We start from the raw sequence: 55898 nt of genomic DNA, 5'->3' as shown, positions 1-55898 counted from the left end.
AACTTCTCCGCCGTGCTGCGCGACTTCGGCGGCCGTGCCGATACCGCGCTCGGCTTCTTCATGACGATGTCGGATCTGCTGCGCGCCAATGCAGTTGCGATCACGTTCGGCTGTGCGGCGCTGCTTGCGGCAGGCTGGTGGCTGTTGCGTCAGCCCGCGGTTCGCGCCGGCCTGACCAGTGTGCTGGCGGTGACGCCCGGCATCGGCAGCCTCCTGCTGTTCTATCGGACCAGCCTGTTCTGTCGCAATCTCGGCCTGCTGCTCGGCTGCGGCGTCAATCTGAGCGCGGCCCTGCGCATCCTCGTTGACGTGATGGCGGTGACGTCGTCGCGCGCGCCATGGTCGGCGGCGGCGGATCGCGTCCGTCACGGTGGCAAGCTGTCCCAGGCGCTGTCGGCCGACAACATGCTGCCGCCGATGGCGCTGCGCATGCTGCGGCTCGGCGAGGAGACCGGCCAGTTGCCGACGCTGTCGACCCGGATCGCCGAATTCTACGAAGCCAAGCTGCAGCGGGGACTCGACCGTGTCGTCGGCATCGTCGGTCCCGCCGCCATTCTGCTGATCAGCGTGGTCGTCGGTGGCCTGATCGTCTCGATCATGACGGCCCTGCTTTCGGTGACGCAACTGGTCGGCTGACCGACATCAAGGAGAACGACATGAGATCAGATACGCAGATCGAGCCGGCCACGAGGGCCGGGTGCGAACAGGAGCGCGGCTTCACGCTGGTCGAGATGCTGGTCGTGATCACGATCATCGGACTGATCATGGGGCTGATCGGTCCGCGCGTGCTGAACTATCTCAGCGAATCCAAGACCAAGGCAGCGCGGATCCAACTGCAGAGCTTCTCGGCGGCGCTCGATCTGTTCTATCTCGATGCCGGCCGCTACCCCTCGACCTCGGAAGGTCTCGCGGCGCTGGCGCAACGGCCGGCCGGATTGAGCGCCTGGAACGGCCCCTATCTCAAGGGCGGTGCCGTGCCGAAGGATCCGTGGAATACGGCCTATGTCTACCGCGCGCCGGGCGACCACGGCCCGTATGACATCCTGTCCTACGGTGCCGATGGCCAGGAGGGCGGCAGCGGAACGGCGGCGGACATCGTCCTGGGAACGCCGACGCAGACGAGCGCGCGCAGTGAGTGACGACGGCCAGCGCGGTTTCACGCTGCTCGAGATGGTCTGCGTGCTCGCGATCGTCGCGCTGCTGGCGTCGGTCGCGCTGCCTTATCTGCCGCGGCAGACGTCGCGACCGCGGCTGCAGGCCTATGCGCTGCAGGCGGCGACGCTGTTGAAGTCGGATCGTGCCTCATCGATGCGGACGGGTACGCGCGTCGACACTGAGATCGACACGTCGCGCCGCTTGATCCGCTCCGGCAGCGGCGCGGCTGCGTTGAAGCTGCCCGACGACGTCGCGTTCCTGGCGACGTTGCCGCGCAGCTGCCAGCATCGGCCGGTGCTGGCGACGATCAGCTTCTTTCCTGACGGCCTGTCCTGCGGCGGCGCGATTACCTTGTCGCGCGCCGATCTGAGCCTGGAGATCAGGGTGAACTGGCTGACGGGGAGGATCGACATTGTCTCGCGCGCGCTTGCCAATGGTTGATATAGGCGACCGGAGTGACGCAGGCTTCACGCTGATCGAGGTGCTCGTCGCGCTCGCGATCGTCAGCGTGTCGATCATCGCCATCGGCGCCGTGGTGTCGCGCAACGCGGCCAGTGTTCGCAAGCTCGAGCAGCATGTCACACTGGTCACCGACATGAGGCTGGCATTGGCAACGGTGCTGGCTGATCGCGGCCGGCTGCAGCCGGGCAGCATCGATCAGCGCTCCGGCTCCGGGTCGGTGGTGCTGCAGGTCAGGCCGCTCGGTGGCGATTGGAATGAGCCGGCCGGGCAGACCGGGTGGATTCCGGAGGCAGTGACCTTGCGTGTGAAGACCGGCTCGGGCGCCGTCGCCGATGTGCAGACGGTTCGCCTCGCGCGAGGAGCGCGCTGATGCGCGTCCCACCCGATCGACCGAAACAGCAGGGCTTTGCGCTGATCGAGGCGCTGGGCGCGCTCGCGATTGCCGGGATCGTGTTGTCGGCGCTGGCTGCGGTGACGTCGCAATGGCTGCCGGCATGGAAGCGCGGATTGGATCGCGTGCAGCGCGCCGAGATGGTGGCCGCCGCGCTGCGGCGGGTCGGCGATGATTTCGTTGCCGTGCAGTTTGTTTCGGCCAATCGCGAGCAGAAGGGACCGCTGTTCGTGGGCGACGAGGTCTCGGCGGTGTTCGTGCGCGCCGAGTTTGGTCCGAATGCGGGACATGGCCTCGATGTCGTGCGCATCGGCGAGGAAGGGAGCAGGGGCGAGCGCGCTCTGCGGCGATCGCGTGCCGCGTTCGAGCCCGTGTCGGTCGGCCAGCCCGTGACCGAGCATTTCAAATTCGTCGATCCCGTGGTGCTGCTGTCGGCGCCGTTCCGGATGTCGTTCGCGTATGCCGACAGGACGATGGCCTGGACGACGGAATGGCGCGATGCGACCAAGCTGCCGTCCGCCGTCCGCATGACGATCTACGACGACAGCCGTGGCGGCGCGGCCGTACTCGTCAGCGCAGTCCGTATTCAGGTCGATGCGCCGGGGGGCGGTTTTGCCGATACGGGAGCGGGCGGCACCGCGAACCAGCCAGCCGTGGCCGAGCCGGCCCAACCGAACAAGAGCGAGCCGGTCGACTGATGCCCGTTCGCTTCTTCAGCTATGGCTCTGCCGACAGGCGCGGCGCGCAGGATGGCTTCATCCTGATCGCTGCGCTGTGGATGCTCGCGGCGCTGGCGGCCCTCGTCGTGGTCGTCTCGCAGCAGCTGGGCAGCTCGGCGCGGTTGCTGCGGCTCGAAGACGAGGCGGTCGAGGCCGATGCGCTGATCTCGGCGGCCATCGAACTGTCGGCCTATCGTCTGCTGCTGTCCAAGGATGAGGAGCGGCCGCGGCAGGGCGGTTTCCGCCTGGCCCTTGCAGGCAACGACATCGCAGTCTCGTTCGTCAACGAAGCGGCGCGGATCGATCTCAACACGGCCTCGAAGGACATGCTCGAAAACCTCTTCGTCACGCTGGGCGTCGACCGGGATGCTGCCAAGGATCATGCTGAGCGGGTGGTCGCGTGGCGCTCCAAGCCGTCCGATGCAGCCAGGGCCCAGGCGGAGGAGGCGCGCTATGCGGCGGCCGGTCTCAAGCGTGTCCCGCGCCTGGCGCCGTTCGCGCATGTCGGCGAGCTGTCGCTCGTCCTCGGCATTCCCGCATCGCTCGTCGATCGGGTCCTTCCGCTGGTGACCGTCTTCAACGGCTCTCCCGGAATCGATCCGACGATCGCTGCGCCGGAGGTCGTTGCAGCGTTGCCGGGAATGACGCCGCTGATCTTGAAGGATTTCCTCAACGCAAGGGCGTCGCTGTCACAGGATGCCGATACGCTGGCCCAGACGCTCGGTCCTGTTGCGAAGGAGGCCGCCAAGGGCAAGAGCAAGGCCTATCGGCTGCGCATCGTCGTCAGTCCGGCGGGCGGGCTTCGTCATGCGGCGACGGCGGTGATCGTTCCCGGCGAAGGCGAGGAGCCTTATCGGCTGCTGGCGCGCCAGGACGAGGGGCCGCAACCGAGGGGAGCGCTTCAGGCGCGGAGAATGCCATGAAGCTGACCGAAGCGATCGAGCGCGGACTGACGGTGTGGACGGCGAGCGTCGCGACGGCGATCGAAGCCGTGGCCGATCGGCTGCTCAGACGTCCGCAGGTCCTGGTCCGCCATGACCGAACAGAAAGCGTCGTCTTGACGATTCAGGCGCAACCGAAGGCGAAGGTGAAGCCGATGCCGGCGCCGGCAAGGGTGAATCCGGCGGCCGGCGCTGCGCAGGCCGGGCTCTCGCCGGAGTGGCTGCGAACGTTGCGCGGCGCCGCGCTGGAAATCCATCTGGCCGCCGAGAGCGTCCTGGTCCGCCCGCTCGACTTTCCGAGGCAGGCCGAGCCGTTTCTCGATGGCATGATCCGGACTCAGATCGGCAGGTTGACGCCGTGGAATCTCGATCAGGTCCTCTACGGTTGCAGCGCCCCGCGCGCAGCCGGGGATCGGATCGCGCTGACGCTCGCGGCGACGCCGCGTGCTCTGGTCCAGCCCTTGCGTGACTTGGCCGATGAGGTCGGCGCCGCCAGGCTCGTCATCACCGCCGATGTCGGCTCAGCCGATGGCGGCCAGATCCAGATCTTCAAGACGTCGCTGCGCTCGTCGCTTGCCGGCGGGCGCGATCTCGGGCGCGTGCTCAAGCTCGGCTGGCTGTCGGTTGCTGCGACCACGGCCGTGCTGCTGATCGCGACGACATTGATCGGCGGATATCTCGATGGCGAGCTCGAAGATGCGCAGGCGCAGGTCACGCGGCTGCGCGCGGCGCTGCGGCCCGCGATGGGCGCCACCGCCGCCGACGGGCTGCTCGCCAAGCGCAAGCAGACCAGTCCCGCCAGCGTCATCGTGCTCGACACGCTGTCGAAGATTCTGCCCGACGGGACGTATGTCGTCGAGATGCATGTCGAGAACGATCGGCTGCAGATCTCCGGCCTGACCCAGGACGCCCCCGCGCTGATCCGGCTGATCGAGCAGTCGCCGCAGTTCAGCCGCGCCACCTTCTATGCGCCGACGACGCGCACCGCCGGGGAAGCGGGCGAGCGTTTCCATATCGAGGCGCGCATCAACGCCTATTTCGGGGACCGGGCATGAACTGGTCGACATCGCTGCGCCGGATCTTCGTGAACTCGCCGGCCGCTTCTGCGATCCTCTATGCGACGACCATCGTCGCGCTGCTCTGGCTTGGTGCTGCAGCGGTCGCCGATCTCGTCGCCAAGCGCGACCAGCTCAATGACACCAACGCGCAACTGGCGCAGTTTTCGGGACGCAAACGGCCGGCCAGCAGTTCCTCCTCGGACAGCGCGACGGCTCCGGGCGGATCGGTGTTCGTCGAGGGACGAACGGTCACCATCGCGGGCGCGGCGCTGGTGCAGCGCCTCACGGAGGCGATCAGCAAGGCCGGCGGCAGCGTGCTGTCGACCCAGGTCGAGCTACCGGCGGCGCGCGGCAACGAGAACCTGATCAGCGTCGTCGCCAGCTGCGAGCTCGAACAGCCGGCGCTGCAGCAGTTGCTCTATGATCTCGAAGCGGGATTGCCGTTTCTCTTCGTCGATCAGCTGCACGTGCAGCAACCGCTGGCGGCCGCGGCCGGCGGTGTGGGGCGGCTGACGGTGCTGGTCACCGTGTCGGGCCAATGGCAGGGAAAAATGTGATGCGATCGTTCGTCGGTTCAGGTCTCGTCACCGTTGCGACCGTATGCGTGCTTGCAGCTTCGCTCGGCCGTGCCTGGGGTGAGACGGCGGATGGTCTCGAGCCCGCTGCGCCCGCGCAGGCCGCGCCCGGCGCCTCCGACCCACCGGCCGTTTCCGAGGCGCCCAGCGCGCAAGTCCCGGGGCGCAGGAGTGCCAACCCGCTGTGGGATGTTCCGATCAGTGCTCTCTCGGCGACGCGCGACCGTCCGATCTTCTCGGCCTCGCGCCGGCCGCCACCGGTTGCCGCACCCGTCATGGTCATGCGAGCGCCGCCGCCTCCGCCGCAGCAAGAGCCGGAACGACCAAACCTGCAGCTCGTCGGCACGGTGATCGGCGACGAGGAGAGCTTCGGCATCTTCGTCGATGCCTCGTCGCAGGCGTCGCTGCGCTTGCGGGTCGGCGCCTCGCATGAGGGATGGGTGCTGCAGTCGCTGCGACCGCGTGAGGCCTCGCTGCTGAAGGCGCCGGAGACCGTCACGCTGCAAATGCCGCAGCTCGGCACAGCCGGCAGCGGCGACGTGCAGGCGGGACCGATGACCCCGCCTGCGCCGCCGGGCGGACGCGAGCGGATGGCGCGGCGGGCGCGTTGAGGTCACTGCTTACCGCATTCAGAAGGTCACGAGCAATTCGCTCCCGGTGGCCTGCAGAGCGAGTACGGCAAGCAGGCCGAGGACGAGGAACGGGCCGAACGGCAGCGCCGTTTGGCCTGTCAGCCGGCGGCCCATGATGAAGAGGACGAGCGCTGCGGCGAGTGCCGTCGTCGCGGCGATGAGCAGCAGGATCGGCATATTTGGCAGGCCGGCCCAAAGCGTCGCAGCCATCAGAAACTTGACGTCGCCGAGGCCCAATCCTTGGCGGCCGCGGGCCATTGCGTAGAGCAGCCGCAGCAGCAGCAGCGCCGAGCCGAGGGCGAGGGCTGCGGCGCAATTCCACAGTGCCTCGGGGAGATCGACAAGCGTCGCCAGTCTTGCGAAGCCGCTGGCGGCGACCAGTGCATTCATCCAGTCCGGCAGCAGCCCGCTGCGCAGATCTGTCCAGATCAGTCCGGCGCAGGTCAGGAGCAGCACGACGATCGTAACGATGTTGATGGCGTCGGTCACGCAGCCCTGGAATTCGCGGGGTCGGATCGCCCGAGCATAGGCCAGCTCAGGCTGCGAGCGATAGTCCCGCCATCATCAGGCCGATTGCGGCGACCCAGCCACCGACTGCGCGCACCGCGATCCCGCGCCAGCTCGATGCCGGCTCGGTCTCGGGACGCCTGAAGGTGACCGCCAGCGCCATCACGAGGGTGATGGTGACGTAGCCCGCACTGGCGAGACCGGCGGCGTAGAGGAGGCGGTCGGTCTGCGGCACGAGCTCGCCGGCATTGGCGGCGCCGCGCATCACGCCGAGCACGAATGCAATCACGCTCAGCAGGACCACGGGAATGCGCAAGGCCGCCGCCAGCAGCAGCCCGAGAATCAGAATGGTCGCGGCATCGCCGAGTGGAGACACCGCCGTTGCGCCAGAGCCGGCGGCGAGTGCAAGCCCCGTGCACAAGCCGAGCGGGAACACCACGACGAGCCAGCGTCCGCTCGCCGTACCGAGCGAGCCGGCCAGCAACCCGAGGGCGACCCAGACCACGACGTCCTGCAGCGCGAGCAGCGGGTGCAGGGCGCCGGCGTAGAAGTCGCCGAGCCGGGCCGACACGATATGGGCATCAGCGAGCTGCGCTTGCGTCAGCAGCAGCGCCGATGCGAGCAGGGCGGTCCGGCGGTACGTGCTCATGCCGCGACTCCGAGGCTCGCGACCAGGAAGTAGCCGCCGAGCGCGGCGATGGCTGCTCCGACGCCTTGGATGATGCGCTCGCCGCCGGGCCAGCGCGCGAGCGCGCCGATGGTGATGCCGCAGGCGTGGAGAAGACCGGTCGCGACCACGAAGCCGCAGCCATAGGCCAGGGGATTTGCCGCCGTCGGAAGCTCGACGCCGTGCGCGTGGCCGTGAAAGATGGCGAAGATCGCAACGATGATGGCCGCAACTGCAAACGGGACACGGATGCGGATCGCGACCGCGAGCCCGAGCACCAGCGCCGACAGCGCGATGATGAGCTCCGGGACGGGCAATCCGACCTTGAGGATTCCCAGGATGGCCCCGAACGCCATCACCAGCGGGAAGACGACCGGCAGGATCCAGATCGCCGCGCCGCCGAGCTGCGCGCCCCAGATGCCGACTGCAACCATCGCGACCAGATGATCCAGCCCCGTCAAGGGATGCAGCAGGCCGCTGGCCAGCCCGCCGCCGACGCCCGTCTGCTCGTGGGCAAGGCTCGGATTCGCTGTCAGCAGCGAGAGCAGCGCCGCACCCAACACGGCGTGCAGGAGTTTGCGCGCGATCATGTTCGTCCCATTCGTCATCATGCGGCCGCCAGAACCCGCACCAGGCGGCCCAGGAACCAGAACATCGATACCGAGCCGATTGCATAGGCCGGCAGCTCGGCGCCCCAGCGCGGCAGCGCCGCGCCGAGGCGGCGATGTGCCCAGATCAGCGCCAGCACCAGCAGCACGAACAGGACCTGTCCGATCTCGACGCCGACATTGAAGAAGAGCAATGCCGCAGGCAGGATCCGTCGTTCGAGCCCGAGGCCTGCGAGCGCACTGGCGAAGCCGATGCCGTGCACCAGACCGAAGCTGAAAGCGACGGCCCATGGGTAGCGGGCGGTCAGCCCGATCTCGCCGCGCTGCTGTTTGACGATCTCGACGCCGACAAACACGATGCTGAGCGCGATGCAGGCGTTGAGCGGCCCTTCGGCGACACCGATCCATCCGAACGCCGTTGCGGCCAGCGAGGCGCTATGGCCGATCGTGAAAGCCGTGATCGTCTTGAGCAGGCGCCAGCCGCCTTGGACGATCCAGATCAGCCCGAGCACGAACAGCAGATGATCGGCGCCGAGCAGGATGTGGTCAATGCCGAGATTGACGTATGTCTTGGCGAGCTCGAGCCAGGTGTCGAGCGTCGGCGCATCGGTGCCCAGCACGGTCACGACCGGATTGGCCGCAGAGATCGTGTAGCTGCGCGTCTCTCCAGCGAGCGACGTCACGCGGATGATGGCGGCCGACATGTCCTCGCCGAGATTGGCGATCGTCATCTGCCCGACGAGGCCCTTGTCGCCGCAATTGAGCTCCGGCAGGCGCAGGTAGCAATGCGGGGGCATCTTGAGATCGATGCGGTTGACGCCATCCTTCGGCAAGGTCGTCCATCGCCCGATATACGCGCCGGGGCGCATCTCGCGAAACTCGAGCACGGCGATCGTCGCCTGATGCGCAGCCGCCGGCCGCCCGGGCAGCAGCGCTGCGAGCGCGAGCACGATGGCGATCAGGGCGCGCGCGCCGGTCACGGCTCGTACCTGATCGTGTAGTTGGCCTTGAGCCGGCTCACCGCCTCCCAGGCCCGTTTCCGTGTCTCTTCGGTGTGCCAGATCTTGGCCGCCTCGGCGCGGATGTCCTCGAGCTTCGCCGGAGCGCCCGGCTTCCGGGCGTCGAGACGAACCACGTGCCACCCGTCCTTCGACTGCAGCAGGGTCCATTCCTGGAGGGGCGCCTTGAGCAGGCCGTCGTTGAAGCCGTCGCCGAAGCCGGCGGCCAGGCTCGGCACCGGTCGGTCGAGAATCGCGCGCGTCTGATCGCGCAGCTCCTCGGATTCGCGCTGCTCGCGAATGTCGTCCAGATAGCGCCGCGCCGTCGCCTCGTCGCTGGGTGGCGTCATGAAGAAGCTGACACGCTCGGGCTCGTCGAACCGGGCATGATTGTCGGCGAACCAGGCGCGCAACTGCTCCTCGCTCGGCTGTGGCACGCGCACCTGATCGAAGATCAGATATTGCAGCTTGAACGCGACACGGTCGCGGATCATCTCGTCGCCGCGGTCGACGCCGAGCGTCTTGCCTTCCCGATAGAGGATTTCGCTGGCGACCCAGGCCTCGACCATCTTCTGCAGCTCGGCCTCGCTCGGGGTCCGCTGCTTGTCCTCGTCGAACGTGTCGATGAAGGACTGGCGCAGGGCCTTGGTCACGGTGATGACCTTCTCGTCCTTCGCCGGCGGGTGGATGATGGCATCGGCCGCGAAGATCAGGCCACCGAGAACGAGGAAGTGCAGGAGTGGCTCCCTGCTGAGCCCGCGCAGGGCGGTCACGGATGATGATCGCGCAGGGGAAGAGCTGTTGCCATCTTGCTGATTGGAGCGTGCAGAGGCGCTCTCGAAGGTCTGCGCCGCATTCGACATGGCAGGGGCTGACATACGTTCTTTACAACTCGGACCGCGCTCGTTGCGCGGCGCGTATATGCAACGGCACACTTGCCGTTGTCACCGGGCAAACGTCAGTGTCACAAAAATTTCGCAACGACGGCGGACCGCGATGTTCGTGGGGAGGACGCCAGCAAAAATAAATCCTTCAACAAACTGTCTCCGAGTTTTGGTTTGGTCGCGCCGCGAATGACGACGGCGCATCGGTCGCGTTGTCATCTCGGTTTGGAGATCGATCGAATTCTTTAGGGGCGACGATAATGGTTCCATCTACCAAGACAATCCTGCTGACAGCGGCCTCGGTCTCGCTGGCCCTGTCACAGAGCGCCGACGCTGGGGAGCGTTGGGGGGAAACGACCAAGAACAATCCGTATGTCGCGGGCGACATGCACAACCACAACACCTGCACCGACGGTTCGGTTGCTGCCGGCTATGCGATCGACCGCTCGGTCGGCAAAGGCACCGCGGCGGCTGGCGGCAACAATTTCGATCTCGACTGGTTCACGCTCGGCAACCACGGCGGTTCGGGCAACCGCGATTGCCGCTTCAGCGATGCGAGCGCCAACATCCCGGGCGACAATACGACGACGTATTGGAGCCAGACGCTCGGGAAGACCATCGACGGCATTACGATCACCAGTCTGAAGGGCACGCCGAACGGCACCGATACCGGCGCCAAGATGTGGCGCTGGCAGTCGATCAAAGAGATCGAGTACCCAACCATCGTCAATCGCACCGCGACCTACAACAAGGTGCTGGTCGAGGGCCTGGAGTGGATCCTGCCCGGTCACGAGCATGGCGACGTCGCCGTGATCGCCGGCCAGAGCCCGCGCGGTTACGGCAATGCCGACAAGATGGCCGAGTTCGAATATCGCTTCGACCGCGCCGACACCGACGCCATCGGTCCGGTCGATGCCAGCAACAACCCGGTCTGGGCCGGCAAGGACAATGTCAACAATTCCGGCACGGCCGGTCACCAGAAGGCCGTCGCCGGCATCGCCTGGCTGCAGGCGAACCACCCGCTGCAATCCTATGCTGTGCCGACCCATACCGAGCGGCAGGGACCGTTCAATCCGAACGGCTCGGCCGGCTACAACATCGAGCACTTCCGTGACTTCAACAACGCCGGCCCGACGGTCGCGTTCGGCATCGAAGCCCCGGGTCATATGGCCGAGGGCGGCGTGAACGGCGGCTCGGGCTCCTATGGCTCGGGCGCAGTCGGCGGCGGCACCTACGGCATGCAGGGCGTCTACACCGCCAAGGTCGGCGGGCTGTGGGACGGTCTGCTCGGCGAAGGCCGCAACTTCTTCCTGTTCCAGAGTTCGGACTGGCACAGCCGCGGCGTCTATGGCGCGCGCGATCCCGGCACGACGGCGGACTTCATCCCCGGCGAGTACACCAGGCTGTACGTGCCGAACGAGCGGCGCTTCTCCCAGCAGTCGATCATCGACGGCATGCGCTCGGGTAATTCCTACTCGGTCAACGCCGACATCATCGGCTCCGACATGGAGTTCCGTGCGAAGGGTGAGTGGGACGACGACTGGAAGACGATGGGCGAGACGCTCGTCGTGCGCCCGGGCGAGAAGGTCACGCTCGAGATGGAGATGACCGTTCCGGCCTCCAACAACAGCCCGTACGGCTTCAACAACCCGCTGCTGCTGCCGGTCGGCATCAAGCAGCCGTTGAACAAGCCCTATCTCGACCACGTCGATCTGATTACCGGCGACATCACCGGTCCGATCGCGCCGGGCGCCCCTGGCTATGCGGTGGCCAATGCCAAGGGTGTCGATGGTGCGGCCATCGTCTACAACCCGTCGGCCAAGATCGCGAAGCAGATCCAGGCGACTAAGATGCGGAGCCACAAGCTGCGCGACGGTTCGACCCGCCTCAGCTTCACGACCACCTTCATCGCCGGCCAGACACCGTTCTACATCCGCGCCCGCGGCACCAACATCCCGCCGGCGACTCCGAACGTGTCCGACAGCGCCGGCAATCCGCTGCTCGATGCCAACAACGCCACCGTCAGTTGCACAGATCCGGCATGTCCCTCGCACCTCGGCACGGTCGGCGGCGTCAAGAAGGTGACCAACGACGTGCAGGCCTGGTCGAACGTCTGGTTCTACGCGAACCCGATCTTCGTCCGAACCTACAGCACGCCCAAGCTGCTGGTCGAAAAGAATCAGGAGCTGGCCCGCAAGCTGGCTCACGAGCATCACCACTGGCACGATTGGGACCACTGGGGTCACTGGGGCCACTGGGGTCGCTGGGCGTTCAACCGCGACTGATTGATCGGCACCAATCCGGCGGGACATATCGTCCCGTCGGATCCTGCTCACTCCGAGCGCCAGTTTGCGAACCGGCGCTTCGTCTTTGAAACCTGCTTTTCCCTGGGGTTCGTCGAGGTGATGTCGCGTCTGTCCGCCGTGAGTCTCGCCGTTCTAGTCCTCACGATCGCAGTCGCATCGGCGCATGACGAGGAGCCGACGCAGGAGGTCTGCGACGCCGCAGTGGCGGAGGCCCGCGCACAGGCGGCGACCCTGCCGGCGGACGACGTGTCGCGTTATTTCGCCGAGCGGGACATTCAGCAGGCGCTGGTCGAGGCCGGCAATGGCGAGTTCGATGATTGTGTCGAGAAGGCCGAGAGGGCCGTGCTGGAAGTGCGCGACCGGCCCCACAGCCTGAGGCCCGGCGAGCGGCTCAACATTCTCAGTGCCGACGAAATGCCGACGCGCTGACGGGCGCGCACCGCGTCTCCACTCTCGTCATCCGGCTGTCATGCAAGTCGGCAAATTGTCGGTCCCGTTGCGGCGCGTGCAAGGCCTTGAGACATGGACCAGATCGAAGCTCTTTTTCCGATACCGTTGTTGCGTTCGCCTGGGCTCTTGAGCGCCGAGCTCAAGGACGCGGCGGTGGCAGCCATCCGCAATTCGAAGATCGAGAACAACCTGCGATCCGGACAACTGTTCCACACCGAGGTCGCCGATCCCCGCGCCAATAATCTGTTTCAGACCATCGCCGAGCTCGCCGTGCCCAAGCTGATCGATTTCGGCGAGCTGCTGTTCGGCGAGAAGCTGCGCTGGACGGTCAAGGAGATGTGGACGAACATGCTGGAGACCGGCGGCAACCAGACCCTGCACGCCCACGCCAACAGCTTCATCTCCGGCATCTTCTATCTGACGCCGTCTCACCCCGGCAGCCGCACCGTGTTCGTGCGGCCGCCCGGCGGCAGCGACTTCTCGTTCCGCCATCATACGCGCAGCGCCGCGGTCGGCCCGTTCAATGCCGGCAAATACGTGCTGCCGGAGGCGGAGCCCGGCGATCTCGTGCTGTTCCCAAGCTATCTCTACCACGAGGTGCCGCGCAATCAGGGCGACCAACGTATCACGATCGCTTTCAACGCGATTCCTGATCATCTGGATTGCTGGGGCTACCGCGTCAGCTTCGCGTCCTGACGCTCTATCGTTCGAACTCGCGCGACAGCAGGTCGCGCGCTTCGCGTCGCGACGGCGCGGCGGAGTCGATTGCCCGAAGCAGGCGTTCAGCAGCCGCGCGATCCGATGCAAGCAGCGCTTTTGCCATGCTCATCAGCGGCGCATAGGCCGGCTCGAACTCGGCGCTGGCGCGAATGGAATCGAGGAGACCGGGCGCGGCGGCTGCGATGAGCGCCGGCCCGCGTGGTTCGCCGGTCAGCGCCGCGCCGACCTGGATGAATTGGTTGCGGGCCCGCCAATAGGCGCCGAGTCGTTGCTCCCACATTCCGCGTTTCGAGTCTTCCAGCAAATCGGCCGCGTCGGTCTTTGTCTGGCTCAGGACCGTCAGCAGCAATTGCCATGGGGCCGCCGAGAGAGCGTGGACGTTGCTGCGCGCGTCGAACGTGACGAATGGGAAATCGTCGGTGTTGCGCGGTCCCGGACCGGCGAAGCTCGTGAGCGCTTTCGCGCCGGCGACATACTGGCCCAGAAGGTCGATCGGCTGATCGAAGCCGAGCGGTTGAATGATCGGGTGAAGCTTCCGGTCGGAGAACCGTGCGGCGACGAGTTCGGGGTCGATCGGGCTCGGGGTGCCTGATCCGATCAGAGCCAGCATCGGCGTGCGCACGCTGTAATGGTTCAGCCAGGCGGACCCTTGTGGAAAGACTGCGAGAAAGCTCCTGATGATCGCACGCAGCGACGGCGCATCGAGCTGATAGAGCGGCAGCCACTGGCAGAACACGCCCTCGGCCGCCAGTCGCCGCTTGACGGCCGCGAAATGTTCGACCGTGTACAGCGCGCCGCTGCCATCGAGCGCCGGGTGGAACAGGTCGGCCACGATCACGTCGTAGCGTCCGTCATCGGCGATGACGAAGCGCCGGGCATCGGCAACGGAGATCGGCGGCCTTTCCTTCTCGGCCGCGGGGTTGTCGAACCAGGGCAGCAGCGCGACGACTTCGGAAGAGAGTTCGACCGCGCGCACGTCGAGATCCGGCATCTGCGCTGCGCCGAGCACGGTCGCGCCGGTGCCGACACCGAGGAAGAGGGCCTTGCGCGGCGCTGGATGCAAGAGCAACGGCAGCATGGCTTGGCGGAAATCGGATCGGACCGAACTGGTGCCGCCCATGCGGAAGTGGCCGTTCACCTCGAGATAGCGTGCTCCTGAGGCGTCGTCGACGACGCTCGCGGTCGCCATCGGTCCCTCGCGCACGGCCAGAAGCTTGCCGCCCGGCGGGACCCTGATGAGCAGCGGGGCGGGAAGCCACAACAGCGCGAGTGCAAGCAGAGCGGGCGCCGCCGCCCAGCGCAGCGCAGCGCGTCGGGGCTGCAGCAGCAGAAGATATCCGACGGCAACGAGGACCAATGCTCTCCAAGTGCCGAAAGCGGGAATCAGCAGCTGTGCCGCGACCAGCGGCGCAATGGCTGCGCCGAGGCTGTTGATGCCGACGGCCCAGCCGACCGATCCCCTGACGTTGCGGACATCCTGCATGAGCTGGCCGAACAAGGCGCCCATCGCCATCGCAGGCAACAGGAACAGCGCCAGCGCAATGCCGAGCTCGCCGACGACGCCGAGGCTTGCAGCGCTGTCAGCGAGGCCGCCCAGCAAGGGCGTCACGAGCGCCGTGCCGAGGCAGACGAGCGCGGTGCCGCTGATCAACGCGGTTCTGCCGAGCGCAACCCTCGGCCCGACGCGCTGCCAGATCATGCCGCCCATCGCGGTGCCCAGCAGGTAGGCCGCCAGCAGACAGGCGAAGCTGTAGACCGTGTCCTGCATCATCTGTGCGGCCAGGCGCACGACCAGGACTTCGAACGCGATGCCGAGCAGGCCGGTGACGAACAGGGTTCCTGTCAGGCGGAGGCCGGCGACAGCACGCCTGCGATCGTCGCGCGCGCGAGCGTCGACCTGCGGGGCTCGGCCGAGGCGAAGCGCTGCGAGCGCGCAGGCCGCGTTGACGGCTGCCAGGCAAAGCAGCGTCGCCGACAATCCGAGCGCGGGGATCAGCACGAAGGTGGACAGCAGCGTGCCGGCGACGGCGCCGGCGGTGTTCGCGGCGTAGACGCCGGCGCTGACGGGCCGCGTGCCATGCGCCGCGGACGTCATGCGTTCCAGCGCGGTCAGCGTCCCGCCCATCGCCACCGTCGCCGGCAACAGCACCAGCGTCGGCAGCAGGAAGCTCGCGCTCCACAACAAGACGGGGGAAGGCGCCGTGCCGAGCAGCGGCGCGAGGGCGCGCGCGCACGCGGGAAGCAGCCAGACCGCACACAGCCCCCACAGGCCGATGACCGTTTCGAGGACGGCATACACCCGGTGCGGATTGGCGGCGCGGCGGATCCGGCCATCGAGGATGAAGGCGCCCACCGCCAGCCCGGCAAAAAATCCTGCGATGGCGCCGAGCACGGCCATCATCTCCGTGCCCAGGGCGAGGGCGAGCTGGCGCGTCCAGACGATCTCATAGCCCAGCCCGGCGAGGCCGGATGCTGCAATCAGCAGCTTCAGCGTTCTCAGCCGAGCCATGCTCTGGCGGGCGACGAGATCGACGCCGGAAGACCGGACGCCTTGCTTCTCCGCGACCAGATCATTGTCGCGCGGGTCTGCGTGGCGTGCCTCGGTCAAGATCTGGTACCTGCAATTCCCGTGATCGGTCTTCGGATGCAGCGCGCCGTGCGGGATACTGCTCCGGGCGCGGGATCAAGCTCGGCTGCATGGGCCGCCAAGGTCGAGATCGTTTCCTTGTGTTCGTGTTTCGTGACGGTGGTTTGACAGAAGCTGTGGGAGCACGCGGCTCGGCGCAGATGGTTGTATCGCATGAGACCCGTCAGGGAGCGATGACCAGACGCAGCCGCGATCTGCGGAACGTTGTGGTTGAATTCGGGAAACCATCGATCCTCTCCGATCTGGCATTGTTGTGCTGCGCACGAAAAACGGGTCGAAATCGGTGGAAACCAGTGTAAATGCGCGGTGATCGGGTGGCTCTGGTACACTTCTAATGGCTGATGTCTCGAATAAAACAGTGGAATCAACGTCTTGGCGCTTCTCCGTCGCGCCGATGATGGATTGGACCGATCGGCATTGCCGGGTGTTCCATCGGCTGCTGTCGCGCCGGGCGCTGCTCTATACCGAGATGGTCACGACCGGTGCCGTGATACATGGCGACCGCCAGCGGCTGCTCGGCTTCGATCGAAGCGAGCATCCGGTGGCGCTGCAGCTCGGCGGCTCCGATCCCGGCGATCTCGCGACGTCAGCCAAGATCGGCGAGGAGTTCGGCTACGATGAGATCAATCTCAATGTCGGCTGCCCGTCGGACCGGGTGAAGGACGGCCGCTTCGGGGCCTGTTTGATGGCCGAGCCTGCGCTCGTCGCCGCCTGCGTCGCCGCGATGAAGCACGCCGTTCGCATTCCCGTCACGGTGAAGTGCCGCATCGGCATCGACGATCAGGATCCGGAAATCGCACTCGATATGCTGGCGGACGCGGTCGTCGACAGCGGCGCAGACGCGCTGATCGTGCACGCGCGCAAGGCGTGGCTGGACGGCTTGTCGCCGAAGGAGAACCGTGACGTCCCGCCGCTCGACTACGACAGGGTGTACCGGCTGAAGGCGAGGCTGCCGCACGTGCCCGTCATCATCAATGGTGGCATCGGCAGCATCGAAGCTGCGCAAGGTCATCTCGCGCATGTCGATGGCGTGATGCTCGGGCGAGCGGCCTATCAGGAGCCGTGGCGGCTGCTCGATGTCGATCCCGTCCTGTTCGGCGACGTCGCGCCGCATCGAACCATGAAGGGCGCATTGGCGGCGTTCGAGCCGTACATCGCGCGCCAGCTCGGGCAGGGCACGCGGCTGCACGCGATCACGCGGCATCTCGTCGGCGCCTATCACGCGGTGCCCGGCGCACGCGCGTTCCGCCGCCATCTCGCCGAGCGCGGCGTCAAGCCGGGCGCCGGCATCGAGGTGCTGCGCGAGGCGGTCGCGATGGTCGAGGAGCGCCCTGCGGTTGCTGCGCTGGCCTGAGCGGCTCAGGCCAGCGGCGGCAGTTCGACAACGGCCTGTCGCGCGACCGGATTGCAGGCTGCCACGAGGCTCAGCCCCTCAGCTGCGATCGGGAAAGCCGTGCAGCATCAGCCGGTCGGAGCGCACTTCCCAGCGCTCCAGCCGGTCGAGGAAGCTCATGCCGAGCAAGTTGGTCTTCATCTGGCCGTGCGGTACCACCAGCGCCGGAACCGAGCGTTCCACCAGTTTGCCGATCGCGAGCCGGTCCAAGGTCAATCGCGCCGCCTTGGTGTGGCCGCCAGCGGTCTCGACGTCGACGTCGTAGGCGAGCAGTTCGAGCGGCAGGCCTGCGGCCTTGGCGGTCTCGTAGGTCAGAACCACCGATGTGGCGCCGGTGTCGACCACCATCGGCGCGGTGACGCCGTTGATCTTGGCGCGCAACGCGAACTCGCCGCCTCTGGTGCGCTCGATCTCGACCGCGTTGGTCGGAGGACTCGCCTTGGCCCTGAGCGCGCGGCTGCGCAGAACCTCCGACACTGTGTCGCTCGCGAGCGCCGCCTGCTCGGGATCCTTGTAGACGATCACGGCGCCCGCGGTGAGCACCATGGTGACGAAAACGAGCACGACCTTGTTCATGCCGCGCCTCCCGTCGGCACGGAGGCGCTCAGTCGCGCCGACGCGCCAGCGCGGGCAGGCCGGCGTCGTGCATGCGGGACGGCAGCCCGTCCATCAGCGCCAGCCGCTCGTCGGTCGACATGCGGCCCCAGCGGGCGATCTCCGGCAGCGTGCGTCCGCAGCCGAAGCAGAGTTTCGTCTTGGGGTCGATCATGCAGACGGCGATGCAGGGCGTATCCTGGCTCATGGCGCGAGTTTGAAAGGTTCTGCCACTGTCGTGCAAGTGCAATCATCTCACAGTCCCGTTCCGGCATTCATGATCGGCTTGCGCACCCGGCGCTTCTCCTGAGCGGGGGCGATCGCATGCTCCGGCTGCAATGGCGGTGCCTCGTCCGACAGCGGAGCGAGCGCCGACATCACCCGCTCCGGCGGGAAGGTGACGATCACCTCGGTGCCGATGCGGACCTTCGATTTCAGCGTGAACGTGCCACCATGCATCTCGATCAGATTCTTGGCGATGGGCAAGCCTAGTCCCGCGCCCTGTTCGGCCGACTTGATCGAGTTGGAGCCCTGGCCGAACGACGCGAGCACGATCGGAATCTCGTTCTCGGGGATGCCCGAGCCGGTGTCCTTGACGCTGAGATATTGTCCGCCCGAGGCCGTCCAGCCAGCCTTCAGCCAGATGTCGCCACCCTGCGGCGTGAACTTGATGGCGTTGGAGAGCAGGTTGAGCACGACCTGGCGGATCGCGCGCTCGTCGGCCCACAGCCGCGGCATCTTCTGCTCGAACACCTCGTGAATGGTGATGCCGCGGCTCGTTGCGCGCAGCTTCAGCAAATGGTGGCAGTCGGCGATCACGTGCACCAGCGCCACGGCTTCCTCGTTCAGCTCGTAGCGGCCGGCCTCGATGCGCGAGAGATCGAGGATCTCGTTGATGAGGTTGAGCAGGTGGACGCCCGAATTGTGGATGTCGGCCGAATATTCCTTGTAGACCGGCACCGCATGGACGCCGAAGATCTCGCTCTTCATCACCTCGGAAAAGCCGAGGATGGCGTTCAGCGGCGTCCGCAGCTCATGGCTCATCTGCGCAAGGAAGCGCGACTTGGCGACGTTGGCGGCCTCCGCGCGGTAGCGTGCCTCGTCGGAGATCGCCTTGGCCTGCTCGAGTTCGCCGATCAAGGCGTCCTTCTCGGCGCGCGCTTCGAGCGTGGCCAGCGTCGTCGCATGCAGCTGATGGGCGAGCAGCACGAAGTAGCCTTCGGCGGCGACGGCGAACCCGGCGAGCAGGTAGTTGTCGAACGTGCCCGACAGCGCGAGGCTGAGGGTGATGGCGACCGTCATCGGTGCGGTGACGGCGACGGCGGCGACGGGCAGGTTGGCGGCGAGCATGCTCGAGACCGCGATCACCAGCAGCATCAGGAACATCATCAGCGTGCCCGACACCGCCGCGAGCGCCGGATGGATCAGGATCGCCATCCAGCAAACGCCGTAGAGCAAGTCGAGCAGCACGAAGCGCGTGCGCCAGCGCCGCGTCGCCGCCAGCGACGGCTGGTCGGCGAGGAAGTTCGAGCAGTTGCGCACGATCGCGGCATGAATGCAGAGCACGCCGAGCGTCCATGCGCCAGCCGCGATCGTATGCAGCCAGACGCTGAGCATCAGGCCGGTTGCGACCACCAGCAGCACGACGATGTAGGAGGCGGAGATGCGGGTCTGTGCGTATTGGCGCAGCAGCTCGCGATCGAAGGCCGGACGTGTTCCCGACGTCGACGTTAACCGGTCGCGCGCCTCGCGCACCCGCTGCTGCGCGGCCCGGCGCTGGCTTGCTGGTGCAAGCGCCGGCGGATCTGCCGGAAGCTCGACGACCTCAGGCTTTTCAGCGGGTTTACTCATCAAACAACACAAATCCTGCCCGCGAGGTACGGGCTGCTTTCTGCATTGTCTATAACTGGGCCCAAATCCTTAAGACGGATTATAGACAACGAAAAATTTGCGTTAACCGCGCGTTAAATTAACGATTGTGGCGAGGCTCAGCGGAGCTGCATTCGCAGGCGGCGCCAGCCGATCACCACGCCCGTGATGCTGAAGACGAGGCCGATCGCGCAGAGGCCGACGATGAGAACCGTGCGCAGCGCCGCATGGGCGAGCAGGGCCGGAAAGTCGAGCGTGTGCAGCGCCTGATAGAGCCACCGATAGGCGCGTCGGGACGGATCGAGCTTCTCGAGCACCGCGCCGGACGCGGCGTCGACATGATACCAGGTGTCGCCGCAGATCACGCGATGGACCGGCGCGCCCGGCACATCGGAGACGAACGGATAGTCGTCGCCCGGCTCGACTTCGGTCGAGCGCCCGCAATCGCCGCGCAGGCGCGACACCGCGGCATTGACGTCGGCCGGCTGCAGGAAACGGCCGACGATGCGTGCTGATGCGCCGTCCAGCACCGAAATCTGCTGCTGGCTCGGCGCGCGCCGGGTGCGCTGATAGAGGCGGCCGCCGAAGGCGAACCACTCGATCTCGCGGACCTCGCCATGCACCGCCGCGAGCGCCGCCGTCGCCAGGCCGGTCCAATCCGGTGCGCCGACGAGAATGGCTTGCTCGGACGGCGTCAGATGGCCGGTCGCAAATAGCCTGCCATGGTCCATCGACAGCCAGCCGCTGACCATCCAGGTCAGCACGAACTGCATGCAGATCAGGCCGGCCCAATGATGCCAGAGGTGCCAGCCGTGGTAGCGCGAGCACAGCCGCGCCTTCCGATATCTCAGCCGCATCGGGCCGAGCAGCGCGCCGCTCACGGCGGCGATGACCGCCGCGAGCGACAGCCACCACACGACGGCGTTCCAGGCCGCCCAGTCCTTGCGCAGGACGGTCGGATAGATCCAATGGACGACGCTGCCGACGTAGTTCCAGGCGCGTTCGGACCGTGTCGTGTCGAGCACGACCTCGCCGGTGATCGAGGACACGTAGAGTTCGGTGCCATTGGGATCGTTGAGCGCGATCCGGTGCAGCGGACGATGCACGTCGAAACGGTTCGGCACCGTCCATTGGTCGTAGTGCTCCAGTGAGGCGATGGTGGCGCCATCGGCCTCGAGCCCGCGCCGCCGGGCTGCCGTGCGCGCGATCGACAGCACGAGGTCGGGGGCGCTCACATCGGCCGCGGCCAGCGTGTCTGCACGAATGGCCGCGCTGCGGCCGGCGGCCGAGATGACATAGACCGGACCATCCACGCGCTGCATCAGCCGGATGCGGTCGGGATGATCGATGCCACCTGCGACGAGGGCCTCCGCGGGACCGTGCAGCGACAGGGCGGTGTCGAGCACGGGCAGCGCGGCGAAGCGCTCGCTCTCGGTCTGCGCCGGGAACGGCACGTAGTGCATCACGATCCCGGTCGCGAACCACAGCACGAACAGCGGACCCAGCGGGATGCTCAGCCAGCGGTGCGTGAGGATCAGCGCCCGGATCATGCGGCCATCAGAACTTGAACGAGGCTTCGACCTCGTAGGTGCGGGGCGCGCCGAGGAAGATCTGGTCGGGATAGAACGGATCGCTCCAAGCCGCATAACGTTTGTCGGCAACGTTGCGGACGCGGAAGGCGAGCCGCGTGCTGGTCGCGGTGGCGAACAGCGGCACCCTCGGCAGGTCGACGAACGCGAACAGATCGGCGGTGGTGTAGGCGAGCAGTTTCACCGTGTTGGCATCGGTGCTCCAGCGATCGCCCACGTGGCGCACGGAGAAACCAAGCTCGACCGGCCACCAGCCGGGATTGAGGAAGCGGTAGGAGCCGCCGCCATTGACGATGACGGCGGGAATGTTGGGCGGCGTGTTGCCCGAGAACGAGCCGCCGCCGGCGAGATCATAATCGGCATAGCGGGCGCGGACATAGGCGACGTTGCCCCAGAGCCTGCTCTCGGGTGTCGGCCGCACGGCGGCTGCGACCTCGATGCCCTGAGATTTCACCTTGCCGGCCAGGTTGAGCTGCTGGCCGGCCTGGGCGCTGTAGACGTTTTTGCGTTCGATGTCGAAGGCGGAGAAGGTCCACTCCGCACGGCCGTTCCACGCGAGCTGCTTGACGCCGGTCTCATAGCTGCGGGAGTCCGAGAGCGTGAGGTTCTGGGTCGGACTCAGCAGGAAGATGCTGTCGGCGGAGATGTCGGTGGCGGTCGCATATTGGCTGTAGAAGGTGGTGCCCGGGAACACTTCCCAGGTGTAGCCGATGCGGCCCGTGACCGGCTGCCAGCTCTTCGAGTAGGGGAAGCTGCTCTTCACGACGCCGTTCTTGTCGATCGAGTTGCGGTCGAGCGAGAACGGGTTGTAGCGCAGGCCGCCGACCAGCGCGAAATTGTTGGTGAGCTTCAGCCGGTCTTCGAGATTGAGTGCCACGCTGTCGATGGTGGCGGTCTGCAACTGCGTTCCGAGCGGGCCGTAGACGCCTCGGTCGAAGCCGGTCAGCGGAATGCTGTCACCCGGGAAGATCGCCGCGCCAGGCCGCGTGAAGTCGGTATGCGAGCTTTCCACCGCTGTCACGAGCCGGTTGGCCAGACCGAACAGGTTGGCGTTCCAGGTGAGGTCGGTGGTGTTGCCGACCATGTTGTGGTTGTGGTGGACGAAGAACCGCTCGCGATCGACGGTGTTGGTGGTCGCGTTGAACGCCGAGACCTCGTTGTTGTACCAGTCGCGGCTGGCGTTGTAGTTGTAGACTTGGCTCCGCAGCCTGACGTCGTTGCTCAGGTCCCATTCGAACCCGCTGCGGACCCACGATTCCTTGATCGTCTTGTGGCCGTCGACCACGTTGTAGTTGGTCGACAGCGTGCGGCCGTCGATCGTGACGGCGCCGAGATCGGTGCCGTTGTAGGCCGACACCTTGGTGCCTGAGACGATGCCGCTGGTCGCGTTGGCGCCGCTGAAGGTGACCGGCACCAGCGGCGTGCCCTCATAGGGCTTGGCCTTGTAGTCCTTGAACTCGGCGGCAAAGAAGGTCTTGAAGCTGTCGGACAGCCGGTAGTCGAGCTGGCCTGAGACATGGATATTCTTGAACTCGGTGTCGTCGATGAAGCCGACCTCCCTGGTCCGGCTGATGTCGAAGCGATAGTCCAGGCCCTTGACGGTCGTGCTGCCGCCCGAGCCGAAGCCGCTGCGGAACGTGCCGCGCTGGTCGAAGCCGACGAAGGCTTCGCTCTCGATCGGGCCGGTGTGCGGGGTCTTGGTCACGAAATTGACGGTGCCGCCGACCGCGCCCTGGCCCGAGATCAGCGAGGAGGGGCCCTTGAGAAACTCGACCCGGTCGAGGTTGAACGTCTCCATCGTCAGCGCGGTGAAGCCGGTCGGGCCGATGTTGATGCCGTTGTAGAGCACGTTGACCTGATTGCCCTGGAAGCCGCGCATCGCGAAGCCGACATCGTTCGGGGCATCACCCGCGCTGACGCCGGCGGCGCCTTTCACCGCGTCGACGGTCGTGTGGTAGCCCTGCTCACGCAGCGTCTCGGCGCCGACCACCTCGATCGAGGCCGGCAGCTCGCGTACGGTGAGGCCGAGCCGGCTCCCGCTCGCGGGCGTCGCATTGCCGTTGAGCGGCGTGGTGGCCGCCGTGTTGGACGAAGGCCGCGTCGGCGCTGCTGCGGGCGTGGGCGCGGCCATGCGCCGGGACGCCGGAGGTGTGGTCCGACGGGCGGCTTGGGTCGAGGAGGGCGCGCGGCCGGCCGCCGGGCGCTGCCGCGGCGCATCGACCGTCACGTCCGGCAGCAGGGTGTCTGCGGCGGCCTGCCTCCCGTCCGGAGGGGAGGTCTGTTGGGCATAAGCCGCCGGCACCGCCGACCAGCCTGCCACCAGCAGCCCCGCAAGCGATATCGGACCCCAGACGTCGCGCGCGCTCATTCCGCTCCCCATCGCAGCAGCCGGCTTCCGGCCATCTGCGCCCCCAGCCAACGTTCATGATCACCACGACGAGAGTTAGCCCAGCCCAATGGATATCTAATGTTATAACATTACATATCCATCTTTCTCTGAGTGGGTGTCTCGATCGGGCAACACATGCGAACGATTAGCGATTGCAAGGGGTATCAGCGAGTCGCAGATGGCGCAATGGCGCCCGTCCGCGGCGGACGTATCCCGCCGCGTGTCTGCGGCAATACATGGGGGAAGGCAGATGAGCCGGGGCCTGCCAAGGTCCCGGATCGGAAATCTGCCGCCGCAGCACACGCGCAGCGGCAGATCGATCAGTCGGAGAGCGGCGGGATCACTTCTCCAGGCGGGCCAGCAGGCTCGACGTGTCCCAGCGCTTGCCGCCGAGCTTCTCGACCTCGGAATAGAACTGGTCGACCAGCGCGGTCACCGGCAGATGGGCGCCGTTGCGGCGCGCTTCGCTGAGGCAGATCGACAGGTCCTTGCGCATCCATTCCACCGCAAAACCAAAGTCGTATTTGCCGTCGTTCATGGTCTTGTAGCGGTTCTCCATCTGCCAGGACTGGGCGGCGCCCTTGGAGATGGTCTCGATGACAGCGGGAACGTCGAGGCCGGACTTCTTCGCGAAATGGATACCCTCGGACAGGCCCTGCACGAGGCCGGCGATGCAGATCTGGTTGACCATCTTGGTCAGCTGGCCGCTGCCGGCCGGTCCCAGCAGCTTGCACATCCGGGCATAGGCCGCGATCACCGGCTCGGCGCCGGCATAGGCGTCGGCGGTGCCGCCGCACATCACCGTCAGCACGCCGTTCTCGGCGCCGGCCTGGCCGCCGGACACTGGCGCGTCGATGAATTTGAAGCCGGCCTTGGTGGCTGCGGCGTCGAGCTCACGTGCCACTTCAGCCGAGGCGGTGGTGTGGTCGACGAAGGTCGCGCCCTTCGCCATGCCGGCAAATGCGCCGTCCGGGCCGATCGTGACCGCGCGCAGGTCGTTGTCGTTGCCGACGCAGCACATCACGAAGTCCTGGCCTTCCGCGGCCTGCTTCGGCGTGGGGGCTGCCTTGCCGCCGAACTTGTCGGCCCATTCCTTCGCCTTGGCCGCGGTACGGTTGTAGACCGTGACCTCGTGACCGCCCTTCTTCACGAGATGTCCTGCCATGGGGAAACCCATGACGCCGAGACCGATGAAAGCGACTTTAGCCATATGAGCTACCTTGACCTTGGGGTTCTGCCGACAGCCTTGAGAGGGCCGGGCTGTTCTTGAAAGGAACACATCAGCATCCGGCGCGGGTCGCGGCGGTGCTGGACGCCGCACCATAACGGCTTGAGAGGCGGGGGCAACGGCTTCGTGACGGATGCGAAAGCGGCGCCGCGTGCTAAAGAGGCATCATCATGACGGCTTGCAAAGCCGTCATCGCGCAACGAAATCCAGTCAACCAACGAACCAGCCAGGGGAGTGTCTCGCATGGGCGTCAGCGTCGGCGTGCTCGATCATTTCAACATCCGGACCCGCAACCTCGCCGAGACGGTCCGCTTCTATGAAGACGTGCTCGGGCTGGAGAACGGCGCCCGGCCGAACTTCGCCTTTCCTGGCGCCTGGATGTACAGCGAGGGCCGCCCGGTGGTGCACCTCGTCGACATCTCGCCGACCTCAGAGGCACAGAAGCCGGACTCCGGCGTCGTCCACCACGTCGCCTTCGTCAGCCGCGGCTTCGCCGGCATGAAGGCGCGGCTCGCCGCCAAGGGCATGCCGTTCGAGGCGCGGCAGGTGCCGGGCGGGGAGCTGTGGCAGATCTTCGTGCGCGACCCCAACGGCGTGATGATCGAGCTCAATTACGAGGCAGCGAAGGAGCGGGCCGAGGATGCGCCGGTCGAGACCGCCTCCGACATCGGAACCATGGTGGCGTTTTGAGCCGGTCGGCCTTATGAAGCAGCGCAACGCAGGGCCGGAGCGGTACCGTCGCAGACGACGGAAGATCATGTCCGGCCAACAGGATAGGGCGCGACGATGTGGCGCGTTCTGAACTTCTTCAGGAGACGCGCCGTGAGCGTGACGCAGCAGCAGGTTATCGAGGCACTCAAGCGGGTCCGCTCGCCACGTGGCGTGGCGCTGCCGGACGCCGGCGTGCTGTCGCCGATCACGGCCAATGACGGCAAGGTGTTCTTCTCGATCAATGTCGAGGCCAGCGAGGCCCGCGCCTGGGAAGACACCCGCGCGAAAGCCGAAGCCGCCGTGCGCGCCATACCCGGCGTGACCATGGCGATGATCGCGCTGACCGCGGAGCGCAAGGCGGGCGCTGCCGCCCCGCCGCCGCGACAGGGCGGCGTGCAGCCGGTCGCGGCGCATCGTCCGCATCAGCACCAGCATCCGGCGGACTCGCCGATGTCCCGGCAGGCCGCGATCCCGGGTATCGCGGCCGTCATCGCGGTGGCCTCGGGCAAGGGCGGTGTCGGCAAGTCGACCACCGCGATCAATCTCGCGCTGGGCTTGCGCGATCTCGGCCTCAAGGTCGGGCTGCTCGACGCCGACATCTACGGCCCGTCGGTGCCGCGGCTGACCGGGCTGCAGGAAAAGCCCAAGCTCACCGACGACAAGAAGATGATTCCGCTGTCGCGGTTCGGCCTGTCGATCATGTCCATCGGCTTTCTCGTCGACGAGGACAGCCCGATGATCTGGCGCGGCCCGATGGTGATGTCGGCGATCAACCAGATGCTGCGCGACGTCGCGTGGGGCACGCTCGACGTGCTCGTCGTCGACATGCCGCCGGGCACCGGCGACGCCCAGCTGACCCTGGCGCAGAACGTGCCGCTGAAGGGCGCCGTGATCGTGTCGACGCCGCAGGACCTGTCGCTGATCGACGCCCGCCGCGGGCTTGCGATGTTCCGCAAGGTCAACGTGCCCGTGCTCGGCATCATCGAGAACATGAGCTACTTCCAGTGCCCGGAATGCGGCACCCGGTCCGACATCTTCGGCCATGGCGGCGCGCGCCACGAGGCCGAGCGGCTCGGCGTGCCGTTCCTTGGTGAAATCCCGCTGCACATGGACATCCGCTCGACGTCGGACGCCGGCAACCCGGTGGTCGAGAGCGAGCCGAAGGGTCCGCATGCCGCGATCTACCGGGCCATCGCCGCGTCGGTGCGGGATCAGCTCAAGGACGCGATCGCCGCTGCTTGATGCACTGCAGCGAAGCGTGTGCGACTATTGGACCGTTTGTCATTCCAACGTCGCGTTTTCGCTTAACCGGTTCCGTGCTAAAGCCCGGCCCGGATCGCCTTCGACCGTGTGCGGCCAATCGCATCGGCGGATAAATGCTTTTTCAACGGGAAAACGCCCCCAACAAGGAGATGCCTTAATATGAAGCGTCGTGATTTTCTGAAGGTCTCGGCCGCCGGTGCCGCCGCGTCGGCAGCGGTGGCCTCGCCTGCGATCGCGCAGTCGATGCCCGAGATCAAATGGCGGTTGACCTCCAGCTTCCCGAAGTCGCTCGACACGATCTATGGCGGCGCCGAATATATGGCGAAGCAGGTTGCCGAGATGACCGACAACAAGTTCCAGATCCAGGTCTTCCAGGCTGGTGAGCTGGTGCCGGGCCTGCAGGCGCTCGACGCGACCTCCAAGAACACCGTCGAGATGTGCCATACGGTGTCGTATTATTACGTCGGCAAGGACCCGACCTTCGCGATCTTCGCCTCGGTGCCGTTCGGCCTGAACGCCCGGCAGCAGAACTCCTGGCTATATCAGGGCGGCGGCAACGAGCTCGCCAACGAGTTCTTCAAGAAGGCCGCCAACGTCATTGGCTTCCCCTGCGGCAACACCGGCACCCAGATGGGCGGCTGGTTCCGCAAGGAGATCAAGACCGTCGCCGACCTTTCGGGCTTGAAGTTCCGCATCGGTGGCATCGCCGGCCAGGTGCTGCAGAAGCTCGGCGTCGTGCCGCAGCAGCTCGCGGGCGGCGACATCTACCCGTCGCTCGAGAAGGGCACCATCGACGCCGCCGAGTGGGTCGGTCCGTATGACGACGAGAAGCTCGGCTTCCAGAAGGTGGCGAAGTACTACTACTACCCGGGCTTCTGGGAGGGCGGTCCGACCGTCCACGCCTTCGCCAATCTCGACAAGTGGAACGAGCTGCCGAAGCACTATCAGTCGATCCTCGCCAACGCGACGGTCAATGCCAACACCTGGATGGCCGCGCGCTACGACCAGGTGAACCCGGCGGCGCTGAAGCGCCTGGTCGCCGGCGGCACGCAGCTGCGGCCGTTCACCAACGAGGTGCTCGAGGCCTGCCTCAAGGCGACCAACGAGCTGTGGGGCGAGATCTCGGCCAAGAACGCCGACTTCAAGAAGGTCATCGACGCGATGCAGGCCTACCGCTCGGATGAATATCTGTGGTGGCAGGTTGCCGAGTATACCTACGACAGCTTCATGATCCGCTCGCGTACCCGCGGCTGATCGCAAACTTCAGATCGGCGGATCGACGTCAGCCCGGCCTCGCGAGAGGCCGGGCTTTTGCGTTGCGACAACGTTTCGCAATGGCACTCCGACGCACTTTGATCCACACTGGAACTGAAGCCTCACAAAGAAGGCTGCTCAGGAAACGAACACAATGACCCCCAGGGAGGGAAGAACTATGAAGCGGAGAGACTTCATCAAGGTGACCGGGCTTGGCGCCGCTGGCGCGGCCGCGATCGCAGCGCCGGCCATCGCACAATCGATGCCGGAGCTGAAATGGCGCATGCCGACGAGCTGGCCGAAATCGCTCGACACCTTGTATGGCGGCGCCGAGATCATGGCCAAGGTGGTCGGTGAGGCCACCGACAACAAATTCCAGATCCAGCCCTTCGCCGCCGGCGAAATCGTGCCCGGCCTGCAGGTCCTCGACGCCGTGCAGAACGGCACCGTCGAAATCGGCCACACTGCGTCGTACTACTATTTCGGCAAGGACCCGACGTTCACCTTCGGCTCGTCGGTCCCGTTCGGGCCGAACATGCGCATCAACCAGGCCTGGTACATGCTCGGCGGAGGACGTGAGATCCTCAACGAGTTCTACGCGAAGTACAATGTCGTCTCGCTGCTTGCCGGCAACACCGGTTGCCAGATGGGCGGCTGGTTCCGCAAGGAGCTCACCGGCGTCAACGATCTCAAGGGGCTGAAATTCCGCGTCGGGGGCTTTGCCGGCCGCGTGCTGCAGAAGCTCGGCGCGGTGCCGCAGCAGATCGCCGGCGGCGACATCTATCCGGCGTTGGAGAAGGGCACGATCGATGCGGCCGAGTGGGTCGGACCCTACGACGACGAGAAGCTCGGCTTCGTCAAGGTCGCGCCCCACTACTACTATCCGGGCTGGTGGGAGGGCGGACCGATACTGCTTTCCTTCGTCAACCAGGATCGTTGGAATGCGCTGCCCAAGAACTATCAGAAGATCCTCGAGCATGCCGGCCATTATGCCAACAACTGGATGATGGCGAAGTACGACCAGAGCAATCCGGCGGCGCTGCGCCGGCTGCTCGCCGCCGGTGCCAAGCTGCATGCGTTCTCGCCGGAGATCATGCAGGCCTGCCTGAAGGCTGCCCGCGAGCTGCACAACGAGGTCGCGGCCACCAACCCCGACTTCAAGAAGACCTATGAGTCGCTGTCGGCCTTCGCCGGCAATGGCTACTCCTGGTTCCAGGTCGCCGAGATCGGCTACGACGCCTTCATGGCGCGCAATCCGCTGAGCTGAGACCGGCGCCGTATCGCGTCAGGAGCCAGCGACAAAACAAAACCCCGGCGCGTTGCGCCGGGGTTTTTCGTGGGCGGAGCGATTGCGCGTCGCGGCCATCACTGCTTCGGCGGTCCGACATCGATCTGAGGCGGGCCGAAATCGAGCGGCGGCGCGTCGATCTGCGGGATCTCGATCTTGATCGAGTTCGGATCAACGGTGGAGAGCGAGCCCTTGTAGTGCATGACCATCGAGGGGAACAGGATCACCAGCATCACCATGATCAACTGGATCACCACGAACGGCACCGCGCCCCAGTAGATCTGTCCCGTGGTCACCGGCTCCATCCTCTTGCCGGTGACACGGTCGAGATAGGACTCCTTCGGTGCCACTGATCGCAAATAGAACAAGGCAAAGCCGAACGGCGGATGCATGAACGAGGTCTGCATGTTGACGCCGAGGATGACGCCGAACCAGATCAGGTCGATGCCGAGCTTTTCGGCCGCGGGTCCGAGCAGCGGGATGATGATGAAGGCGAGCTCGAAGAAGTCGAGGAAGAACGCCAGCACGAACACGAAGGCGTTGACGAAGATCAGGAAGCCGACCTGACCGCCGGGCAGCGAAGTCAGCAGGTGCTCGACCCAGACATGGCCGTTGACGCCGTAGAAGGTCAGCGAGAACACGCGCGCGCCGACCAGGATGAAGACCACGAAGGCCGACAGCTTGGCGGTGGACTCCACGGCCTGCCGGACCAGGTCGAAGCTCAGTCGCCGCTTGATCGCACCAAGGATGATCGCGCCGGCGGCGCCCATCGCGCCGCCTTCCGTCGGCGTCGCGAGCCCGATGAAGATCGTACCGAGCACCAGGAAGATCAGGAACAGCGGCGGCACCATCACGAAGGTGGTCTGCTGCGCCATGCGGGACAGGAAGCGGTATCCGGTGGTGCGCTCCAGCACCCAGTTCACGACGGCGACGGCGAAGGCGAACACGATGCCGTAGAACATGCTCAGCACGACGAAGTCGGCGCCGTGATATTCCGAGCCGCGCATCATGAACCAGCCGAACACACAGCTCGCCAGAAACAGCACGCCCAGCGATTTCAGGCCGCGGTCGCCTGAGTCCTCCCGAAAGCCGATCGCATCGGCCGGCAGGCCGGGGGCCGATTTCGGGAAGATCATGCTGGTGAGGAAGGCATAGGCTGCATAGATCGCCGACAGCACGAGGCCAGGGATGAAGGCGCCTTCGTACATGTCGCCGACGGACTTGCCGAGCTGGTCGGCCATGACGATCAGGACCAGCGACGGCGGGATGATCTGCGCAAGCGTGCCGGAGGCGGCGATGATGCCCGAGGCAAGCCGGCGGTCGTAGCCGTAGCGCAGCATGATCGGCAGAGAGATCAGGCCCATCGAGATCACCGAGGCGGCGACCACGCCGGTGGTGGCCGCGAGCAGCGCGCCGACGAACACGACCGCATAAGCGAGGCCGCCGCGGATGGTGCCGAACAGCTGTCCGATGGTGTCGAGCAGATCCTCGGCCATGCCGGATCGTTCCAGCACCAGGCCCATGAAGGTGAAGAACGGAATCGCCAGCAGCGTGTCGTTGTTCATCACGCCGTAGACGCGTTCCGGTAGCGCCTGCAGGAAGTCCGGCCGGAATTCGCCGAGCCCGATGCCGACGAGGGCGTAGAACAGGCCGACGGCGCCGAGCGAGAACGCTGCCGGATAGCCGAGCAGCAGCATCACGACCAGCGACCCGAACATGATCGGCGCCATATTGGCGATCAGAAACGCTTCCATTGGATGATCCCCCAGCCCGCCGCTTACTTCTTCTCGATCGCTTCGACGAGGTGCTCGACCTCGGCCTCGATGCCGTGGGGCTTCGAAGCGTGGGGATCCGGGATCAGCCCGCGCATGACCGCGATGCGCTTGATCAGCTCGGACACGCCCTGCGCCAGCAGGAAGGCGAAGCCGAGCATGATGAGGGACTTCGCCGGCCATTGCGGCAGGCCGCCAGCGTTGCTCGATTGCTCGTTGATCTCGATGGAGCGCAGAAAGAAGGGCACGCTGGTGATGATCATCACGATGCAGAGCGGGATGAGGAAGAGCACGTGACCGACGACGTCGATGGTGTCACGCAGCCATTTGGGCATCATGGCGTTGACGATGTCGATGCGGATGTGCTCGTTGTCGAGCAGGGTCCAGGGGGAGCACAGCAGGAAGACGGCTGAGAACAGCACCCATTGCAGCTCAAGCCAGGAATTCGACGAGGTGTCGAGCGTCTTGCGGACGATGGCGTTGATCGTCGAGATGATGACAGCGAGCAGGATCAGCCACGCCAGCCGCTTGCCGGTCCAGGTCGTGAACGCATCGATCCCACGGCTCAATTTCAGCAACGCTTGCAACGCAATCCTCCCCCAAATGTCTTGCGACGTCCCATGGCCCGTTCTGGCTGCGCAGCACATGGCGCAACGGCCTATCCGGCCCGGCAGGCTCAAAAACGGGGGCACCATTTCAGCGCCTCGTGTTGCCGTCAATCGGAAAAATGGGCAAAAATGAGCGTTGCCGCAACATGTTGCAGGAGTGGCGACGCCGCGCCACAGCTGTCGCGGGTCGCCGGGGCCTGGCGATCGCCGGCCGGCGAATGAAGGTCAACGGGCCGAGCGTGAGGGCGGGGGACTCTCGGGTGCGGCCGACGGACCACGTCCGGTGCGCAGCGGTCTTACAGCACCACCACGCCGGAATGCTTGGCCTTGTTTTCGGGTTCGACGTGGATGGTGATCCAGCTGTGCTCGTCGTCCTCGCGCAAGGCTGCCTCGATCCGGTCGCAGATTTCGTGCGCCTGGTTGACCGACATCTCGCCAGGCACCACGAGGTGGAACTCGATGAAGGTCAGCTTGCCGGCATGGCGGGTCCGGACATCATGCGCCTCCAGCGCGCCGCCGGCATGCTGACTGATGATCAGGCGAATGCGCGCCAGCGTGGCGTCCGGGACCGCTTCATCCATCAGCCCGCTGGTGGATTCCTTCAGCACCTGCCATCCCGACCACAGGATGTTCACGGCGACCAGCACGGCCAGTGCCGGATCGAGGATCGGCAGCTGCAACATCACCGCGAGGCCGAGGCCGACCACGACGCCGCCCGAGGACACGACGTCCGTCAGCAGGTGCCGGCCGTCTGCCACCAGCGCCGGCGACCGCAACCGCTTGCCCCGCGTGATCAACAGCCAGCACCAGACCGCATTGATCGCGCTCGCCAGCGCATTCACCGCGAGCCCCTCGACGGGTGCGGAAAACGCCCGCGGATCGAAGAAATTCCCGTAGGCCTCGTGGATGATGAGCAGCGCCGCCACGACGATCATGACGCCCTCGATCACCGCGCTGAAATACTCGACCTTGTGGTGACCGAACGGATGGTTGGCATCCGCGGGCTTGGCGGCGATGCGCACCGCGACGAGCGCGACCACGGCGGTGACGACGTTGACGATGCTCTCGACGGCATCGGAGTAGAGCGCGACCGAGCCGGTGATCCAATAGGCGAGATACTTCAGGCCGAGCACGATCGTTCCGACCACGAGGCTGCCGATGGCGAGCTTGAGCGATTGCGAGGCCATGATGTCCTGATCCGATCCCGCGCTGGGGTACCCAACGCTGCGGCGGAACGCAACCAGGGTGGACGCGGTTCGGTGTCGGGAAGGGACTGATAACCCCGGTTTTCTGTGGCCGCCACGACTGCGTCTATCGGCGGCGTGGCCCCGATCGAAAACTGATCTGTGGACAACAGAAAGTCGCGCCCACGGACATGGGCGCGACCGTGTCGCGGCAAGCGCCGATCGCAATGACGCCGCCGACTACTTCTCTTTGATGACCGTGGTGGTGCTGGTCGAGCTGCCGACCGTGCCTTCGTCCTCACAGACCTTGGTCTGGCGGATGCGGTCCTCGGCTTCCACGCGGCTGGTGAACGCCATCGGTCCGATTTGCGTGACGACCTCGCGGTCGGCGGGGCGCGTGGTGGTGATGGTGCAGCGATGGCTCGGTCCCTGCACGATGTAGTATTCGTCAGCGAGCACTGGCGCGACCGATCCGATGATCACTGCGCCGGCAAGAAGAAGGGTTGCTTTCATCGTCGCCTCTCTTTTCAAGAACAGCCAAAAGGGGAGCGGGATTGATGAGGAGTTTTCTGCCTCGTCGTTCGATGCTCCGTGTTTGCAACTCGGCCGGATGGTCGCAGTTCCGGCGGTTCAAGCGGAGCCTGTATTGACGCGGTGCGGTGTCGGCGGCGATGGACGCGAGATCTCGTCAGGGCGCAGCGACACGCGCGCGGTGGCGCGCTTGCCACTGCCCCAAGCGGTCGCGCCGCGGTTGGCAGGCGAACCGTCGATCATGACCTCGTCTCCGCCTGGTGGCGTCGGCGGTTCAGAGCAGCCTGACGGTCACCTTCGCCTTGCCGGCGTTGTTCGGATAGAATGCATCGTACACCCAGGGCAGCCCGATCACCGCGTCATTGACATAGAGGAACAGCTCACCGCCGCGCTCGGCCTTGAAGCGCGCTTTGTAGGCTTGAGGTGTCGTGTTGGGGGCGGGAACGGGGTCGAGGAAATATTCGTCGACGCCGGTCTCGCCGACCCTGGCGATCAGCCGATACCAGGGACGGAAGAGAACGCGGCGCAGCAGGATGCCTGCGCGGAACGTCCAGCGGGCGTAGCCCCGGACCGTCGAGGTGCGATAGCCGGCGGGGGTGACCGGACGCCCGGCATCCTCCCACGGGTCGGTCATGGTGACGACGATCTCGTAGGAGAAGCCGGGACGGACGCTCAACCCGGTGGGAGCGCAAACCGCATCGGTCGAGAAATCCCTGGCATCCTGCGGAATGCCCTTGTCGACCGCGACGAGCTCGCGGGCAGGGGTGCCATGGCAAAAGGCGCCCATCGAATCCGCGGCGTTGAACAGGAAATGGCTGATCAGCGTGGCTGCGAGCCAGACGGTGCCGATAGCGAGCAAGAACGGGCCGACATGCCGCTTGCCGTTCCTGATGGCAAACTGATAGGCGCGATTGGTCCGGAGCGCGTAGATGGCCCGATGCAGCGGGCCGGACGGCATCGGGGGCGATGCCCGTTCGCGCCAGATCACGCGCATCCGGTCGCCGATGCGGTCGCTGAGGAATGTCCCGAGCGCGGTCAGCATGACAAGGATGATGATCCCGCCGGCGAACCATTCGGGGTTGGCGGCGTACCAGTCCGTCCACCAGTGCAGCGATGTCGGCAGGAACGATTCGATCAGCCTGACTGCTTCGGAGACCATCCTGATGCGCGAGTCGTATTCGTGCGTGCGATCGAGGTCGTGGAACAGCCAGAAGGCCGCGAGGTGCAGCGAGGCCGCCAGGGTTGCGAAATAGGCGAGGCGCCTGAACCACACCAGATTCCACAGCTTCTCCTGGGCCGCGAACCGGGCGGCCGCGCCGGCCGGCGTTTCGAACGTGGTCGGCCCGAGCGGCGTCAGCGTGCCGTCGTAGTGGACGATCATGTAGTTGTCGGGCAGCCCGATGGGCGCATAGGCATTGCAGCCGCTGTCGATGCGGTCGAAGACGCTTTCGTGAATCTTCGGCATCGACACCTGGACGCCCGCCGCCGGGTCGTTGCAGAGCTCCGACACCTTGCGCGGGCCGTATCGATAATAGGACCCGAGCCCGGAGCGCGAGTTGTAGAGGCGTCCGTCCTTGTCCTGCGATGTGACGATCGACTTGATCGCATCCGGATCGGCCTCGGGCTCGGTCTTGAAGATCAAGCCCCGTTTGACGGCCTCGCCGACGAGCCAGGTCAGGGGGACGTAGGAGACGGAATCGTCCGGATAGCCGCCGCCGACATTGGCGTGCATGCCGACGAACCAGACCTGCACCAGCCTCTCGTCATCGATCGTCCTGGCATCCTGCGGCTTGGTCTCGCCCGCCTCGGTCCAGAGCACCGGGTGGAAGGTCGTCCTCTCGTCGTCGAGCGCGAGCGCGTGGCGCGCGCATGTCACCCGCGGACTGAGCACGCGATTGGGAAGCTCGAGCGGCCACACCCAGTTGGAGATGCCCCGCGTCATCTCGTCGATCGGTAGCCCATAGGCTGCGACGGTGTCCCACAGCCCGATGAACTCGATCGCCGGGAGGCTTTTTCGCTCGATGAGGTCGAGAGATTTACGGCCCATGATGCGGTCGATCACCGGCACCAGCACATGATCGCGAATCCAGCGGAGCGGCACTTCGATCCGCCAGATCGAATGGTACCCCTTGGCGCGATAGGCGCGATAGGCCTTCACGGCGCCGTCGTGCAGCTCAGCCTCGGTGTCGGCAACGATCAGCCCCTGATCGAGCATCAGCGCGGCGAGCACCCGCACGGTGAACGCGCCGCGGCTGAAGCCGAACAGATAGATCTTCGAGCCGTTCGCGTGGTCGTAGTTGCGGCAGACGAACTTATAGGCATCCAGGATGTTGCGCTTGAGGCCGAAGCCGAACGCGCCGCCGAGCAGGGCGAGCGGAACGAACGACGATGTGCCGACGCCGTCGTCATACTTGGCCGCCTGGGCGTTGCCCTGCAGGTCGAGCGCCTGGAACATGCGCCAGACGTTGGTTCGCCACACGCTCGAGGCGGCGTTGCCGGTCCCGTCGGACAGGATGATGATCTTGGGACTCGCCATGCAAAGGACCCCGCTCGACATTGAGAGCCGAGGAGCGGAAGGGTAAACTGAAGGAGAGAGAAATCAACCTGAGATGGTGTGAGGCTTTCGGCGGCGTGGCCGGATGATGCGGAGGGCGCCGCTGCAGCGACGCGGCGACTCGAGGACGAGAAATGCACTGTCCTGCTACCGAAATGCCGCCGTCACCGAAATGCGGTTGCCGTGGCCGTTCGTCGCCCTTCAGGCCGAGTTGATGCGCTCGACGAGATGCGCGCGCGAGGGCGCTGGGTCGAAGCGATCGCCGAAATATTGGGTCTCGTGCGCTACTCCGCCGTCCCGGAATTCCATGACGCTCACCACGTAAGACGGCACGCCATCATAGGTCAGGACCAGTTCGGTCACCCACAGATCGCCGCTCCCGATGATTCGGCGCACTGCGAAGCGCTTCCTGCTGGGCTGCACGAAGCGGCTCTCCTGAATGTTGCGCCGGCCCTGGATGCGTTCGCCCGATTGCGGATAATCCAGCACGGCATCGTCGCGATAGATGTCGTGCACGGCTTCGAAATCATTCACGTCCGATGCATCCCAATGGTGCTGCAAGGCAGCGCGCTTCGCTCTGTCATCCATGGCAATTCTCCCATTCAGGGGCGCGCCCTCATTGCATAGCGTGCCCCTGGCCACTACGGTCTACAAGCCGGAGAATGGAGCATCCCTCGTCGCCGCCGACGCATCATAGGACGAGGTCCGACGCGTCACTACGCTGATCCAAACGGGCGTGGAGAATATCAGCGCTGGTAGTACAGCCGGTGGAGAAAGTTCTCAGGACAGAGAGCTCCGCGCGCGACGAGGCGCAATCACGCCGGCCGCGTCGCGATCCAGATCACGTGACGGGAGCCGCCGCCGCGGCCGGTGGCGCGGATGTTGATCTCCTCGGCGGCGAAGCCGGCCTTGCGCAGGCGCGGGGCAAAGCGATCGTCGGGGTGGGACGACCACACCGCCAGAACGCCGCCGGGGCGCAGGGCGGTGAAGGCGGTGCGCAAACCCGAGGGGTCATACAGCGCGTCGTTGGATTGCCGCGTCAGTCCCTGCGGACCGTTGTCGACATCGAGCAGGATCGCATCATAGGTGCCGCGCCCTGCGGCGATCAGCTTCACGACGTCGCCCTCGTGGATGTCGACGCGCGGATCGGAAAGGCTTGCGCCGGACAATTCGGCCATCGGCCCGCGCGCCCAGGCGATCACCGCCGGCACCAGCTCGGCGACGGTGACACGGGCCTGCGGACCCAGCACCGTCAGTGCCGCCCGCAAGGTGAAGCCCATGCCGAGGCCGCCGATCAGCAGCCTCGGAGCCGGCTCGGCCTTGATGCGGGCGCAGCTCAGGGTCGCCAGCGCCTCCTCGGATCCGTGCAGCCGGCTGTTCATCAGCTCGTTCGAACCGAGCTTGATCGAAAACTCCTTGCCGCGCTGCATCAGCCGCAGCGGTTCACCGCCGCCGGGCACGTCTGCGGTGTCGATCAGCTTCCAGGGAATCACGGGCGTCTCGCGTCAGTTCGGTTGCGGCATTCCACGCGACGGAGTCGCCACGCTGGAGCCTGCTTACCATGTTGCCCGCATCCCATGCCAAGGGGCAGCCGCCACTCTCGCGACGACCTGCATCGCGTCGTTGCGCGTCATTGCGGTAGGGACACCAGCATCCAGGCGCCCGCGGCACTGCAAGCAATGCCGGCCGCGCGCGCGACCCATCGTCCGACCGGAGTCAGTTTCTCAAACAGCACGAGCAGGGTCAGAATGGCAATCCACATCACGCTCATCACCCCGCCGACGAACAGCAGCGCCATCAGAGCCCAGCAGCAGCCCACGCAATAGCCGCCGTGTCGAAGCCCCAGCAGCACGCAGCCCTGCAGGTCGCCGCGAAAGCCGCCGTGACGCATCAGGAACAGAAGCGGCGACTGGCATTGGGCAAGGCAGGCGCTCTTCAGCGGCGTCCACTGATAGATGCCTGCCGCGATCAGCACGATGGCGCCGAGCAGATGGTTGTCGATCGCCATCCGCGAATCCAGCAGCGCAGTCCGCTCCACACCCCATTGCAGGCCGGTCGCCACGAGCGAAAAGCCGCTCCAGGCGAGCAGATAGCCGGCCGCAAACCAGCCGGTCGCAGCGAACGGCTGGCCCTGCGCTCGGCCCTGCCGACCCACGCGGGCGTACATCAGGATCATGGGCGCGGCCGAAGGCGCCATCATCCCGACCATCATCACCGCCCACATCAGGAACACATAGGCGAACTCGATCGCGCGCCACGGCTCGCCGGCCGGCAACATGATTCCGATGCCGGCCGGGATCATGCGGAAGCCGGTCATGTCCATGCCGCCCATGTCCATGTCGTTGGCAAGCCAGAGAACATAGGCCCACGACAGGGCGACCATGATCGCGATCGCGCCGCCGACGATCCAGCGATCGCGCCGCAGCACGGCTTCCAGGGCGCTGCCGGTCATCTGCAAGGCGGGTTGCCGGCCTTGCGCCACGTCGAATTAGGCCTGGTTGGACCAACTGATCGACGCGTACAGGCCGTTCTTGCCGGAATTGTCCCAACGCATGCCGTGATCGTTGTAGGTGTTGCCCGCCGCGCCGACGGCGAGCGCCATCCTGTCCGGGCTGACGGGATGGCCGATGTTTACCCACATCTCTCCGCTCGGGTGCATGGTCGGCAGCGGCTCGACGGACATGTGCAGAATGTCGGTGATGTCGGCGGATCGCGTCTTGCCGTCGATCCGGAAGTTGATGGCGACCTTGCGCACGCCGAGATTGGTGCTGATCAGCGGCGTGAACGCAGCCATCGGGCCGCCGGCAGCCCCGGTGAAGATCGCGGCCATCGCCTCAGTCTGCGGATCGTCGGCGCGCTGATCGACATAGGCGGCGATCGACCAGTCTCCATCCGCCATCACGCCGGGCGCATGCAGCATCACCGCCGCGTTGAGGCCATCGAGCGCGACATCGCCATAGCGGCCGGTTTCGATGTGGAACAGCAATGGTACGTTGCAGAACCCCTCGGTCGGTTGCGCGGTCAGGGGAGGGGCGGCCGACATGAGGCACGGACACAGCAGGCTGCAGCTGCAATTCTCGAAATAGTCACCGGACAGGTGCCATGCGACTGGGTCTGCCATCGCTGTCTCCCGCTAGGCCGAACCGACAAATTGCTTTCGAATGCGCGATCTGCAGCTGAAAGCTATGCCGCATGGGGACGTGCCGCAAGCCGATAAATGATCAGTCTCCGCGTCGTGACTGCGCCTCGGGCCGATCCGCTCATACGGTATGCGTGATCGTCGGCTGAATGGCCGGCCAACAGGCCGGCTCCGATTGCGATTGATCGCAGGGCCCGATGGTTATGGACTCCGACTACCCGCCCGTCACGCTCATGTGCCGGCTGACGCTCGGACGGTTGTGGCGGCGGTCGATGATGAAGTCGTGGCCCTTCGGCTTGAGGCCGATGGCGCGGTCGATCGCGGCGCTGAGCTCCTCGTCGCTGGCAGAGGCACGCAGCGGCTTGCGCAGGTCGGAGGCGTCCTCGTGGCCGAGGCAGGTGTGCAGGGTGCCGGTGCAGGTGACGCGGACGCGATTGCAGCTCTCGCAGAAATTATGCGTCATCGGCGTGATGAAGCCGATCGTGCCGCCGGTCTCGGCGACGCGGACGTAGCGGGCCGGGCCGCCGGTGGTCTCGTCGAGGTCGGTCATGGTGTAGGTCTGCGCCAGACGCGCGCGCAGCAGCGACAACGGCAGATACTGGTCGATGCGGCCCTCGCCGATCTCGCCCATCGGCATCACCTCGATCAAGGTCAACGCCATGCCCTTGCCGTGCGCCCAGTCGATCAGCGAGGGGATCTCGTCCTCGTTCATGTTCTTCAGCGCGACGGCGTTGATCTTCACGGCGAGACCTGCGGCGCGCGCCGCCTCGATGCCGGCCAGCACGCGCTCGAGATCGCCCCAGCGGGTGATGGCGCGGAACTTGTCCGGGTCGAGCGTGTCGAGCGAGACGTTGATGCGACGGACGCCGCAATCGGCGAGCTCGGCGGCATATTTGGCGAGCTGCGTCGCGTTGGTCGTCATCGTCAGCTCGTTGAGCGCGCCGCTCTTCAGATGTCGCGACAGCGAGCGGACCAGGCCCATCACGTTGCGCCGGACCAGCGGCTCCCCGCCGGTGAGCCTGAGCTTCTTGACGCCCTTGTGGATGAACGCCGAGCACAGCCGGTCGAGCTCTTCGAGCGTCAGCAGGTCGGCCTTAGGCAGGAAGGTCATGTCCTCGGACATGCAGTAGAAGCAGCGCAAGTCGCAGCGGTCGGTCACCGAGACGCGCAGATAGCTGATGCGGCGACCGAACGGGTCGGTCATCGGGCGCGTCAGGGCGGTGTCACTCAACGTCTCTGCGGTCATGGAAAGCCTTGGCTGGTGGCGGCCCAGGTGGCGGCGATGCCACGCGGCGGCCGCGCAAGCGCGGCCGGATGTCGGTCTCACGACAATCTAATCATGATCGCCGCGCCCCACAATCATCGACGTGGATCCGTCGATGCTGCAATGCAGCTTCGCCTTGGCAAGGGGACGCGCGGGACGACGGTCCGCTATTGGCGTCCCGGCGCGGGGGCGGGGAAGGCGGACCCGGTGGCCGCTGGTGCGTCCGGCGCAGCGGCGGACTTCTGCGGCTTCGGCTTCTTCGGACGCATGCGCTTGACGGCCTTCGGCGGCGCGCCGGGCATCGGCTGCAGCTCGGCGACGACCGGGCTCGGGTCCATCACCACCGGCGGCGAGGTGTTGAAATCGCCGGAGTTGCGGATCACCTGCACCGGGATGGTCGCGGGCTGGTACTTGTCCATCGTGAAGGTGACGCTGAAGCCCGCATCGGGCGCCGGCACCGAGACGGTGCACGGCGTCTTGCAGCCCGGTCCGAGCGAGGTCTTGGCGTCGGCGCCCGGCGGCACGGAGTCGAGCTGCACCGGAACCTCGGGCGCTGCCATCTTGAAGCTGTCCATGGAGAAGGACGAGCAACCGGCCAAGCCGGCTCCCGCAACCGCAATTGCGATGACACGCCGCATCATGATGTCCGCCCCACAACCCTGCGGCCATCGGCCGCAATCCCAGGGCGACCATAGGAGCGTCAGAACAGCGGCGCAACTGCGGTCAACCCTATTCTCAACAGAACGTTAACGCACCGCAAGGTGCGGATTCAGGTCGACAGGGCAGTGGGTTAGGGTGCGATGCGGCAGTGGAATCGCAAGTTGGCTCAGGCGATCCTGAGCGATGGGCTGAGGGCGGCAACGGCGGCTGGCAGCTCGCGCATGTGGTCGATCAGGTGGTCCGGATTGAGCTCCGCGATCGGTACGTCGGTATAGCCGAAGGTGCAGCCGATCACCGGCACGCCGGCGCGGCGGGCGGCGCCGACGTCGGTGCCGGCATCGCCGACCATGATCGCGGCCCCGACCTCGCCGCCGGCCTGCGCGATGGTCTGGCGCAGGATCGCCGGATCCGGCTTGGCGACCCCGAACGTGTCGGCACCGCAGATCGCGGCGAAGCGGGAGGACAGGCCGAGCTGGTCGAGCAGCCGCTTCGACAGCCATTCCAGCTTGTTGGTGCACACCGCGAACTGGCAGCCGCGGCCGGCAAGCTCGTCGAGCGCCGCCTCCAGCCCCTCGAAGGGGCGCGATTCGATGGCGATGTTCTCAGCGTAGAAATCGATGAAATCGGTGGTGAGGCGGCCGATGTCATCGGTGCTGGCGAAGCGACCCTCCGCCTCCAGACCGCGCTCGATCAGCTTGCGGGCGCCGTGGCCGATCATCTTGCGGGCCGAGGCCAGCGGCACCGGCCGCAGACCCTCGCGCTGCAGGACGTGGTTGAGCGCACTGATGAGATCCGGCGCCGTGTCGACCAGGGTGCCGTCGAGATCGAAGACGATGGTGCTGGAGATGGGCATCGGTATCCGCTAGCGGCCGGCTCATGTCCTTGCAAGAGGCCCGCAATGGCATTTTGTCCGATTTCGTGGCCGGCGAGAGCTAGGCCCCGCGTCAAAACATCGCTAGATATGCGCCGGCTTTCGGCCCCCGTCCGTGGGGGTCTCGGGGTGTGAAGGGCGGGTTCCTTGGTCGACATGGATGCATTGAAGCGGCAGGCAGCGGCGCGTGCGCTGGAGGAGGTCGAGAGCGGCATGAAGCTCGGTCTCGGCACCGGATCGACTGCCAAGCATTTCGTCGATCTGCTCGGAGAAAAGGTGCGCGCCGGGCTCAAGATCGTGGGCGTGCCGACCTCGGAGGCGACAAGGGCGCAGGCGCAAGCGTGCGGCGTGCCGCTGACCACGCTCGATGAGATCGACCGGCTCGACATCACCATCGACGGCGCAGACGAGATCAATCCGGCGCTCGACCTGATCAAGGGCGGCGGCGGCGCGCTGCTGCGCGAGAAGATCGTCGCCAGCGCTTCGGATCGCATGATCGTGATCGCCGACGACAGTAAATGGGTGGCGCAGCTCGGCCGCTACCCGCTGCCGGTCGAGGTGGTTCCGTTCGGCCTCGCCGCGACTCAGCGCGAGATGAGTGACGCCTTCGCCACGGCCGGCGTGTCCGGGCCGATGAGCCTGCGCAAGTCCGCAGACGGCCACGTTTTCGTCACCGATGGCGGCCACTGGATTATCGACGTCCGCCTTGGGGAGATCATGGATCCCCCGCGCCTGGCGGGTCTTTTGAGCGCAATTCCGGGCGTGGTCGAGCATGGGCTGTTCATCGGCCTCGGCAGCACGGCGATCCTGGCAGGCGCACAGGGAATTCGCGTTATCCAGCGGCCCTGAGCGCGGCACGAGGCTGCGCTCATGGCGGCAACTCACAGGAGACTTGGAATGAAGAGCGTGTTCAGAATCTTGCCGGCCGCCGGAATCGTGCTGGCCTTGGCCGCGGCAAGCCCGGTTGCGGCGCAGGGCCAGGCACCGGCGCTGAAGCCGGCCTCGCCCGCCTGCATGGCCGGCGCGCGCGAGATTCTGGGAATGAAGAACGCGGCTGCGATGTACGCCAATGCCGTCCCCGGCATCGTGCAGCAGACCAAGCAGGCGCTGCTGCAGTCCAATCTCAACTACCAGAAGGACCTCGACGAGGTCGCCGTGGTGGTCGCGCAGACCTACGCCGGCAAGGAGAAGGAGATCGGCGAGAAGATGGCGCAGATCTACTGCAACGAGTTCTCCGACCAGGAGATCGCCAACCTCGTCGCCTTCTACAAGTCTGCCATCGGCCAGAAGCTGCTTGCGGCGGAGCCGAAGGCGATCCAGATGAGCATGCAGGCGATGAACCTGTGGGCGGCGGAATTTTCCGACACTGTCACCGCGCAGTTCCGCGCCGAGATGCGCAAACGCAACAAGCCGATCTGAGGCTTGCGGCCGAAAGGCCAGGTCGGGGGAGAGATGGCTGAATTCGACGTCGACCTGTTCGTGATCGGTGGCGGCTCGGGCGGCGTGCGCGCCGCCCGCATCGCGAGCGGCTATGGCGCCCGCGTGATGGTCGCCGAGGAATACCGCATGGGCGGCACCTGCGTGATCCGCGGCTGTGTCCCTAAGAAGCTGTTCGTGATCGGCTCGCATGTCCGTCAGGAGATCGCCGATGCCGCCGGCTTCGGCTGGACCATCCCGACCGCGACCTTCGACTGGCCGACGCTGATCAGGAACAAGGACAAGGAGATCGCCCGGCTCGAGGCGGCCTACACCAGCAACGTCGAGAAGTCTGGCGCCAGGATCGTCAAGACCCGCGCGGTGCTCGAGGACGCCCACACCGTGCGGCTGACGACCGGCGAGACCGTCCGCGCCAAATACATTCTCATCGCGACCGGCGGCGCGCCCAACCACGGCACGCCGATTCCCGGCATCGAGCACGTCATCTCCTCCAACGAGGCGTTTCATCTCGACGAGCTGCCGCGCCGCATCGTGATCCAGGGCGGCGGCTACATCGCGCTCGAATTCGCCTGCATCTTCGCCAATTTCGGCTCCGACGTGACCGTCGTCTATCGCGGCGACAACATCCTGCGCGGTTTCGACGAGGACGTCCGCAAACATGTCCGCTCCGAGATGGAGAAGGAAGGCATCACCATCCTGACCGGCTGCACGGTCACCAGCGTCGACAGGCACGGCCAGGACTACACCACGCATCTGTCGAACGGCTCCAGCATCGCCTCCGACAAGGTGATGTTCGCGATCGGCCGCCATCCGGCGGTGGCCAATCTCGGCCTGGAGAAGGCCGGGGTCGCCATCAATCCAAGGAACGGCGGCATCGCGGTGGACGCGTTCTCGCAGAGCTCGGTGCCGAGCATCTACGCGATCGGCGACGTCACCCATCGCTTCAACCTGACGCCGGTCGCGATCCGCGAGGGCCACGCCTTTGCCGACACCGTGTTCGGCGGCAAGACCGTGCGCGTCGACCACGCGGACATTCCGACGGCCGTGTTCTGCCAGCCTGAAGTGGGCACCGTCGGTCTCACCGAGACGCAGGCGCGCGAGCTGTACGACCGCGTCGACATCTACAAGACGAATTTCCGCCCGATCAAGGCGACGATGTCCGGCCGCGACACCCGGGTGCTGATGAAGCTCGTCGTCGATGGCGCCAGCGATCGCGTCCTCGGCTGCCACATCGTCGGCGACATGGCCGCCGAAATCACCCAGGCCGTGGCGATCGCCATCAAGATGAAGGCGACCAAGGCTGATTTCGACGCCACCATCGCGCTGCATCCCTCCGCCGCCGAGGAGCTGGTGACGATGCGCACGGTGACCGAGCGCCACGTGCGGCAGGCGGCGGAGTAGGGGCGCCATCTGCGTCTTGGCGCTCGTGCGCGGCTGGCGTCCGTAGCGACTGCGGTGGGCCAGTGCTCACGGTCTGACGACGGTCCACACCGTGGCCGATCGGACTTGCTGCCGTTGAAACCGTTCAGCGGTTGGAGAGCGACCAGCATGTCCCAAGATGATTGCCTTGCGACCTATCCGCCGCTCAACACCCTGAAGCCCGTTGCCGAGAACATCTGGATCGTCGACGGGCCCGTGATCCGCTTCGGCATTCCCGGGCTGAAATTTCCGTTTCCCACCCGCATGACCGTGGTGCGCTGCGCTTCCGGCGATCTGTTCATCCACTCGCCCACGCCGTTGACGCCGGCGCTGCGGGCCGAGATCGACCGGGAAGGCCGCGTGCGCGACATCATCGGTCCGAATCGTATCCATTATTGGTGGATCCCCGACTGGCAGGCGGCCTTTCCCGACGCGGCGATCTATCTGGCGCCGGGCATTCGCGCGCGGGCGAAGGGCCGCATCGAGTTCGAGGGCAGGCCACTGGATCGCAGCGGTGGCTATCCCTGGGATGATGAGATCGCGACCCTGCCTGTCCTCGGCAGCTATATGACGGAGGTCGTGTTCTTCCATCGCCCTTCGTGCACGCTGATCCTGACCGATCTGATGGAGAATTTCGAGCCGGCCAAGATCGGTGCCGGCTTGGCGCGCTACCTGAGCTGGATCGGGGGCGTCGGTCCGCCGCATGGCGGCCTGCCGCGCGATCTCCGGCTGACATTTACCTGGCGGCACCGACCCGAGTTGCGGGCCGCGGTCGAGACCATGCTGGCGTGGCACCCCGAGCGGATCGTGATCGCCCATGGCGCCTGGCACCGGACGAACGGCACTGAGATCCTGCGCGAGGCATTCTGCTGGTTGCTGCGGCCTTGAACCGGCGGCAGGGCTTCACGAGACCGGCCTTCGTGATGCCGTGCTTTTCTCTTCCCGCGACGGACGTATAAGCTCGTGCGATTGAGGTTGGCGCCAGGCATCCCTCGGCCGCGGAGGAGCTGGTGACGATGCGCACGGTGACCGAGCGCCACATGCGGCGGTCGGCGGAGTAGGTGGACGACCGCGACGCGCGGCCGGGTCAGGGGCCGGCTCGCCGGTAAAGCGCAAGGGCGCCGGCAAGGCTCAGCAGCGCGCCGCCGCAGATGCGATCGAGCCAGAGGGCACCGGAGCGCTTGAGGAAACGCATCGCTTGCGAGCCCGCGCTCGCGTAGGCGAGCATGATCAGGACATCGAGCATCGCGAAGGTGAGGGCCAGCGTGAGATATTGCGGCAGCTGCGGCGCGGACGGCACCACGAACTGCGGCAGGAATGCCGAGAAGAACAGATAGCCCTTTGGATTGGTGATCGCGACGAGGAAGCTTTTCAGAAACAGCGCGTGCGGCTGTCGTGACCCGTCCTTGCCGTCTGCGGACGCCGCAAGGTCGATCGACCCGCTGGACCGCAGCAGCATCAGCCCGAGATAGGCGAGGTAGGCCACGCCGATCCACTTCACGACCGAGAACCAGAATTCTGAAGCGGCCAGCAGCGCGCCCAGACCGACCGCGACGGCGCCGATGAGGATGAAGTCCGAAGCCACCGCGCCGGCGATGCCGGCCCAGGCGCGGCGTACACCGACACGCGAGCCGTTGGTGAGGGCCAGCAGCACCGTCGGACCGGGGGTCGCGATCCCGATGAAGGCGACGATGGCGAAGCTGAAGAGCGTAAGAGCGTTCACGTCAGAATAGCCTCGTTGGCGGAAGACGCGCCAGTAGGGCGCGGTTCGGCCGCGAACGCAAGACGGTCTTTGGAGGCGGCCAGCGATCGTCTTCGCTGACGCACGCTCGACCTGCCGGATCGCCAAGAGGCTTGACTCCCTCCAAGAAAACGCCGCTGGGCGCGATTGCCCGTTCAGCGCTCCACCCGCGAGGCGGTCAACTTCGTCGCGACGTAGGGCAGCGCGAACAGATACAGCCCCGTGCCGAGCAGCACGATGAGCGGAATCAGCGCCAGCAGGCCGACCCACAGCGGGGCTTGCGTCTGCGTCATCGCGGCGATGTTGACGATGACGGCGACCGTGAAGGCGATCGATACCCAGCGATGGACCTGCCGGACGGTGTTGTTCCAGTTCAAGTGCTTCTCCCCTGATGACGTCGTGATGCGCACGCCTCAGCCGAGGCGCGCGACGCTCTGTTCGAGCGCATCGAAGAATTTCGGCCAGCCGTAGCGTGCGCCCTGATAGGCGCGGGTCTGGTCGGCTGCGAAGCCGGTCTGCTCCATGCGCAGGTGCGTGCCCAAGGCGGTCGGCGTCAGCGTCCAGGTCACGACGCTGTCGAGGCCGGCCGCCGCCCAGGTGTAGGACAACGTCTTGTGCGGCTCGATGGTCACGACCTGGCAGTCGACGACGCCCCAGTCGGCCTTCAGCTTGAAGCGATGATCGACCGACGGCGCAAAGTCGTTGGTCATCAGCCACTCCGCGATCAGATGCGGCTGCGTCAGCGCGCGCCAGAGTTTTTCGGGCGGATGCGCGAATTCGCGCTCGACGACGACGGTGCGGGTTTCTGGCGCGGGTGAGCTCATTGATCCATCCTGTTGAGCAGAGTGTCGAGCTGGTCGAACCGGCTCTCCCAGAACGCAGCCATCCGGCTCGTCCAGTCGAGCAGCGGCGCCAGCGCCTTGGGTTGCGCGCGGTAATGCGTCTGGCGGCCTTCGTGACGCTCCCGCACCAGGCCCGCCTGCTTGAGCAGGCCGAGATGCTTCGACACCGCCGGCTGCGATACGCCGGCCTTGGCCGTCAGCGCCCCGACGGTCTGCTCGCCATGCCGGCACAGGCCTTCGAAGATGGCGCGCCGCGTCGGGTCGGCAAGCGTTCGGAACAGCATGTCGGGAGAGCGCGGCATTCGATCCATAACTCATTGGTTATGGATTGACGCATAACCGGTTGGTTATGGATTAGTCAAGCGGAATCCTTCGCCGGTCAGGCGCGATGGCGTAGCGCCTCGCACAGAACCGCGAAGGCGGGTGTGGTCTGCCCGACGAGCTCGCTTTCGATCTTCTCGGACCGCGGCCCGATCCGGTGCAGCAGACGCTCGCCGGCCTCGGTGGGAGCGACCGATCGCGTCGTGCGCGACAGCAGCCGCACGGCGAGCAAACAAGACTCCGCCGCCGAACACGCCTTCGTGACGAGCTCCGGGATCACGGCACAAGGGACGGCCAGGGGACGTCGCGGTGCTACCAGCCTGACAGCAGTAGCTGGAGGTGACGGAGATGCAGGCCAACGAGACCCCGCCGCGGCGCAAGCTGTCGATCACGCCGCAGGCGGCGCTGGCGGCGAGCGTCCTCGCCATCTTTCTGCTCCTGCACGTTGTCGCCGGTGCGATCCTGCGAGGTGCTGCCATGCGGGACGGCACGCAGGCGAAGCCGGTTTCGACGCTCCCATCCCACGATTGAAGCTCGCTCATTTCAGCCCTCATCAGCCGGAGATATTCATGCCCGGGCTCGCCTCTTTCTTGTTGCTCAGCGCCGCCGTGTTCTCTGGCGCCTTCGTTTCCGGATTGGCCGGATTTGCCTTCTCGGCCGTGGCCGGCGCGATCCTGCTGCATGGTCTGCAACCGCTGGAGGCGGTGCCGCTGATGATGGCGTGCAGCGTCGGCGTGCAGGCGACGAATCTGTGGGCGTTGCGCAACAGCATCCGGTGGAAGGACAGCCTGGTCCTGATCCTGGGCGGGCTGCTCGGCGTGCCCTTGGCGCTCTGGCTGCTGCACAACGCGGACGCCCGGCTGTTTCAGCAGGTGTTCGGAGCGACGATTGCGATCTACGCCGCCACCATGCTGTTCAAGCCCGGCCTCGGCAGCGTTCGACGCATGAGCAGACATCGCACGGCGATCGTCGGATTCGGCGGCGGTCTGATCGGTGGCCTGACCGCGATGCCCGGAGCACTGCCGACCATCTGGTGCGAGATGCACGGCCTGCCGAAAACCGACCAGCGCGGCCTAGTGCAGCCCTTCATTGCCGTGATGCAGATCGCCTCGCTGGGGATGATGCTGGCCCGGCAGGACCTGTCGTCGAGGGTGATCGTCGATCTCGCGCTGAGCATTCCGGCTCTGCTCGCCGGCACGGCGCTCGGCATCTTCGCCTTCCGCAGGGTCAACGACACCTTGTTCAGGAGGCTCATCCTGAGCATTCTGCTGCTGTCCGGTGTGCTGCTTGTTGTCTGACCCCCGGCCGGCTCAATCGCGCCGGCGCCAACACGCCCTGCGATGAGGGCCGGCGACGGCCGTCACCCGACCCAGCCGGTCGCGATGGCATTCGCCCAGTCGTGCATGCCCTTGCGTCGTGCGAGTGCCGCCATCCGCGCGGGATCGTACGGCACATAGCGGATTGTCAGCGACCACCGTCCAAGCCGTTGCTCCGCGATCGCATAGCAGGCATCGGGCGTCCCGGTCTCGACGTGGTAGCCGCGCGGAGGGCGGCCGCGATAGCCGGGTAGCCCGACGCTGCCGGGATTGACGACGAGCCGGCCATCGCTGAGCCGGACAATGCGCGGAATGTGGCTGTGTCCGCACAGGATCAGCGAGGCATCGATGCCGGCGGCCCGTGCTTCGATACGCGCAAGGGGGCTCTGACGCAGCGTGCCATAGGCGGTGACCTCATCGAGCCAGAACACGGCGTCGTCGTCCGGCGCGGCATGGCACAGGAAGACGTCGTCGTGATAGATCAGCGTCGCCGGCTGCGCCGCCAACCAGCCGACATGCACCTGATCGAGGGCGCGGACGTCGCTGCGCCCCGTGTCTCCCGCACGATAGAGATCGATCATGTGCCGGTCCTGATCGCCCCGGATCGACGGAAAGTCGCGTGCCATCAGCATCTCCGCCGTTCGAACCGGTTCGAGCGGGCCGCTGAGATGATCACCGAGATTGACGACCTCATCGATGCCGAGCGCCGCAATGTCCTTCAGGACCGCGGCCAGCGCGTCGGAATTTCCGTGAATGTCGGCAATGGCCGCAAACCGCATGGGAGCCTCCGTTCAGAGAACGGCCGGCAGGGATTTTCCATGCGGGACCCGTTCGCTTTAGCTGCATTTTGAGACGCGCCCGCAAGCTGATGGTCAAATCGGCGCTTGACGGTGTTGATAGCATGGGCCGTCGGGGGCGAACAACCTGTAGGCAGCAGTCGTGCAGCTCGAGCCGTGTTGCCGCTGATCTCTGAAACGCTATTCTCCGGCGCCGCCCTTGTTGTCGTGCGGTAGCGACCGCAAAGCGGTTTGGAATATCTCGGCTGCTTCGTTGGAGCGGTTCAGCAAGCACCATTCCAGCCCAAAGATTTCTCTTTACGAATATCAGAAATCATGCTCTATTGTGCGTATCCCGCCTCGGTACGGAGGGGCGTAGCGCGCGATCGTCACGACACGCGGGGCGGGGAGCGATGGCCGTGGTTTTGCCGCAGCGTGTCCCTGGATGCGCGGACGAACGGCGAGGCCGCGGACGCGAAGTCGCAGCGTGCTGGCACCCCGACGCTGGTGCTACGTTCGCGACGGCGCTTGCGCGCCGCGCGGGCAATGGTGGCCAACAAGCCCGGCGCACCAGGCAGACTGCGTATAAGCGTTAAGACCATCGCGCAGGGAAGGCCGGGCGTTCTCGGCTGCACCTGTGGTACCTGCCGCCTGCATTTTTTCTCGCAGGCGGGCCGCAGGCGTCAGCCGACGCCTGGCCTTCCCTGCGCCCTCCGACTTGACGAGGGTGAACGAGATGAGCATGACCCGGGCAGTGTCTGTCGCGGGATTGCGATGGTGTGGCTTGTGCGAGAATCCCACCACGCACTCCGCTGTCATCGCCCGGCTTGAACCGGGCGATCCAGTACGCCGCGGCGTCTCGATCCAATCATTGCGATCCCTGGACGACGGGACGTCCGGTCAGCCGGAGGATGACAGCGTGGGCGCTGTCGCGTGCAACATCGAAATATGTCGCTTGGGTGCGACCATCTCCACCCTGCGGAATATTTTCCACGCTTGCCAAGCTCTATCCAACGGTCCAAAAAATCTCCAACCACCTGGGACGAAACGACAGGAAGCGGAGACGGAGTTGACCATCAAGGGCAAGGCCTACATTGCCGGGATCTATGAGCATCCGACCCGGCATGCACCCGACAAATCCACCGCGCAGCTGCATGCCGAGGTCGCCAAGGGCGCGCTCGAGGATGCGGGTCTCAGCGCGAAGGATGTCGACGGCTATTTCTGCGCCGGCGACGCGCCGGGCGGCGCGTGGCCGATGGTCGACTATCTCGGGCTGAAGGTCCGGCACATCGACTCCACCGAGACCGGCGGCTGCTCCTATCTCATCCATGTTGGCCATGCCGCCGAGGCCATCGCCGCCGGCAAATGCTCGATCGCGCTGATCACCTTGGCCGGCAAGCCGCGCACCGGGCCGATGCCGCCGCGTGCCGCTGGCGCCGAGGCCGATTTCGAGATGGCCTATGGCGCCACCACCCACAACGCCTATGGCATGTGCGCGATGCGCCACATGCACGATTACGGCACCACGTCGGAGCAGCTCGCCTGGATCAAGGTCGCGGCCTCGCATCATGCGCAGTACAATCCGCATGCGATGCTGAAGGAGGTCGTCACGGTCGAGGACGTGATCAACTCGCCGATGATCTCCGATCCGCTGCACCGCATGGATTGCTGCGTCGTCACCGACGGCGGCGGCGCGCTGATCGTGACCACGCCGGAGATCGCCAGGAGTCTGAAGAAGCCGCTGGTGCGTCTCATCGGCCATGGCGAGGCGATGAAGGGGCCGCGCGGCGGCAAGGACCTCGATCTCACTTATTCCGCCGGTGTGTGGTCCGGCCCGCGCGCCTTCGCGGAAGCGGGCGTGACCCCCAAGGACATCAAATACGCCTCGATCTATGACAGCTTCACCATCACCGTGCTGATGCAGCTCGAGGATCTCGGCTTCTGCAAGAAGGGTGAGGGCGGCAAGTTCGTCGCCGACGGCAATCTCATCTCCGGTGTCGGCAAGCTGCCGTTCAACACCGATGGCGGCGGCCTCTGCAGCAACCATCCCGTCAACCGCGGCGGCATGACCAAGGTGATCGAGGCCGTGCGCCAGCTGCGCGGCGAAGCCCATCCCAAGGTGCAGGTGCAAAACTGCGATCTCGCCATCGCCCATGGCACCGGTGGCCTGCTCGGCGTGCGCCACGCCGCCTCGACCTGCATTCTGGAGCGCGTCTGATGTCCGAAGCGAAGAAACTGCCGGCCCCCATCACCAATCCCGAGACCAAGGCGTTCTGGGATGCCGCCGCCGAGGGCAAGTTCATGATCAAGCGCTGCACGGCCTGTGGCGAGGCGCATTATTTTCCGCGCTCGATCTGTCCGTTCTGCTTCTCGGACCAGACGGTGTGGGAGCAGAGCGCGGGCGAGGGGGAAATCTACACGTTCTCGATCATGCGGAAGTCGCCGACCGGCCCTTACGCGATCGGCTACGTCACCTTGAAGGAGGGCCCGTCGCTGCAGACCAATTTCGTCGATTGCGATTTCGACGCGTTGAAGATCGGCCAGAAGGTGAAGGTGGTGTTCAAGCCGACCGACGGCGCCCCGCTGCCGTTCTTCACGCCGGTTTAGGAGAGGGAGCAAAGATGCATCCACGCGTCATTGCGAGGAGCGAAGCGACGAAGCAATCCAGAGTCCTTGCGCAGCCCTGGATTGCTTCGCTCCGCTCGCAATGACGGATGCGGAACGAGCGGTGTGCTCCACGACGAGTGCGTAGGGTGGGCAAAGGTGCAGAGCGCCGTGCCCACCGTTCTACCAAGAAAGGCGGTGGGCACGCTTCGCTTTTCCCACCCTACAAAGAACGAGGTTTGGGGAGGCAACATGCCGATCAACTACGATGAGCTGATGGCGATGAAGGCGATCGGGCAGAACTACGCCTACACCGATCGCGAGGTGATGCTCTACGCCTACGGCATCGGCATGGGGGCCGATCCGATGGACGAGAAGGAGCTTGCCTTCGTCAACGAGGCCACGGCCGGGCCGCGTCCACTGAAGGTGGTGCCGACCTTTGCCTCCGTCGCCGCCTGGGGCGCAGGCCCCGGCGACATGAAGCTGAACCGCGTGCTGGTCGTCGACGGCGAGCGCGACATCACCTTTCACAAGCCGCTGGCGGTGGCGGCGAAGATCACCGCGGATTCCTCCGTGCTCGCGGTGTCCGACAAGGGCAAGGACAAGGGTGCCGTGATCCGCCACCAGACCATCCTGCGCGACGAGAGCGGCGCGCCGCTGGCGACCCTGGTGGCCTCGCGCTTCGCCCGCGGCGACGGCGGCTTCGGCGGTCCCTCCGGCGGCATCCCCGACCCGCATCCGGTGCCGTCGCGTGCACCCGACCGCAGCGTCGAGATTTCGACGCGGCCCGACCAGGCGCTGATCTACCGCCTCTGCGGCGACCGCAACCCGCTACACTCGGATCCCGAATTCGCGCGCCGCGCCGGCTTCCCGCGGCCGATTCTGCACGGCATGTGCACCTACGGCCTGACCTGCCGCGCCGTGCTGCAGACCTACGCCGACTACGATGCGTCAGCCTTCCGCCAGCACGCCGCGCGATTCTCCTCGCCGGTGTTTCCCGGCGAGACCGTGACGGTCGATCTGTGGAAGGACGGCGACGTGATCTCGTTCGAGGCGCGGGTGAAGGAGCGGAACGTCACCGTGATCAAGAACGGCAAGACCGTGCTGGGTTGATTATTGCCATGTGAGGCACGTCTGTTAGTTGCCGTCATGGCCGGCCATGACGGGCAACAAAAGACACGGCGCAGGAGGAGACATCCATGGGACTGCTCGACGGCAAGGTGGCGCTGATCACCGGCGCAGGTGGCGGTCTCGGCGAGGCCTACGCCAAACTGTTTGCACGCGAGGGCGCGGCGGTGGTCGTGAACGATCTCGGTGGCCCGCGCGACGGCTCCGGCTCGGACCTGTCGATGGCCGAGCAGGTGGTGGCGGCCATCACCGCTGAAGGCGGCCGCGCCGTCGCCAACGGCGCCGACATCTCGACCATGGCCGGCGGCCAGTCGGTGTTCGACGATGCCATCCGCCATTTCGGCCGCGCCGACATCCTGGTCAACAATGCCGGCATCCTGCGCGACCAGACCTTCGCCAAGTCGAGCGAGGCCGACTGGGACAAGGTGATCCAGGTGCACCTCAAGGGCACCTTCTGCTGCACGCTTCCCGTGTTCCGCTGGATGCGCGACAATGGCGGCGGCGTCATCGTCAACACCTCCTCGACCTCGGGCCTGATCGGCAACTTCGGCCAATCCAATTACGGGGCCGCGAAGGGCGGTATCTGGGGCCTGTCGAACGTGCTGGCGATCGAGGGCCGCAAGTACAACATCCGGGTGTGGACGCTCGCGCCGGGCGCGCTGACCCGCATGACCGCGGACCTGCCGCGCTACAAGGAAAACCCGGGCGCGGCGCTGACGCCCGAGGGCATCGCGCCAGCCGTGCTCTACATGGTCAGCAGACTCTCGGGGGATCAGACCGGCAAAGTGCTCGGCGTGTCCGGTCCGCGCGGCGTGCGCGAGTTGCGTATGATGGAAATGGACGGCTGGAAACCGCCGTCGTCGGCGTGGAAAGCGGAGGACATCGCCGCCCATGCAGAGGAGATATTCTTTTCGGAGGCCGATATAGCCAAGTCCGCACGGCGGTTTTGATGTATTCAGGTCGTCATTCCGGGCCTGCGCCTGGCGCGTCCGGAATGACGCCAGAGAGATTGGAGACCAGACGAGATGAAGCTCACCGCCGCCGCCAAAGGCACCTTCGCGATCGCGCCGACGCCGTTCCATGATGACGGTCGCATCGACGAGGCCTCGATCGACCGACTGGTCGATTTCTATGCCGAGGCCGGCTGCGACGGCATCACCGTGCTGGGCATCATGGGCGAGGCGCCGAAACTGGACGCCGCTGAATCCGAGCAGGTTGCAGTGCGCTTTGCCAAGCGGGCCAAGAACCTGCAGATCATCGTCGGTGTCTCCGCGCCGGGTTTTGCCACCATGCGCGCGCTGGCGCGCGCCTCGATGGATGCGGGCGCTGCCGGCGTGATGATCGCGCCGCCGCCGAGCCTGCGCACCGATGATCAGATCACGGGCTATTTCAAGCAGGCCCAGGAGGCCATCGGCGAGGACATTCCGTGGGTGCTGCAGGACTACCCGCTGACGCTGAGCGTCCAGTTCACGCCGGCCGTCATCCGCAAGATCGTCATGGACAGCCCCTCCTGCGTGATGCTCAAGCATGAGGACTGGCCGGGCCTGGAGAAGATCTCGACGCTGCGCGCGTTCCAGAAGGACGGCTCGCTGCGGCCGCTGTCGATCCTGTGCGGCAATGGCGGCCTGTTCCTCGACTTCGAGATGGAGCGCGGCGCCGACGGTGCCATGACCGGCTACGCCTTCCCTGAAATGCTGGTCGACGTGGTCAAGCTGTCGCAGGCGGGCAAGCGCGACGCCGCGCATGACCTGTTCGACGCGCATCTGCCGCTGGTGCGCTACGAGCAGCAGCCGGGGGCAGGGCTGGCCGTGCGCAAATACGTGCTGCAGAAGCGCGGCGCGATCGCCTCCAGCGCGCAGCGCAGGCCGGCCTCCGCGATCACGGCCGCGGCCAGGGCCGAGGTCGACTATCTCTTGTCGCGCGTGGCGCGTTACGACGCGCGTGCCAATCTGCAACCTCGTGCCACCGCCGCGGAGTGACCATGGCTGACGCTGCCGCCGTCCGTCCCGCCTCGACCGTGCTGCTGCTGCGCGACAGCGCAGTCGCGCGCGAGATCGAGGTGTTCATGATGGTGCGTCACCATCAGATCGAGTTCAACTCGGGCGCCCTGGTGTTTCCCGGCGGTAGCGTCGACAGAGGCGATCAGGAGATCGCCGGCAGGCCGGAGCTCTATGCCGGCGACGAGGGTCTTGAAGCCGAGGCGCTCGGCTTCCGCATCGCCGGGGTGCGCGAGACCTTCGAGGAGAGCGGCATCCTGCTGGCGCGGCTGCGCCGATCGGACGCGCTGATCGATGCCGCTGCCGCTCGCGACATCGAGGCGGCGCATCGTCTGGCACTGTGCGAGGGCAAGATCAGCTTTCTCCAGGTTCTGGAAGCTCACGGTCTGGTGCTGGCGCTCGATGCGCTCGTTCCCTACGCCCATTGGATCACGCC

General features: G+C 66.0%; 59 protein-coding genes and 1 pseudogene (2 of these 60 cut by a window edge). 29 read left to right on the top strand and 31 right to left on the bottom strand.

Features of this window, described 5'->3' with window-relative positions; all coding sequences use genetic code 11:
- The 9 genes in view from ACQR13_RS26515 to ACQR13_RS26475 are tightly spaced (at most 20 nt apart) and all read left to right on the top strand, a layout consistent with a single transcriptional unit that may run on beyond the window.
- Window positions 1-636, top strand: the 3' portion of a protein-coding gene (locus ACQR13_RS26515) for a type II secretion system F family protein (RefSeq protein WP_315752550.1). The gene continues 573 nt to the left of window position 1, outside the view; 636 of the gene's 1209 nt are visible here — the last part of the coding sequence; its start codon lies off the left edge, out of view; its stop codon occupies window positions 634-636.
- A gap of 20 nt (window positions 637-656) precedes the next feature.
- Window positions 657-1139, top strand: a complete 483-nt coding sequence (gspG, locus tag ACQR13_RS26510; protein ID WP_315752551.1) for a type II secretion system major pseudopilin GspG — start codon at window positions 657-659, stop codon at window positions 1137-1139.
- Entirely contained in the window at window positions 1132-1596 is a 465-nt protein-coding gene (locus tag ACQR13_RS26505; protein ID WP_315717469.1) for a prepilin-type N-terminal cleavage/methylation domain-containing protein, read from the top strand. The genes gspG and ACQR13_RS26505 overlap by 8 nt, the downstream gene beginning before the upstream one ends.
- Window positions 1589-1987 carry a PulJ/GspJ family protein gene (locus tag ACQR13_RS26500; protein WP_315752552.1) on the top strand — a complete coding sequence of 133 codons (399 nt, stop codon included), beginning with the start codon at window positions 1589-1591 and terminating at the stop codon, window positions 1985-1987. The genes ACQR13_RS26505 and ACQR13_RS26500 overlap by 8 nt, the downstream gene beginning before the upstream one ends.
- On the top strand, window positions 1987-2706 hold the full coding sequence (locus tag ACQR13_RS26495; protein WP_315752553.1) for a PulJ/GspJ family protein: 720 nt from the start codon (window positions 1987-1989) through the stop codon (window positions 2704-2706). Before ACQR13_RS26500 ends, ACQR13_RS26495 begins: the two co-directional genes overlap by 1 nt.
- Complete coding sequence (locus ACQR13_RS26490; RefSeq protein WP_315752554.1) at window positions 2706-3650, top strand: general secretion pathway protein GspK; 945 nt, start codon at window positions 2706-2708, stop codon at window positions 3648-3650. Before ACQR13_RS26495 ends, ACQR13_RS26490 begins: the two co-directional genes overlap by 1 nt.
- On the top strand, window positions 3647-4723 hold the full coding sequence (locus ACQR13_RS26485; RefSeq protein WP_315752555.1) for a PilN domain-containing protein: 1077 nt from the start codon (window positions 3647-3649) through the stop codon (window positions 4721-4723). The genes ACQR13_RS26490 and ACQR13_RS26485 overlap by 4 nt, the downstream gene beginning before the upstream one ends.
- Complete coding sequence (gene gspM / locus ACQR13_RS26480) at window positions 4720-5283, top strand: type II secretion system protein GspM (protein WP_315717474.1); 564 nt, start codon at window positions 4720-4722, stop codon at window positions 5281-5283. Before ACQR13_RS26485 ends, gspM begins: the two co-directional genes overlap by 4 nt.
- Window positions 5283-5912, top strand: coding sequence for a hypothetical protein (locus ACQR13_RS26475; RefSeq protein ID WP_315717475.1), 630 nt, complete (start codon window positions 5283-5285; stop codon window positions 5910-5912). Before gspM ends, ACQR13_RS26475 begins: the two co-directional genes overlap by 1 nt.
- A gap of 18 nt (window positions 5913-5930) precedes the next feature.
- On the opposite strand, the gene ACQR13_RS26470 is transcribed toward ACQR13_RS26475, so the two are convergent.
- From ACQR13_RS26470 to ACQR13_RS26450, 5 genes are read right to left on the bottom strand one after another with little or no spacing between them, the layout of a single operon-like run.
- Window positions 5931-6422: a prepilin peptidase gene (locus ACQR13_RS26470; protein WP_315717476.1), complete on the bottom strand. Its 492-nt coding sequence runs from the start codon at window positions 6420-6422 to the stop codon at window positions 5931-5933.
- 46 nt (window positions 6423-6468) lie between these two features.
- Entirely contained in the window at window positions 6469-7089 is a 621-nt protein-coding gene (locus tag ACQR13_RS26465) for a HupE/UreJ family protein (protein ID WP_434863397.1), read from the bottom strand.
- A complete protein-coding gene (locus ACQR13_RS26460; protein ID WP_315752557.1) occupies window positions 7086-7697 on the bottom strand; it encodes a HupE/UreJ family protein in 612 nt (203 codons plus the stop codon). Before ACQR13_RS26460 ends, ACQR13_RS26465 begins: the two co-directional genes overlap by 4 nt.
- A gap of 17 nt (window positions 7698-7714) precedes the next feature.
- Window positions 7715-8695, bottom strand: a complete 981-nt coding sequence (locus tag ACQR13_RS26455) for a HupE/UreJ family protein (protein ID WP_434863396.1) — start codon at window positions 8693-8695, stop codon at window positions 7715-7717.
- On the bottom strand, window positions 8692-9576 hold the full coding sequence (locus ACQR13_RS26450; protein WP_434863413.1) for a peptidyl-prolyl cis-trans isomerase: 885 nt from the start codon (window positions 9574-9576) through the stop codon (window positions 8692-8694). The genes ACQR13_RS26455 and ACQR13_RS26450 overlap by 4 nt, the downstream gene beginning before the upstream one ends.
- Before the next feature lie 281 nt (window positions 9577-9857).
- On the opposite strand from ACQR13_RS26450, the gene ACQR13_RS26445 reads away from it, so the two are divergent.
- From ACQR13_RS26445 to ACQR13_RS26435, 3 genes are all read left to right on the top strand, one after another.
- Complete coding sequence (locus ACQR13_RS26445; RefSeq protein WP_434863395.1) at window positions 9858-11882, top strand: hypothetical protein; 2025 nt, start codon at window positions 9858-9860, stop codon at window positions 11880-11882.
- 120 nt (window positions 11883-12002) lie between these two features.
- Window positions 12003-12332 carry a hypothetical protein gene (locus tag ACQR13_RS26440; RefSeq protein WP_315717488.1) on the top strand — a complete coding sequence of 110 codons (330 nt, stop codon included), beginning with the start codon at window positions 12003-12005 and terminating at the stop codon, window positions 12330-12332.
- 93 nt (window positions 12333-12425) lie between these two features.
- A complete protein-coding gene (locus ACQR13_RS26435) occupies window positions 12426-13049 on the top strand; it encodes a 2OG-Fe(II) oxygenase family protein (protein ID WP_315752560.1) in 624 nt (207 codons plus the stop codon).
- Window positions 13050-13053: 4 nt separating this feature from the next.
- On the opposite strand, the gene ACQR13_RS26430 is transcribed toward ACQR13_RS26435, so the two are convergent.
- On the bottom strand, window positions 13054-15681 hold the full coding sequence (locus tag ACQR13_RS26430) for a spermidine synthase (RefSeq protein ID WP_434863394.1): 2628 nt from the start codon (window positions 15679-15681) through the stop codon (window positions 13054-13056).
- 373 nt (window positions 15682-16054) lie between these two features.
- Here ACQR13_RS26430 and dusA point away from each other — a divergent pair, with 373 nt between their 5' ends.
- A complete protein-coding gene (dusA, locus tag ACQR13_RS26425; protein ID WP_434863393.1) occupies window positions 16055-17074 on the top strand; it encodes a tRNA dihydrouridine(20/20a) synthase DusA in 1020 nt (339 codons plus the stop codon).
- 78 nt (window positions 17075-17152) lie between these two features.
- On the opposite strand, the gene ACQR13_RS26420 is transcribed toward dusA, so the two are convergent.
- The 6 genes from ACQR13_RS26420 to ACQR13_RS26395 form a co-directional block, all read right to left on the bottom strand.
- Window positions 17153-17689 carry a TIGR02281 family clan AA aspartic protease gene (locus ACQR13_RS26420; RefSeq protein ID WP_315717625.1) on the bottom strand — a complete coding sequence of 179 codons (537 nt, stop codon included), beginning with the start codon at window positions 17687-17689 and terminating at the stop codon, window positions 17153-17155.
- 28 nt (window positions 17690-17717) lie between these two features.
- Window positions 17718-17915 carry a DUF1289 domain-containing protein gene (locus tag ACQR13_RS26415; RefSeq protein ID WP_315717626.1) on the bottom strand — a complete coding sequence of 66 codons (198 nt, stop codon included), beginning with the start codon at window positions 17913-17915 and terminating at the stop codon, window positions 17718-17720.
- 47 nt (window positions 17916-17962) lie between these two features.
- Entirely contained in the window at window positions 17963-19558 is a 1596-nt protein-coding gene (locus ACQR13_RS26410) for a sensor histidine kinase (protein WP_315717627.1), read from the bottom strand.
- Window positions 19559-19695: 137 nt separating this feature from the next.
- Window positions 19696-21126, bottom strand: a complete 1431-nt coding sequence (locus ACQR13_RS26405) for a PepSY domain-containing protein (RefSeq protein ID WP_316226526.1) — start codon at window positions 21124-21126, stop codon at window positions 19696-19698.
- Window positions 21127-21133: 7 nt separating this feature from the next.
- Entirely contained in the window at window positions 21134-23533 is a 2400-nt protein-coding gene (locus ACQR13_RS26400) for a TonB-dependent receptor domain-containing protein (protein WP_434863392.1), read from the bottom strand.
- Between the two features lie 361 nt (window positions 23534-23894).
- Window positions 23895-24764: an NAD(P)-dependent oxidoreductase gene (locus ACQR13_RS26395; RefSeq protein ID WP_315717630.1), complete on the bottom strand. Its 870-nt coding sequence runs from the start codon at window positions 24762-24764 to the stop codon at window positions 23895-23897.
- A gap of 261 nt (window positions 24765-25025) precedes the next feature.
- On the opposite strand from ACQR13_RS26395, the gene ACQR13_RS26390 reads away from it, so the two are divergent.
- The 4 genes from ACQR13_RS26390 to ACQR13_RS26375 all read left to right on the top strand — a co-directional run bounded on the left by ACQR13_RS26390 (window position 25026) and on the right by ACQR13_RS26375 (window position 29277).
- Window positions 25026-25472: a VOC family protein gene (locus ACQR13_RS26390; protein WP_315827817.1), complete on the top strand. Its 447-nt coding sequence runs from the start codon at window positions 25026-25028 to the stop codon at window positions 25470-25472.
- Between the two features lie 132 nt (window positions 25473-25604).
- On the top strand, window positions 25605-26735 hold the full coding sequence (locus ACQR13_RS26385) for an Mrp/NBP35 family ATP-binding protein (RefSeq protein WP_316164999.1): 1131 nt from the start codon (window positions 25605-25607) through the stop codon (window positions 26733-26735).
- A 180-nt stretch (window positions 26736-26915) separates the two neighbouring features.
- On the top strand, window positions 26916-28010 hold the full coding sequence (locus ACQR13_RS26380; protein WP_316165001.1) for a TRAP transporter substrate-binding protein: 1095 nt from the start codon (window positions 26916-26918) through the stop codon (window positions 28008-28010).
- Window positions 28011-28188: 178 nt separating this feature from the next.
- Complete coding sequence (locus tag ACQR13_RS26375) at window positions 28189-29277, top strand: TRAP transporter substrate-binding protein (RefSeq protein ID WP_315752568.1); 1089 nt, start codon at window positions 28189-28191, stop codon at window positions 29275-29277.
- A 98-nt stretch (window positions 29278-29375) separates the two neighbouring features.
- Here the strand turns inward: ACQR13_RS26375 and ACQR13_RS26370 are convergent, their stop codons facing one another.
- From ACQR13_RS26370 to ACQR13_RS26310, 13 genes are all read right to left on the bottom strand, one after another.
- Window positions 29376-31052 (bottom strand): TRAP transporter large permease, encoded by a 1677-nt coding sequence (locus tag ACQR13_RS26370; protein ID WP_315752569.1) that lies wholly within the window; start codon window positions 31050-31052, stop codon window positions 29376-29378.
- A 23-nt stretch (window positions 31053-31075) separates the two neighbouring features.
- The gene (locus ACQR13_RS26365; protein ID WP_315752570.1) at window positions 31076-31657 is read right to left on the bottom strand and encodes a TRAP transporter small permease subunit; all 582 of its coding nucleotides are present in this window, start codon (window positions 31655-31657) and stop codon (window positions 31076-31078) included.
- A gap of 317 nt (window positions 31658-31974) precedes the next feature.
- Window positions 31975-32865, bottom strand: a complete 891-nt coding sequence (locus ACQR13_RS26360; RefSeq protein ID WP_315752571.1) for a cation diffusion facilitator family transporter — start codon at window positions 32863-32865, stop codon at window positions 31975-31977.
- Window positions 32866-33102: 237 nt separating this feature from the next.
- The gene (locus ACQR13_RS26355) at window positions 33103-33375 is read right to left on the bottom strand and encodes a hypothetical protein (protein ID WP_316165003.1); all 273 of its coding nucleotides are present in this window, start codon (window positions 33373-33375) and stop codon (window positions 33103-33105) included.
- A gap of 117 nt (window positions 33376-33492) precedes the next feature.
- Window positions 33493-33636: a hypothetical protein gene (locus ACQR13_RS26350; protein WP_316175977.1), complete on the bottom strand. Its 144-nt coding sequence runs from the start codon at window positions 33634-33636 to the stop codon at window positions 33493-33495.
- 31 nt (window positions 33637-33667) lie between these two features.
- Window positions 33668-35929 (bottom strand): DUF2235 domain-containing protein, encoded by a 2262-nt coding sequence (locus tag ACQR13_RS26345; RefSeq protein ID WP_316193704.1) that lies wholly within the window; start codon window positions 35927-35929, stop codon window positions 33668-33670.
- Between the two features lie 219 nt (window positions 35930-36148).
- Window positions 36149-36535: a nuclear transport factor 2 family protein gene (locus ACQR13_RS26340; RefSeq protein ID WP_434863391.1), complete on the bottom strand. Its 387-nt coding sequence runs from the start codon at window positions 36533-36535 to the stop codon at window positions 36149-36151.
- A gap of 227 nt (window positions 36536-36762) precedes the next feature.
- Window positions 36763-37440 carry a spermidine synthase gene (locus ACQR13_RS26335; RefSeq protein ID WP_316193705.1) on the bottom strand — a complete coding sequence of 226 codons (678 nt, stop codon included), beginning with the start codon at window positions 37438-37440 and terminating at the stop codon, window positions 36763-36765.
- Window positions 37441-37577: 137 nt separating this feature from the next.
- Window positions 37578-38399 carry a DUF2182 domain-containing protein gene (locus ACQR13_RS26330; protein WP_316175973.1) on the bottom strand — a complete coding sequence of 274 codons (822 nt, stop codon included), beginning with the start codon at window positions 38397-38399 and terminating at the stop codon, window positions 37578-37580.
- 36 nt (window positions 38400-38435) lie between these two features.
- A complete protein-coding gene (locus ACQR13_RS26325) occupies window positions 38436-39068 on the bottom strand; it encodes a DUF1326 domain-containing protein (protein WP_316165013.1) in 633 nt (210 codons plus the stop codon).
- Window positions 39069-39300: 232 nt separating this feature from the next.
- Window positions 39301-40332: a GTP 3',8-cyclase MoaA gene (gene moaA, locus ACQR13_RS26320; RefSeq protein WP_315717648.1), complete on the bottom strand. Its 1032-nt coding sequence runs from the start codon at window positions 40330-40332 to the stop codon at window positions 39301-39303.
- Between the two features lie 185 nt (window positions 40333-40517).
- Entirely contained in the window at window positions 40518-40910 is a 393-nt protein-coding gene (locus ACQR13_RS26315) for a hypothetical protein (RefSeq protein WP_315717649.1), read from the bottom strand.
- Between the two features lie 266 nt (window positions 40911-41176).
- The gene (locus ACQR13_RS26310) at window positions 41177-41863 is read right to left on the bottom strand and encodes an HAD family hydrolase (RefSeq protein ID WP_315717650.1); all 687 of its coding nucleotides are present in this window, start codon (window positions 41861-41863) and stop codon (window positions 41177-41179) included.
- Window positions 41864-42037: 174 nt separating this feature from the next.
- Between ACQR13_RS26310 and rpiA the strand changes: the two genes are divergently transcribed.
- The 4 genes from rpiA to ACQR13_RS26290 all read left to right on the top strand — a co-directional run bounded on the left by rpiA (window position 42038) and on the right by ACQR13_RS26290 (window position 45625).
- Window positions 42038-42730 carry a ribose-5-phosphate isomerase RpiA gene (gene rpiA / locus ACQR13_RS26305; protein ID WP_315752604.1) on the top strand — a complete coding sequence of 231 codons (693 nt, stop codon included), beginning with the start codon at window positions 42038-42040 and terminating at the stop codon, window positions 42728-42730.
- Window positions 42731-42778: 48 nt separating this feature from the next.
- Window positions 42779-43300, top strand: a complete 522-nt coding sequence (locus tag ACQR13_RS26300; protein WP_434863390.1) for a DUF2059 domain-containing protein — start codon at window positions 42779-42781, stop codon at window positions 43298-43300.
- 33 nt (window positions 43301-43333) lie between these two features.
- On the top strand, window positions 43334-44719 hold the full coding sequence (gene gorA, locus ACQR13_RS26295) for a glutathione-disulfide reductase (protein ID WP_316175972.1): 1386 nt from the start codon (window positions 43334-43336) through the stop codon (window positions 44717-44719).
- A gap of 147 nt (window positions 44720-44866) precedes the next feature.
- Window positions 44867-45625: a DUF4336 domain-containing protein gene (locus ACQR13_RS26290; protein ID WP_434863389.1), complete on the top strand. Its 759-nt coding sequence runs from the start codon at window positions 44867-44869 to the stop codon at window positions 45623-45625.
- Window positions 45626-45824: 199 nt separating this feature from the next.
- Here the strand turns inward: ACQR13_RS26290 and ACQR13_RS26285 are convergent, their stop codons facing one another.
- The 5 genes and pseudogenes from ACQR13_RS26285 to ACQR13_RS26265 form a co-directional block, all read right to left on the bottom strand.
- A complete protein-coding gene (locus ACQR13_RS26285; protein WP_315739638.1) occupies window positions 45825-46460 on the bottom strand; it encodes a LysE family translocator in 636 nt (211 codons plus the stop codon).
- 173 nt (window positions 46461-46633) lie between these two features.
- The gene (locus tag ACQR13_RS26280; protein ID WP_315739639.1) at window positions 46634-46855 is read right to left on the bottom strand and encodes a hypothetical protein; all 222 of its coding nucleotides are present in this window, start codon (window positions 46853-46855) and stop codon (window positions 46634-46636) included.
- A gap of 36 nt (window positions 46856-46891) precedes the next feature.
- A complete protein-coding gene (locus ACQR13_RS26275; RefSeq protein ID WP_315717657.1) occupies window positions 46892-47302 on the bottom strand; it encodes an SRPBCC family protein in 411 nt (136 codons plus the stop codon).
- Window positions 47299-47622, bottom strand: coding sequence for an ArsR/SmtB family transcription factor (locus ACQR13_RS26270; RefSeq protein WP_315717658.1), 324 nt, complete (start codon window positions 47620-47622; stop codon window positions 47299-47301). Before ACQR13_RS26270 ends, ACQR13_RS26275 begins: the two co-directional genes overlap by 4 nt.
- A gap of 134 nt (window positions 47623-47756) precedes the next feature.
- Window positions 47757-47870, bottom strand: a pseudogene (locus ACQR13_RS26265) (LysR family transcriptional regulator); the annotation flags it as partial.
- 119 nt (window positions 47871-47989) lie between these two features.
- Here ACQR13_RS26265 and ACQR13_RS26260 point away from each other — a divergent pair.
- Complete coding sequence (locus ACQR13_RS26260) at window positions 47990-48172, top strand: hypothetical protein (RefSeq protein WP_315752580.1); 183 nt, start codon at window positions 47990-47992, stop codon at window positions 48170-48172.
- A gap of 38 nt (window positions 48173-48210) precedes the next feature.
- Complete coding sequence (locus ACQR13_RS26255) at window positions 48211-48939, top strand: sulfite exporter TauE/SafE family protein (RefSeq protein ID WP_315752581.1); 729 nt, start codon at window positions 48211-48213, stop codon at window positions 48937-48939.
- A 62-nt stretch (window positions 48940-49001) separates the two neighbouring features.
- Here ACQR13_RS26255 and ACQR13_RS26250 read toward each other — a convergent pair whose 3' ends face one another.
- A complete protein-coding gene (locus ACQR13_RS26250) occupies window positions 49002-49736 on the bottom strand; it encodes a metallophosphoesterase family protein (protein WP_434863388.1) in 735 nt (244 codons plus the stop codon).
- 1066 nt (window positions 49737-50802) lie between these two features.
- Here ACQR13_RS26250 and ACQR13_RS26245 point away from each other — a divergent pair.
- The 6 genes from ACQR13_RS26245 to ACQR13_RS26220 all read left to right on the top strand — a co-directional run.
- Complete coding sequence (locus ACQR13_RS26245; protein WP_315717662.1) at window positions 50803-51951, top strand: thiolase domain-containing protein; 1149 nt, start codon at window positions 50803-50805, stop codon at window positions 51949-51951.
- Window positions 51951-52340: a Zn-ribbon domain-containing OB-fold protein gene (locus ACQR13_RS26240; RefSeq protein WP_315752583.1), complete on the top strand. Its 390-nt coding sequence runs from the start codon at window positions 51951-51953 to the stop codon at window positions 52338-52340. The genes ACQR13_RS26245 and ACQR13_RS26240 overlap by 1 nt, the downstream gene beginning before the upstream one ends.
- 249 nt (window positions 52341-52589) lie before the next feature.
- Window positions 52590-53450 carry a MaoC family dehydratase gene (locus ACQR13_RS26235; RefSeq protein WP_316187172.1) on the top strand — a complete coding sequence of 287 codons (861 nt, stop codon included), beginning with the start codon at window positions 52590-52592 and terminating at the stop codon, window positions 53448-53450.
- Window positions 53451-53536: 86 nt separating this feature from the next.
- Entirely contained in the window at window positions 53537-54415 is an 879-nt protein-coding gene (locus tag ACQR13_RS26230; RefSeq protein ID WP_316170851.1) for an SDR family oxidoreductase, read from the top strand.
- Window positions 54416-54490: 75 nt separating this feature from the next.
- Complete coding sequence (locus ACQR13_RS26225) at window positions 54491-55444, top strand: dihydrodipicolinate synthase family protein (protein WP_316170850.1); 954 nt, start codon at window positions 54491-54493, stop codon at window positions 55442-55444.
- Window positions 55445-55446: 2 nt separating this feature from the next.
- Window positions 55447-55898, top strand: the 5' portion of a protein-coding gene (locus ACQR13_RS26220) for an NUDIX hydrolase (RefSeq protein ID WP_315717667.1). The gene runs 352 nt beyond the window's last position; the window shows 452 of its 804 coding nt (coding positions 1-452); its start codon is at window positions 55447-55449; the stop codon falls past the right edge of the window.

The organism is Bradyrhizobium sp. HKCCYLRH3059 (genome assembly GCF_051168035.1).
GTDB lineage: Bacteria > Pseudomonadota > Alphaproteobacteria > Rhizobiales > Xanthobacteraceae > Bradyrhizobium.
The sequence above is the reverse complement of the archived record's forward strand: the minus strand, read 5'-3'. Positions and strand labels throughout refer to the sequence as shown.

Coding starts and splice junctions, on each gene's coding strand:
- gspG (WP_315752551.1), top strand. CDS start 657: ATGAGATCAGATACGCAGATCGAGCCGGCCACGAGGGCCGGGTGCGAA.
- ACQR13_RS26500 (WP_315752552.1), top strand. CDS start 1,589: ATGGTTGATATAGGCGACCGGAGTGACGCAGGCTTCACGCTGATCGAG.
- ACQR13_RS26495 (WP_315752553.1), top strand. CDS start 1,987: ATGCGCGTCCCACCCGATCGACCGAAACAGCAGGGCTTTGCGCTGATC.
- ACQR13_RS26490 (WP_315752554.1), top strand. CDS start 2,706: ATGCCCGTTCGCTTCTTCAGCTATGGCTCTGCCGACAGGCGCGGCGCG.
- ACQR13_RS26485 (WP_315752555.1), top strand. CDS start 3,647: ATGAAGCTGACCGAAGCGATCGAGCGCGGACTGACGGTGTGGACGGCG.
- gspM (WP_315717474.1), top strand. CDS start 4,720: ATGAACTGGTCGACATCGCTGCGCCGGATCTTCGTGAACTCGCCGGCC.
- ACQR13_RS26475 (WP_315717475.1), top strand. CDS start 5,283: ATGCGATCGTTCGTCGGTTCAGGTCTCGTCACCGTTGCGACCGTATGC.
- ACQR13_RS26465 (WP_434863397.1), bottom strand. CDS start 7,089: ATGAGCACGTACCGCCGGACCGCCCTGCTCGCATCGGCGCTGCTGCTG.
- ACQR13_RS26460 (WP_315752557.1), bottom strand. CDS start 7,697: ATGATCGCGCGCAAACTCCTGCACGCCGTGTTGGGTGCGGCGCTGCTC.
- ACQR13_RS26450 (WP_434863413.1), bottom strand. CDS start 9,576: ATGTCGAATGCGGCGCAGACCTTCGAGAGCGCCTCTGCACGCTCCAAT.
- ACQR13_RS26445 (WP_434863395.1), top strand. CDS start 9,858: ATGGTTCCATCTACCAAGACAATCCTGCTGACAGCGGCCTCGGTCTCG.
- ACQR13_RS26440 (WP_315717488.1), top strand. CDS start 12,003: ATGTCGCGTCTGTCCGCCGTGAGTCTCGCCGTTCTAGTCCTCACGATC.
- ACQR13_RS26435 (WP_315752560.1), top strand. CDS start 12,426: ATGGACCAGATCGAAGCTCTTTTTCCGATACCGTTGTTGCGTTCGCCT.
- dusA (WP_434863393.1), top strand. CDS start 16,055: ATGGCTGATGTCTCGAATAAAACAGTGGAATCAACGTCTTGGCGCTTC.
- ACQR13_RS26420 (WP_315717625.1), bottom strand. CDS start 17,689: ATGAACAAGGTCGTGCTCGTTTTCGTCACCATGGTGCTCACCGCGGGC.
- ACQR13_RS26415 (WP_315717626.1), bottom strand. CDS start 17,915: ATGAGCCAGGATACGCCCTGCATCGCCGTCTGCATGATCGACCCCAAG.
- ACQR13_RS26410 (WP_315717627.1), bottom strand. CDS start 19,558: ATGAGTAAACCCGCTGAAAAGCCTGAGGTCGTCGAGCTTCCGGCAGAT.
- ACQR13_RS26405 (WP_316226526.1), bottom strand. CDS start 21,126: ATGATCCGGGCGCTGATCCTCACGCACCGCTGGCTGAGCATCCCGCTG.
- ACQR13_RS26400 (WP_434863392.1), bottom strand. CDS start 23,533: ATGAGCGCGCGCGACGTCTGGGGTCCGATATCGCTTGCGGGGCTGCTG.
- ACQR13_RS26395 (WP_315717630.1), bottom strand. CDS start 24,764: ATGGCTAAAGTCGCTTTCATCGGTCTCGGCGTCATGGGTTTCCCCATG.
- ACQR13_RS26390 (WP_315827817.1), top strand. CDS start 25,026: ATGGGCGTCAGCGTCGGCGTGCTCGATCATTTCAACATCCGGACCCGC.
- ACQR13_RS26380 (WP_316165001.1), top strand. CDS start 26,916: ATGAAGCGTCGTGATTTTCTGAAGGTCTCGGCCGCCGGTGCCGCCGCG.
- ACQR13_RS26375 (WP_315752568.1), top strand. CDS start 28,189: ATGAAGCGGAGAGACTTCATCAAGGTGACCGGGCTTGGCGCCGCTGGC.
- ACQR13_RS26370 (WP_315752569.1), bottom strand. CDS start 31,052: ATGGAAGCGTTTCTGATCGCCAATATGGCGCCGATCATGTTCGGGTCG.
- ACQR13_RS26360 (WP_315752571.1), bottom strand. CDS start 32,865: ATGGCCTCGCAATCGCTCAAGCTCGCCATCGGCAGCCTCGTGGTCGGA.
- ACQR13_RS26355 (WP_316165003.1), bottom strand. CDS start 33,375: ATGAAAGCAACCCTTCTTCTTGCCGGCGCAGTGATCATCGGATCGGTC.
- ACQR13_RS26350 (WP_316175977.1), bottom strand. CDS start 33,636: ATGATCGACGGTTCGCCTGCCAACCGCGGCGCGACCGCTTGGGGCAGT.
- ACQR13_RS26345 (WP_316193704.1), bottom strand. CDS start 35,929: ATGGCGAGTCCCAAGATCATCATCCTGTCCGACGGGACCGGCAACGCC.
- ACQR13_RS26340 (WP_434863391.1), bottom strand. CDS start 36,535: ATGGATGACAGAGCGAAGCGCGCTGCCTTGCAGCACCATTGGGATGCA.
- ACQR13_RS26330 (WP_316175973.1), bottom strand. CDS start 38,399: ATGACCGGCAGCGCCCTGGAAGCCGTGCTGCGGCGCGATCGCTGGATC.
- ACQR13_RS26325 (WP_316165013.1), bottom strand. CDS start 39,068: ATGGCAGACCCAGTCGCATGGCACCTGTCCGGTGACTATTTCGAGAAT.
- moaA (WP_315717648.1), bottom strand. CDS start 40,332: ATGACCGCAGAGACGTTGAGTGACACCGCCCTGACGCGCCCGATGACC.
- ACQR13_RS26315 (WP_315717649.1), bottom strand. CDS start 40,910: ATGGCAGCGCCCGAGGTTCCGGTGCAGCTCGACTCCGTGCCGCCGGGC.
- ACQR13_RS26310 (WP_315717650.1), bottom strand. CDS start 41,863: ATGCCCATCTCCAGCACCATCGTCTTCGATCTCGACGGCACCCTGGTC.
- rpiA (WP_315752604.1), top strand. CDS start 42,038: ATGGATGCATTGAAGCGGCAGGCAGCGGCGCGTGCGCTGGAGGAGGTC.
- ACQR13_RS26300 (WP_434863390.1), top strand. CDS start 42,779: ATGAAGAGCGTGTTCAGAATCTTGCCGGCCGCCGGAATCGTGCTGGCC.
- gorA (WP_316175972.1), top strand. CDS start 43,334: ATGGCTGAATTCGACGTCGACCTGTTCGTGATCGGTGGCGGCTCGGGC.
- ACQR13_RS26290 (WP_434863389.1), top strand. CDS start 44,867: ATGTCCCAAGATGATTGCCTTGCGACCTATCCGCCGCTCAACACCCTG.
- ACQR13_RS26275 (WP_315717657.1), bottom strand. CDS start 47,302: ATGAGCTCACCCGCGCCAGAAACCCGCACCGTCGTCGTCGAGCGCGAA.
- ACQR13_RS26270 (WP_315717658.1), bottom strand. CDS start 47,622: ATGCCGCGCTCTCCCGACATGCTGTTCCGAACGCTTGCCGACCCGACG.
- ACQR13_RS26260 (WP_315752580.1), top strand. CDS start 47,990: ATGCAGGCCAACGAGACCCCGCCGCGGCGCAAGCTGTCGATCACGCCG.
- ACQR13_RS26255 (WP_315752581.1), top strand. CDS start 48,211: ATGCCCGGGCTCGCCTCTTTCTTGTTGCTCAGCGCCGCCGTGTTCTCT.
- ACQR13_RS26250 (WP_434863388.1), bottom strand. CDS start 49,736: ATGCGGTTTGCGGCCATTGCCGACATTCACGGAAATTCCGACGCGCTG.
- ACQR13_RS26240 (WP_315752583.1), top strand. CDS start 51,951: ATGTCCGAAGCGAAGAAACTGCCGGCCCCCATCACCAATCCCGAGACC.
- ACQR13_RS26235 (WP_316187172.1), top strand. CDS start 52,590: ATGCCGATCAACTACGATGAGCTGATGGCGATGAAGGCGATCGGGCAG.
- ACQR13_RS26230 (WP_316170851.1), top strand. CDS start 53,537: ATGGGACTGCTCGACGGCAAGGTGGCGCTGATCACCGGCGCAGGTGGC.
- ACQR13_RS26225 (WP_316170850.1), top strand. CDS start 54,491: ATGAAGCTCACCGCCGCCGCCAAAGGCACCTTCGCGATCGCGCCGACG.